We start from the raw sequence: 56494 nt of genomic DNA, 5'->3' as shown, positions 1-56494 counted from the left end.
TCCGCGTGCGCATGGAGACCTGGCAGAAGTGGGCGCCGTACCTGTTCGCCGTCACCCTGATCCTGCTGCTGATGGTGCTCATTCCCGGCGTGGGCAAGGGCGTCAACGGCGCCAAGCGCTGGCTCTCGCTGAAGATCATCAACCTGCAGCCGTCCGAACTGATGAAGCTCTTCATCGTGCTCTACGCCGCCGACTACACGGTGCGCAAGCAGGCGGTGATGCACAAGCTGGTCAAGGGATTCTTCCCGATGGCGGCCGCCGTCGGCCTGGTCGGCCTGCTGCTGCTGCTGGAGCCCGACCTGGGCGCCTTCGGCGTGATCGTCTGCATCGCCATGGGCATCCTGTTCCTGGGCGGCATCAACGGGGTCTGGTTCGGCGGCATCGGCGCGACCCTGGTAGGCGTGTTCTCGCTGGTCATCGTGACCTCGCCGTGGCGGCGCGAGCGGATCTTCGCCTATCTGAATCCTTGGGAAGAAGACAACGCGCTGGGCAAGGCCTACCAGCTGTCGCATTCGCTGATTGCCTTCGGCCGTGGCGAACTGTTCGGCGTGGGCCTGGGCAGCAGCGTGGAAAAATTGCATTACCTGCCGGAGGCGCATACCGACTTCCTGCTGGCCGTCATCGGCGAGGAACTCGGTTTCGCCGGTGTGCTGGTGGTGGTGCTGCTGTTCTACTGGCTGGTCAAGCATGCCTTCGAGATCGGCCGCCAGGCCATCGCGCTGGACCTGACCTTTGCCGGGCTGGTGGCCAAGGGCATCGGTATCTGGCTGGGCGTGCAGGCCTTCATCAACATGGGCGTGAACCTGGGCCTGTTGCCGACCAAGGGCCTGACGCTGCCGCTGATGAGCTATGGCGGATCGGGCGTGCTGTTGAACTGCATTGGCCTGGCCATCCTGTTGCGCATCGATTATGAAAACCGGGTGCTCATGCGCGGAGGCCGTCTATGAGTGCGCCCCGCAAGCTGCTGATCATGGCGGCCGGTACCGGTGGTCATATCTTCCCGGGCCTGGCCATTGCCGACACCATGCGCGCGCGCGGCTGGCAGGTGAGCTGGCTGGGTACCTCGCACGGCATGGAGCGTGACCTGGTGCCGCGCCATGGCGTGGAGATGGACAGCATCGTCTTCGCCGGCCTGCGCGGCAAGGGCCTGATGCATACGGTCAAGGGCGTGTGGCGGCTGGCGGCAAGTTTCTTGCATTGCCATGCCATCCTCGGCCGCCGCCGCCCCGATGTGGTGCTGGGCATGGGCGGTTACGTCACCGTGCCGGGCGGCATGATGGCGCGCCTGCGCGGCAAGCCGCTGGTGCTGGTCAATGCGGATGCGGCGCTGTTGTTGTCGAACAAGACGCTCACGCCCCTGGCCACCCGCGTGCTGTTTGGCTTCCCGGCCGATTTCGGCCGTGCCGCCGGCAAGGCCGAGGTCACCGGCAATCCGGTGCGCAAGGAAATCATCGCGCTGCCGCAGCCGGCCCAGCGTTACGCCGGCCGCAGCGGTCCGCTGAAGATCCTGGTGGTAGGTGGCAGCCTGGGCGCCAAGGTCTTGAATGACAACGTGCCGGCTGCGCTGGCGAAGCTGCCCGTTGCGTTGCGCCCGCAGGTGACGCACCAGTCGGGCAAGCAGCACATCGCCGCCTTGCGTGCAGCCTACGAGGCCGCAGGCGTGCAGGCCGAGGTGGTCGATTTCATCGATGACATGCCGCGCCGCTATGCCGAGGCGGACCTGGTGATCTGCCGCGCGGGCGCCATCACGGTGTCCGAGCTGACGGCCGCCGGCGTGGCGAGCGTGCTGGTGCCGCTGGCGGTATCGACCACCTCGCACCAGATCGACAACGCCAGATGGATGGCACGGAACAAGGCGGCGATTCACCTGCCGCAACGCGAACTGACGCCGGAACACCTGGCCGGTTTGCTGCAGAAACTGGACCGCGCTGCATGCCATGCCATGGCGCAGGCGGCGTACGAACAAGGCCGGCGCGATGCCAACGAGGCAATCGCGCGCGTGCTGGAAGGACTGGTAACACCATGAAGCATCGCGTCAAGAATATTCACTTCGTCGGCATCGGCGGCGCCGGGATGAGCGGCATCGCCGAGGTGCTGCTCAACCTCGGCTATGGCGTCTCGGGTTCCGACCTCGGCAGCAACGCCGCCACCCAGCGCCTGGCACAGCTGGGCGCCTGCATCCGCTATGGCCATGCGGCCGAGAACATCGAAGGCGCCGACGCCATCGTCACCTCCACCGCCGTCAAGGGCGACAATCCGGAAGTGCTGGCCGCGCGCAAGAAGCACATCCCCATCGTGCCGCGTGCGGTGATGCTGGGCGAACTGATGCGCCTGAAGAAGGGCATTGCCATTGCCGGCACCCACGGCAAGACCACCACCACCAGCCTGGTGGCGAGCGTGCTGGCGCAAGGCGGGCTGGATCCGACCTTCGTCATCGGTGGCCGCCTCACCAGCGCGGGCGCCAATGCCAAGCTGGGTACCGGTGAATTCATCGTGGCCGAGGCCGATGAATCGGACGCGTCCTTCCTCAACCTGACCCCCGTGATCGAAGTCATCACCAACATCGATGCCGATCACATGGAAACCTACAACCATGACTTCGCGCGCCTGAAGCAGGCCTTCGTCGAGTTCACCCAGCGCCTGCCATTCTATGGCGTGGCCGTGCTCTGCCTGGATGACCCGCACGTGCGCGAGATCATGCCCATGGTCTCCAAGCCCATCCTCACCTATGGCTTCCATGAAGATGCCGACGTGCGCGCCATCGAGGCCCGCGCCGTGGATGGCAAGATGGAATTCACCGTGATCCAGGACGGCTACGCCCCCATGCAGGTGAGCCTGAACCAGCCCGGCATGCACAACGTGCAGAATGCCTGCGCGGCCATTGCCATTGCGCGCGAGCTGGACGTGGACGATGCCGCCACCCAGAAGGCGCTGACCGAATTCAACGGCGTGGGCCGCCGCTTCACCCGCTACGGCGAGGTGCCGATCACCGACGCCCAGGGCAATCCCGCTGGCCACTTCACGCTGGTGGACGATTACGGCCATCACCCGGTCGAGACCGCTGCCACCATCGCCGCCGCCCGTGGCGCCTATCCGGGCCGCCGCCTGGTGCTGGCCTTCCAGCCGCACCGCTATACCCGTACGCGCGATCTGTTCGAGGATTTCGTCAAGGTGCTGTCGTCTCCTGACGTGCTGGTGCTGGGCGAAGTGTATTCCGCCGGTGAAGCCCCCATCGTGGCCGCCGATGGCCGTTCGCTGGCACATGCGCTGCGTGCGGCCGGCAAGGTGGAGCCGGTCTTCGTGGACGATATCGGTGAGATGCCCGAGACCATCCGCAACGTCGTGCGCGACGGTGATGTGGTCATGACCATGGGCGCGGGATCGATTTCCGCCGTGCCGGGCCGCCTGGTGGCGCAAGCCGGTGGCAAGAACGAACAGGGGGCCGCATGATCAGCCAGGAACAGATCAAGGGCTTCGGCCGCGTCGGCGTGCTCTTCGGTGGCCGCTCCGCCGAGCGCGAAGTGTCGTTGATGTCGGGCAGCGGCGTCCTGCAGGCGCTGCGCAGCAAGGGCGTGGATGCGCATCCCTTCGACCCGGCCGAGCGCAGCTTGGGTGAATTGCAGGCCGAGAAGTTCGATCGCGTCTTCATCGCCCTGCATGGACGCTATGGCGAGGACGGCACGCTGCAGGGCGCGCTGGAACAGATGGGCTTGCCCTATACCGGCCCTGGCGTGATGGCCTCCAGCATCGCCATGGACAAGATCATGACCAAGCGCATCTGGCTCTCGCACGGCCTGACCACGCCGCGCTTCCTGAGCCTGGATACCAAGACCGCTACCCGCGAACAATTGCGCGTGGTGCCCGATGAGCTGGGCCTGCCGCTGATGCTGAAGGCGCCGCATGAAGGCTCGACCATCGGCATTGCCAAGGTCAACGGCTATTCCGACATGCAGGTGAGCTTCGAGATGTGCGCCCGCTATGACAGCGTGGTGCTGGCCGAGGAATTCATCCGTGGCCGTGAACTGACGGTGCCGGTGCTGGGGCGGGGACGCGATGCGCGGGCCTTGCCGATCATCGAGATCTGCGCGCCGGGCGGCAATTACGACTACCAGAACAAGTATTTCACCGACGACACGAAATATTACTGCCCGGCCCCGCTGGATGAGGAACTGACGCGCCATATCCAGGATCTGGCGGTACGGGCTTTCAATGCGCTGGGTTGCCGTGGCTGGAGCCGCGTGGACTTCATGCTGCGCGAGGTGGATGGAAAGGCTGAGCCTTACCTGATCGAAATCAACACCTCGCCCGGCATGACCGGCCACTCGCTGGTGCCGATGGCGGCCAAGGCGCTGGGCATGAGCTATGAAGACCTGTGCTGCGAGATTTTGGCGATGGCCGCGCTGGACATGAGGCCATCCAAGGATTGGACGCCGCAGGCGGACCAGCCGTGATGGTCCGGGTTTAAGGAAGAACGCGTCGATGTGGCAGGACGTCAAGATGCTCAACGCCATCAGCAGTGCGCTTTTTGCGCTGGTGCTGCTGGCCCTGGTGGCATCGGGTTTGTGGTGGGTGGCGCAGCGGCCGATGTTTACGCTGCACACGATACGCATCGAATCAGCCAGCGACATGCCGCTGGAGAAGGTCAATGCGTTGACGGTGCGGGCCACTGCGGTGCCGCGCATCCATGGCAATTTCTTCACGGCCGACCTGACGGCGGTACGTGCGGCCTTCGAAGCCGTGCCCTGGGTGCGCAAGGCCATGGTGCGGCGTGAATGGCCGGACCGGCTGGTGGTGAAGATCGAGGAACACAAGGCCCTGGGTACCTGGGGCGAAGATGGCAAGCTGCTCTCGCAGAAGGGTGACGTGTTCACCGCCAACCTGGCCGAGGCCGAGGATGACGGTGATCTGCTGGAGTTCGATGGCCCGCCCGGCAGCGAGAAAGAGGTCGTGACCCGGCTGGCGCAGTTCCGCCAGTGGTTTGCGCCCATCAAGCTGGAGCCGGAGTCGGTGGTGCTGTCCAACCGCTATGCCTGGACCGTGCGGCTGGACAATGGCATGACGGTCGAGCTGGGCCGTGAGCAGGGCGATGCGATTTTGAAGGAACGTGTAGCGCGGCTGGTGGCGGTGTATCCGCAACTGCTGGAACGATTGCAAGGAAAGATAGAAAGCGTCGACTTGCGCTATCCCAACGGGATGGCCTTGAAGGCGGATGGCCTGGTGCTGGCGGCAATGAACGGGAAAAAGAAATAAGCGGAACGCTATGACAAAAGACGCAAAAAATCTGATCGTCGGTCTGGACATCGGCACCTCGAAAGTGGTGGCGGTGGTGGCCGAGGTGCTGCCCGACGGCCGCCATGAAGTGATCGGGCTGGGGCAGTCCGAGTCCAAGGGGCTCAAGAAAGGCGTGGTGGTCAACATCGAGGCCACCGTCGAGTCGATCCAGCGCGCGCTGGAAGAAGCCGAGCTGATGGCGGACTGCAAGATCCGCAATGTCTACACGGGCATTGCCGGTAGCCACATCCGCAGTTTCAATTCCAGCGGCATGGTCGCCATCAAGGACAAGGAAGTGACCGCCGCCGACGTCTCGCGCGTGATCGAGACCGCCAAGGCGGTCAACATCCCGACCGACCAGCAGTTGCTGCACACGGTCCCGCAGGAATTCATCGTCGACAACCAGGAAGACGTGCGCGAGCCCATCGGCATGAGCGGCATCCGCCTGGAAGTGAAGGTGCACATCGTCACCGGTGCGGTCTCTGCGGTGCAGAACATCGTCAAGTGCGTGCGCCGCTGCGGCCTGGAAGTATCGGACCTGATCCTGCAGCCGATGGCTTCGGCCGATTCGGTGCTGACCACGGACGAGCGCGAGCTGGGTGTGGTGCTGGTCGACATTGGCGGCGGCACCACGGATGTTGCGGTCTTCACCGAAGGCGCGATCCGCCATACCGCCGTGATTCCGATTGCGGGTGACCAGATCACCAACGACATCGCCATGGCCTTGCGCACGCCGACGCTGGAAGCTGAAGAGATCAAGCTGCGCTATGGCGTGGCCAAGCAGATCCTGGCCGATCCGACCGAGACGCTGGAAGTGCCCGGCCTGGGTGACCGCAATCCGCGCACGCTGTCGCGCCAGGCGCTGGCCGCGGTGATTGAGCCGCGCGTGGAAGAGCTGTTCGCGCTGGTGCACCAGGTGGTGCGCGAGTCGGGCTATGAAGAGGTGCTGTCCTCGGGCATCGTCCTGACAGGTGGTTCGGCCATGATGCCGGGCATGACCGAACTGGCCGAAGACATCTTCCTGAAGCCGGCGCGCCTGGGTACGCCCGAGTACAGCGGCCAGCTGGCCGACGTGGTGCGCAGCCCGCGCTACTCGACCGTGCTGGGTCTGTTGCAGGAAGCCAAGAAGCAATACCTGCGCGGCTACATCGTGACGCGCCAGGAAGGCTCGGTGAAGGCGGTCTGGCAGCGCATGAAGGAGTGGTTCCTCGGCAATTTCTGAATACCTGCCGGCGGCCGTCAATGGCGGGCGCTGGACAATGCATCAGGATGTAAAAGCATTCGGAGTTTCTGGCGGTTCGGTTGTACGGTTCTGGCAGTAAAAAATGATGAGAAGGGCAGCAAATTTGGCGCTGGCTTTTCTTAGAATAGCGGTATCAAGGCATCAGTCGCATCTTTGGCATCATCGGTATCAGCATCAAAAGAAACATCGGGAATTGAGCGTATAGACAGCAGTGATCAGTTGCTAGTCGTCACACCGCGTGATGCCTATCAACTGCCAGCTGCAGGACACATATATTTTAAGGAGTCATCATGGAAATCGATATGGTCGACAATGCGACGCTGGGTACGATCATCAAGGTCGTGGGCGTTGGCGGTGCTGGCGGCAACGCTGTGCAGCACATGATTAACAAGGGTGTGTCCGGCGTCGAATTCATCGCCGCCAACACGGATGCCCAGGCACTGAAGCAGTCCAAGGCGCACAACGTCATCCAGATCGGTGACACCGGTCTGGGTGCCGGCATGCAGCCTGAAGTCGGCCGCCGTCTGGCCGAGGAAACCCGTGCCCGCATCGAAGACTCCCTGCGCGGCGCGCACATGGTCTTCATCGCGGCCGGCATGGGCGGCGGTACCGGCACCGGTGCTGCTCCGGTGGTGGCACAGGTGGCCAAGTCACTGGGTGCGCTGACCGTGGCGGTGGTCTCCAAGCCGTTCTCCTACGAAGGCCAGAAGTGCATGGACATCGCCGACGCCGGTCTGGAAGAGCTGTCCCAGCACGTCGATTCGCTGATCATCATCCTCAACGAAAAGCTGGAAGAGATCTACGAAGACGACAGCATGATCGAATGGCTGTCGCATGCCGATGACGTGCTGAACAATGCCGTCGCCGGTATCGCCGAGATCATCAATGTGCCGGGTCACATCAACGTCGACTTCAACGACGTCAAGACCATCATGGGCGAGCAGGGCAAGGCCATGATGGGTACCGCCACCGCCGCCGGCGTGGACCGCGCCCGTGTGGCCGCCGAGCAGGCCGTGGCCTCGCCGCTGCTGGACGGCATCGACCTGTCCGGCGCGCGCGGCGTACTGGTCAACGTCACTGCCAGCCGCAGCCTGAAGGGTAAGGAAATCAAGGAAGTCATGGCCACCGTGCGCGCCTTTGCCGCACCGGACGCCTCGATCGCCCAGGGCATCGCCTACGATGACAGCATGGGTGACGAGATCCGCGTGACCGTCGTGGCCACCGGCCTGGGCCGTGCACGCAAGGCCGTGCAGCTGGTGCAGACCCCGGTCATGCGCACCGGTACCCACAACGAGCCGATGATGGCCGTCGGTGGCGCCATGCCGCAAGGCACTGCGCAACCGGCCGGTGCGGCGTTCGGTGGCCTGAAGGCGCCGGCCGTGTGGCGCCGCGAGTCGGCTTCGGACACCGTGCGCGCGCTGGAAAAGAACGGCATGGAAACCTACGACATTCCGGCCTTCCTGCGCAAGCAGGCGGACTGATCGTCCTCTGCCATGGCTGGCCGGCCGCTTCACAGCAGGCCGGCCGGTTCCAAGGCATACTAACGCCGCGCCTGGTGCGCGGCGTTTTTTTGCGCAGCGCACCGGCAGCTCATCTGCCCGATCGATTCATCGGCGCAGATTATCTGTTCTACCCCATTTGACTCATACAACCAGACGAGGAAACACCATGACCATCAAGATCGGCGACCGCCTGCCCGAAGGCACCCTGACCGAATTCATCGAGACCGAAACCGAGGGCTGCAGCCTGGGCCCCAATGCCTTCAAGGTGTCGGATCTGGTCAAGGGCAAGAAGATCGCGCTGTTCGCACTGCCCGGCGCCTTCACTCCGACCTGTTCGGCCAAGCACGTGCCGGGCTACATCGCCCTGGCCGACCAGTTCAAGGCCAAGGGTGTGGATGAGATCTGGTGCCTGTCGGTCAACGACGCCTTCGTCATGGGCGCCTGGGGCCGCGACCAGAAGGCCACCGGCATCGTGCGCATGTTCGGTGACGGCAGCGCCACCTTCACCAAGGCCGTGGGCATGGAATTCGACCTGACCGAACGCAACATGGGCGTGCGCTCGCAGCGTTACTCCATGCTGGTCGAAGATGGCGTGGTCAAGCAACTGAACCTGGAAGCCCCGGGCAAGTTCGAAGTCTCCAACGCCGAGACCCTGCTGGCGCAACTGGGCTGATGTGCTGCTGATGGCCCGGTCACCTGGCCATGAAGAGAACGGCATGCTGCGGCATGCCGTTTTTTCTTGCGGAAACCTTTTAGCCGTTTTCAGGCTGGCTGACGTGATCCTGACGGCACTTTGCAGATGGGAACGATTTGCAACAAAGCCGCGCCAGCCGGGGCGGGGCCGGGGCATCTTGGCTATAATGGCCGGATGTTGAAACAGCGCACAATCAAGAATCTGGTCAAGACCACAGGGGTCGGCCTGCACTCCGGCACCAAGGTCGAGCTGACCCTGCGTCCGTCCGCACCCGATACGGGCATCCTGTTTCGCCGCGTGGATCTCGATCCCGTGGTCGAACTGCCGATGATCGCCACCGGCGTGGGCGATACCCGCATGGCCTCGACCCTGACCAAGGATGGTGCCAAGGTCTCCACCGTCGAGCACCTGCTGTCGGCCTGCGCCGGCCTGGGCATCGACAATCTGGTCATCGACCTGACCGCCGAAGAAATCCCCATCATGGACGGCTCGGCTTCGTCCTTCGTCTTCCTGCTGCAGCAGGCCGGCCTGCAGGAGCAGAACGCGCCGAAGAAATTCATCCGCGTCAAGAAGCCGGTGGAAGTGCGCGAAGGCACGGGCGACAAGGAAAAATGGGCGCGCCTGGAACCGTATGACGGCTTCCGCCTGAAGTTCTTCATCGAATTCAACCACCCGGCCGTGGACGGCACCGGGCAAGTGGCCGAGGTCGATTTCGGCATCGACTCCTACGTCAAGGAAATCGCCCGCGCACGCACCTTCGGCTTCATGCAGGATGTGGAAACCCTGCGCGGCATGGGCCTGGCCCGTGGTGGTTCCTTCGAGAACGCCATCGTCATGGATGAATACCGCATCCTCAATGCCGACGGCCTGCGCTATGACAACGAGTTCGTGCGCCACAAGATCCTCGACGCCATCGGCGACCTCTACATCATCGGCCATCCGCTCTTGGCCAGCTACGACGCCCACAAGTCCGGCCATGGTCTCAACAACCTGCTGCTGCGTGAATTGCTGTCGCGGCCGGATGCCTACGAAATCGTCAGCTTCGACCAGCTCGAACAGGCACCGCAGACCTACGTGATGCAAGCCCAGCAGGAGTGGGCCCTGAACTGACCCGATGCGCCGTGCAGCGGGTTGGAGGGGTTGCGCGGCGAGATGTCAGGTTTGGTCATTTTTCGATATTTCGCCGGTATCGCATCGTCTTCTGCTTCTAATTGCCTGTCAAGCGACCAGGTAAAAGAACCCGTCGCAACTTCTCTGTAAGGTCTCCCGCACATCATTTTTTTCGGGAGACCCTCATGCCACTGAGTCGACGCGACTTTCTCAAGACCTCAGCCGCCACCAGCATCGCCGCCGCCGGACTGACCCTGTTCGGCACCCATGAAGTGTTCGGCAAGGACACCACCCTCATTCCCAGTGCCTGTCATTGGGGACCGTTCAAGGCAGTCGTGAAGAAAGGCGTACTGGTCGGCATCCAGCCGCTGCCTGAGCTTGACGCCACACCAACCACCATGCTGACCAGGGGTGTGCTGAGCCGGGTCTACAGCAAGACCCGGGTGGCCGCGCCGATGGTGCGCAAATCGTGGCTGGCCCGGCGCGGTGCCGATACCGCTACGCGCCACCTGCGCGGCCACGAGCCCTTCGTTCAGGTGAGCTGGGAGGAAGCGCTGGCCCTGGTGGCCGAGGCCATTCTCAGCACCGCCGAGCAGCATGGCAACCAGGCGCTGTTCAGTTCTTCCTACGGCGGCTGGTCGCACGCCGGACTGATGCGCCCGCAGGTACTGCAGGGGCGGCTGTTCGGGCTGATCGGCGGCCACTCCACGACGACCGGCGATTATTCCGGCGGCGCCTCGCAGATCAGCCTGCCCTACGTCATCGGCGACATGGAAGTCTATTCGCCGCAAACCTCCTGGGAAGTCTTGGCCGAACATACCGACATCATGGTCTGGGTCGGGGCCGACCCGATCAAGAACAATCGCATCGAATACACGGTGGCCGATCACCAGATGACGGAAAACTGGAAGAAGATCCGTGCGCGCGGCGTGAAATTCATTTCCATCAATCCCCAGTACACCGCCACCGACGAGATGCTGCAGGCCGAGTGGATCAAGATCGTCCCCAATACCGATACCGCGCTGTTCCTGGCCATGGCCTTCCACGTCCTGAGTACCGGCCGGCACGACCAGGCCTATCTGGCGAAGTACACGGTCGGCTTCGAGCGGTTTCGCGATTACCTGCTGGGGCGGGATGCCGACGGCTCTCCCGCCAAGACACCGGAGTGGGCGGCCGCCATCACGGGCATACCGGCCGCGCAGATCAGGATGCTGGCCGAGCTGTTTTCCGGTCCGCAACGGGTGCAGTTCGCCGGGGCCTGGTCGCTGCAGCGTGCGCATCATGGCGAGATGACGCACTGGGCCATCATCAACTTCGCCGCCATGGTCGGCAAGATCGGCAAGCCCGGCCAGGGGGTGGGATTCAGTTGGCACTACGGTGGCGGTGGCATGCCGCAGTCCAATGCCATCATGCCGGTCGGGCTCTCGCAGGGACGCAATCCCGTGACCACGCGCTGCCCCGCTTCGCGCATCAGCGAGATGCTGCTCAATCCGGGCGGCAAGTACACCCGCGATGGTGCCACCCACAGCTATCCCGATGTCAGGCTGATCTACAACGCCGGCAACAATTTCCTCTCGCACCAGCAGAACACCAATGAACTGATCCGCGCCCTGAACCAGCAGGTGCCGACCATCATCTGCCAGGATCCCTGGTGGTGCGCCTCGGCGCGCTTTGCCGACATCGTGCTGCCGGCCACCTCCGAGCTGGAACGCGACGACATCAGCAGCGGCGGCACCTACAGCAACGACAAGATCTATGCGATGCGACAGGTGATCCAACCCTATGGGCAGAGCCTGGATGACATGGAGATCTTCCGCCGCCTGGCCGAGCTGATGGGCGTGGGCTACCAGTTCACCGAGGGCAAGAGCGTCATGCAGATCCTGAAGGACTCCTTCGAGGCGGCGCAGCCCACGCTGTCCTTCCAGCGTTTCTGGCGCGAGGGTGTGGCCAGGCTGCCGGTGCCGCAGGAGATGCGGAGTTGGGTGCGCCATGGAGATTTCTATCTGGACCCGGACAAGCATCCGCTGCATACCCGCTCCGGGAAGATCGAACTGTATTGCGCCCAGATCGACAGTTTCAAGCTGCCCGACTGTCCACCGATGCCCAAGTATCTGGAGCCCGCCGAGTTCCTGGGCAATGCCCGGCCGGGCCAGGTCCATGTGGTGAGCCCGCATCCCTGGAACCGTGTGCATTCGCAGATGGCCCAGGCCGACGTGCGCTTTGAGCAGAACGTGCAGGGGCGGCAGCATGTGCTGATCAATCCGCAGGATGCGGCTGCACTGGATATCCGGGATGGCGATCTGGTCGAGTTGAGCAATGCGCGTGGCACCCTCATCGCCGGGGCCGCCATCACCGGGCGCATCATGCAGGGCGTGGTCAGTCTGGAAGAGGGCAACTGGATCCAGCTGGATTCACGCGGGCGCTGCAACAGCGGTTCCATCAACATGATCACCAGCAGCATCGCCGCCAGCGGGTTGAGCCAGGCGACCAGCGCCAACACCTGCCTGGCCACGCTGCGCCGCTGCGACGACGCCGAATCCCCCAACCGCGCCTATGAGCCGCCGGCCATCGAACGCACCGGCAAGCTCGGCATCGATGTGGCGGCGCTGAGGCTGGCCGAGCGGGCGGCCGCGATCAAGGGCGATGCGATCACCCATTTTTCAGCCGGCGAGAAGCTCTTCTATGAACGCTGCACGCTCTGCCATGTCCCGCGCGAGCCCGGCGACTATACCCAGAAGCAGTGGCTCGGCATTACCGAGAGCATGTTCCCGCGCGCCGGGCTGGACGAGGGGCAGAAGAAGTCGGTCCTGGAATTCCTGCTCAAGCATGCCCGGGATGCCGCGCCGATGTAAGCCCTGAGGACGCAGGCCGTGCAGCGGTGCCGGCAGACCATGCCGGCACCGCTCGTCCGTTAAAGATGTAAATGATTTGCAGGTACGGGCAGCCTGCCGCCCGGATCACTTCAAGAAAATGGCGTATCTTCCTGGCCCTGTTTTGTCCCTGTGCGCGCCTGGCGGCGCCGTATCATGGCATCGATGGCTTCCTTCAGGCCCTGGCTGCGCGGGTCGCGCGCCAGCGTACTGCTGAGTTCGGCGAAGGAAGAGAGGGCGTTGTCGGTCAGTTCGAGCACGCGTTTTGGCGGCGGCGGGGGGGCCGTCCGGCCAACTTGCACTTTGATTCGGATTGAATTAACCTGCCATCCGTCCTTCAGCAGGCGGTCCTGCAGCCTTGGGGTTTGCTGCTTCAACCGTGCCGCCAATGCTGCATTGGGCGCGCTCATGACCAGCACGCCAGCTTCAAACTGCAAGATCTGACACGCGGCAAACATCGCCGGCAAGCTCGCGGCGACCGACTGCTGCAGCGTGCCCATGCGAGCCAGGGCGGGCAGGAGCGCCGCCATCGTCGAATTCGACCGCAAGAAATCCGCGGCTCCCTTCGTGCTCTTCGCCATGCGTTGAGCGCTCGTGGGAGCAGGCCGATAAGGGGTGAACGTAGATGGGTACTTCATCTTTAAACCTTATCACATCCGGTGTCTGACCGGCCGGAGACCAAGGAGCAAAGATGCAAATTATCCTGCTGCACCCCCGTTTCACCAAAGCCCGTTCCGTCACGCTGGGCACCAAGCATATCCTGCTGTTGCTGTTAGTGCTGCTGACCATGGTGGCCGGCTCCTCCATGGGAATCACCTATTTCCTGCTCAACCGCGCGGGCGACCCCGATGCTTCGCCGATGCTGCACAAGCTGGCGGTCTCGATGAGCCAGGAAGAAGACGGCCGCAACGAGAAATTCCTCAAGGAAAACCTGGCCATGATGGCCGTCAAGGTCGGCGAGATGCAGGCCCAGATGATGCGCCTGGATGCGCTGGGCGAGCGGGTGCAGGGCCTGGCCGGCATCCGCCCCGAGGAATTCAACTTCAAGGAACTGCCCGGCCGTGGCGGCGCTGAAGTCTCCAGCATCGCCGGTCCCGGCCGCGACGTCGGCATGGACGAGCTGCGCCGCATGCTCGACAACCTGGCCGTGGACGCCGGTCACCGCACCGACTACCTCAACGCCGTCGAATCCACCCTGATGAGCGACAAGATCAAGTCGCGCCTCTTGCCCACCAATCAACCGGTCAACGTGGCCTACAACTCGTCGAGCTTCGGCTGGCGGCTCGACCCCTTCACCGGCCACAATGCCTTCCATGAAGGCCTGGACTTCCCGGCACCCGTGGGCACCCGCATCGTCGCCGCCGCAGCCGGCGTAGTGATTGCCTCCGAATATCATTACCAGTTTGGCAACATGCTGGAAATCGACCACGGCAACAACATCATCACCCGTTATGCCCATGCCTCGCGGCTGTACGTGAAGGTGGGCGATATCGTCAAGCGCGGCCAGCACGTGGCCGATGTCGGTTCGACCGGGCGCTCGACCGGGGCGCACCTGCATTTCGAGGTGCGTATCCGTGGCATTGCCCAGGATCCGCGCAAGTTCCTGGCGCTGGGCGCCTCCGGCGGTAATCAGCCCAAGCAGTTGCCGGTCTTCGTGGCAGGTCACTAGGGGCTGTTCACATTCAATCGCACTCGCAGATTGAGAATGTGAATAGGCCCTAAGCACCGTCGGGCGGGCGTTTCCGGCTTGCCAGGCGGTCTGAAGGCCGCATTCCTGGCGAATTGTTGCATATCAGATAAGCCCCGCCTGACGATTTCTGCCAAATTCCGGCTTCCCATTGAAACCTTGCAAACACGCCCGATCTAAAGCGAACGCGGTGTGAGGCCTCCCGTCAAGCCAATGCAGGGGGCCTGCGTGCTAAAATCCATGGTTCATTTTCGGGCGTGGCCGGCTGGAACCCGGCGGCCGGGAGCCCAACGTCACTCTGCCGGATCGTTCATCGGCGCTTTTATAGAATCCAAGCATGTCATTCCTGACCAAGATTTTCGGCAGCCGTAACCAGCGACTGCTCAAACAATATCAAAAAATCGTCCGCCAGATTAATGCGCTGGAGCCCTCGGTCGAGAAGCTGACCGACGCCGAACTGCAAGCCAAGACGCCCGAATTCAAGCAACGCATCGCCGGCGGCGAGACGCTCGACGCGATCCTGCCGGAAGCCTTCGCGGTCTGCCGTGAAGCTTCCCGTCGCGTGCTCAAGATGCGCCACTTCGACGTGCAGCTGATCGGCGGCATGGCCCTGCACTTCGGCAAGATCGCCGAAATGCGCACCGGCGAAGGCAAGACCCTGATGGCGACCCTGCCGGCCTACCTCAATGCCCTGGCCGGCAAGGGCGTGCATGTGGTCACCGTCAACGACTACCTGGCCCAGCGCGACGCCGAAGACATGGGCCGCCTCTACAGCTGGCTGGGCCTGACCACGGGCGTGAACCTGTCGCAGATGGAACACGACGTCAAGCAGGAAGCCTACGCCGCCGACATCACCTACGGTACCAACAACGAATTCGGTTTCGACTACCTGCGCGACAACATGGTCTTCGACGCCGATGACCGCGTGCAGCGCGCCCTGAACTTCGCCATCGTCGACGAAGTGGACTCCATCCTGATCGACGAAGCGCGTACCCCGCTGATCATCTCCGGCCAGGCCGAGAACCACACCGAGCTGTATCACAAGATCAACGCCGTGCCGCCGCTCCTGACCCTGCAGATCGGCGAGGAAACCCCGGACGGCAAGGGCAAGATCGAAGTCCCCGGCGACTACACCAAGGACGAGAAGAGCCACCAGGTGCTGCTGACCGAAGCCGGTCACGACAAGGCCGAGCATATCCTGACCCAGATGGGCCTGCTGCCCGAAGGCGCTTCGCTCTACGACGCCGCCAACATCACCCTGATCCACCACCTGTATGCCGCCTTGCGCGCGCATACGCTGTATCACCGCGACCAGCATTACGTGGTGCAGAACGGCGAAGTGGTGATCGTCGACGAATTCACCGGCCGCCTGATGACCGGCCGCCGCTGGTCCGATGGCCTGCACCAGGCCGTCGAAGCCAAGGAAGGCGTGAAGATCCAGAACGAGAACCAGACCCTGGCCTCGATCACCTTCCAGAACTACTTCCGCATGTATGCCAAGCTGTCCGGCATGACCGGTACGGCCGATACCGAAGCTTACGAATTCCAGGAAATCTATCACCTGGAAACCGTGGTGATTCCGCCCAACCGTCCCAATGCCCGCAAGGACCGCCAGGATCAGGTCTACAAGACCGCGCAAGAGAAGTACATAGCCATGGTCAAGGACATCCAGGACTGCTACGAGCGCGGCCAGCCCGTGCTGGTGGGCACCACCTCGATTGAAAACTCGGAACTGCTCTCGGGCATCCTGACCAAGGCCAAGCTGCCGCACAACGTCCTGAACGCCAAGCAGCACGCGCGTGAAGCGGAGATCGTGGCGCAGGCCGGCCGTCCCAAGATGATCACCATCGCCACCAACATGGCTGGCCGTGGTACCGACATCGTGCTGGGCGGCAACGTGGGCAAGCAGATCCAGCTGATCGAAGCCGACGAGTCCCTGTCGGACGCCGACAAGGCCGCCAAGTCCCAGCAGCTGCGTGATGAATGGCAGTCCTTGCACGACCACGTGGTCAATGCCGGCGGCCTGCACATCATCGGTACCGAGCGTCACGAATCCCGCCGCGTGGACAACCAGCTGCGTGGCCGTTCCGGCCGCCAGGGCGATCCGGGTTCCTCGCGCTTCTACCTGTCGCTGGACGACGCGCTGCTGCGCATCTTCGCCGGCGACCGCGTGCGCGCCATCATGGACCGCCTCAAAATGCCCGAAGGCGAACCCATCGAAGCCGGTATCGTGACCCGCTCCATCGAATCGGCCCAGCGCAAGGTGGAAGCCCGCAACTTCGACATCCGCAAGCAATTGCTGGAATACGATGACGTCGCCAACGACCAGCGCAAGGTCATCTACCAGCAGCGCAACGAGCTGCTGGAGTCGGCCGAGATGGCCGAGATGATCGCGTCCCTGCGCGAAGGTGTCTTCACCGACCTGTTCCGCGAATACGTGCCGGCCGAGTCGATGGAAGAGCAGTGGGACATCCCCGGCCTGCAAGCCGTGCTCAAGAACGAATGGCAGCTGGACGTCGATCTGGAAGCGATCCTCAAGGCCGAACCCGACCTGGCCGACGACGACCTGCTGGAACGCCTGCTCGCCGCCGCCAAGGAGGCCTACGAATCCAAGGTGGCCGTGGTCGGCGTGGACGCCTTCGCCGGCTTCGAGCGCAGCGTCATGCTGCAGAGCATCGACAACCACTGGCGCGAGCACCTGGCCGCACTGGATCACCTGCGCCAGGGCATCCACCTGCGCGGCTATGCGCAGAAGAACCCCAAGCAGGAATACAAGCGCGAAGCGTTTGAGCTGTTCGCCCAGATGCTGGACCTGATCAAGAACGAAGTGATCAAGGTGGTCATGACGGTGCGCATCCAGAGCCGCGAAGAAATCGAAGCGGCCGAGGAAAGCATGTCCGGTGGCTCGCCCATCAACGTCAACTACCAGCACGCCGACTTCGACCCCGAAGCCGCACCGGAAGAACTGCTGGCACCGACCGTCCAGGCCGGTGCAGAAGACGACGGTTCGGAATACCCCAAGGTCGGCCGCAACGATCCCTGCCCCTGCGGCAGCGGCAAGAAGTACAAGCAGTGCCACGGCAAGCTGGCTTGAGCCTGAACTGAGCTGACCGGGCCCGGTTCAGCCGCTTTTTGGCCAAATGTGAAGAGGCTGTCCAATCGCAAGGTTGGACAGCCTTTTTTACATCTGCCAGGTGAAGGGTTCTGCAAAATTTTGGCCGGCTGCCCTTATCATGGCTGCTCCGTTAGTCATCGCCTGCCGCCCAGGAGAACAAGAACATGCCCTTCGCCAAGCTGGTCCGCGCCTTGCCGCGTGCTTTTCTGCGGTTTTCTCTCTCTTCCCGCCTGAGCTGTACAGCCGCTGCCGTGCTGCTGGCCGGCTGCGCCTCTTCGCCGCTGCCGCAATGGCGCGACAGCGGTCCCGGTTATGCGCCGGTCACGCCCTCCATTCCGGTGACCGACACCGGCGTGCCGGCCGTGGCCATCAGCACCGCCCCGCCCACGCGTGCGGCGCTGGTGGAGGCGGCCAAGGCCGAGTGGGATTTCTTCGGCAACCAGCAGATCGACATGCGCCACGAGCCCTTCAGCGCCCCGCGCCTGGGCTTGCTGGAAGATGAAGGCGAGGCCGTGCAGCGGGTGGCCGAATACTGGCATGCGGTGGGCAAGAACCTGACCGGCGCTGACTGCCAGCAAGCCTGGTCGGCCGCCTTCATTTCCTGGCTGATGGTCAGTACCAACGTGCCGCCCCAGGATTTTGCCCCCGACGAAACCCACTTCAATTACCTGAGCTTCCTCAAGGAGCGCCAGTCGCGGCCCTCGCCGCGCTTCCTGCTGCGTCCGGCCGAGAGCGAGCCGATTGCCCCCGGTGACCTGATCTGCGCGCCGCGCGGCAACAACAACATCACCTCCATCGACGAGATCCGCCCCGGCTTGGCCGGCCATTGCGACATCGTGGTGGAGGTGCATGCCGATGATGGCTGGGCGGGGGTGATCGGCGGCAATGTCTTCAATTCGGTCTCCGAATCGCTGATCCCCGTGGATGCCCAGGGTGTCGCCCAGCCCATTGCGGCGCGCCCGTGGCTGGTGGTGGTCAAGAACCTGCTGCCCTGATGCGGAGATCGCCATGCTGATCCTGGGCAAGCTGCTGCTGGGGCCGCTGTTGCTGGCGCAGGCCAGGCGCTTGCGCAAGACCGCGCTGCGCCTGCCGGAGGCTGCCGGGCCGCGCAGCGGTGTGGAGTTTCCTGCGCTGCGCCCCGAGCTGGTGGCCGAACCGCTGCGCCTGCTGGTGGTGGGCGATTCCTCGGCCGCCGGTGTGGGGGTGGACCATCAGGAGCAAGCCCTGGCCCAGCCGCTGGCGCGCCATCTGGCGCTGCGCGCCGACCGTCCGGTGGCCTGGCAGCTGGTGGCAAAAAGCGGCGTCAATTCGCTGGAAGCACTGGACCTGCTGGCACGCAATGAGATCGGCCCGGCCGCCGTGCTGGTGGTGGCGCTGGGGGTGAACGACGTCACCTCGCAGATGCCGCCCAAGCGCTATGTGGCCAATCTGCGCCTGCTGTGCGAGCGCCTGATGGCGCAGGCCGGCGTGGAGCACATCGTCTTTTCGGGCTTGCCGCCCATGCATCTGCTGCCGGTGGCGCCGCAGCCGCTGCGCTGGTACCTGGGCCGTTACGCGCGCAAGCTGGACCGGGCGCTGCGCGACTGGATCGGCGCCGACGCCGCGCTGCGCTATTGCTCGCTGCAATGGGCGCTGCCGCATGAGATGGCCATCGACCGCTTCCACCCTGGCCATGGCCAGTATGCCGAATGGGCCAGGATGAGCGCCGAGATCATCGAAAGCGAGTTCCTGCGTCATCAGCCGGTGACGGAAAGTGTTTAAAATACGCGTTCCGATTTTTACGCTGAAAGCTCGCCATGGCCGTCAATTCCCCGATTCCCGTTCCTTCTGACCTGAAAGCCGTCGCCGGCATCGAACTCGGCCATGCCGAAGCGGGCGTGCGCAAGGCCAATCGCAAGGACGTGCTGGTCATGAAGCTGGCCGAGACGGCCACCGTGGCGGGCGTGTTCACCAAGAACCGTTTCTGTGCCGCACCGGTACAGATCTGCCAGGCCAACCTGGCCCAGCTGAGCGCCGGCAAGCCCATCCGCGCGCTGGTCATCAACACCGGCAACGCCAATGCCGGCACCGGTGAAGAAGGCCTGCAGCGCGCCAGGTCGGTCTGCGCCGCGCTGGCCGAGCAGATGGGCGTGGAGCCGCAGCAGATCCTGCCGTTCTCGACCGGCGTGATCCTGGAGCCGCTGCCGGCCGAGCGCATCATCGCCGGCCTGCCGCAAGCCATCGCCAACCTCAAGGCCGACAACTGGTTCAACGCGGCCGAGTCCATCATGACCACCGACACCCAGCCCAAGGCGGCTTCGCGTACCCTCACCATCGGTGGCAAGCAAGTGGTGATGACCGGCATCAGCAAGGGCGCCGGCATGATCAAGCCCAACATGGCCACCATGCTGGGCTTCCTGGCCTTCGACGCCAAGCTGCCGCAGGCGCTCTTGAACCAGCTGGTCAAGGATGCCGCCGATCACTCCTTCAACTGCATCACCATCGATGGCGATACCTCGACCAACGATTCCTTCATCCTGATGGCCACCGGTGCCGGCGAGCTGGAAATCACCAGCGCCGACAGCGAGGAATACAAGCAGCTGGCCGCTGCCGTCACCGACCTGTCGCAGAACCTGGCGCACCAGATCGTGCGCGATGGCGAAGGCGCGACCAAGTTCATCGAAGTGGCCGTGGAAGACGGCAAGAGCCTCGAGGAATGCCGCCAGATCGCCTATTCCATCGGCCACTCGCCGCTGGTCAAGACCGCCTTCTTCGCTTCGGACCCGAACCTGGGCCGCATCCTGGCCGCCATCGGCTATGCCGGTATCGATGACCTGGATGTCTCCAAGATCAACCTGTGGCTGGACGATGCCTGGGTCGCCAAGGACGGCGGCCGCAATCCGGATTACCGCGAAGAAGATGGCCAGCGCGTCATGAAGAAGTCCGAAATCGTGGTGCGCGTGAAGCTGGCGCGCGGCACGGCCAAGGCCTCCATCTGGACTTGCGACCTGTCGCACGATTACGTGTCGATCAACGCCGACTACCGTTCCTGATCGCCTGCTCATGACCCAGTTAGACCAATTCCTGCAGCGTGCCGAAGCCTTGCTGGCACGCGTCGAAGCCATCCTGCCCCAGGCCGCCGTGCGTGAACCGGACTGGAATGCCGCCGTCGCTTTCCGCTGGCGCGGTGCCACCGCGCAGCGCGCGGGCTACCTGCAGGCGGTGGGCCACATCTCGCAGATCGCCTTGTCGGACCTGCACAATATCGGTCCGCAAAAGGAACAGATCGACCAGAACACCCGCCAGTTCGTCGCCGGCCGTCCGGCCAACAACGTGCTCCTGACCGGCGCGCGTGGTACCGGCAAGTCCTCGCTCATCAAGGCTTGCCTGAACCAATACGCCGACCAGGGCCTGCGCCTGATCGAGGTGGACAAGGATGACCTGCACGACCTGCAGGACATCGTGGAGCTGGTGGCCTCGCGTCCGGAGCGCTTCATCGTCTTCTGCGATGACTTGTCCTTCGAAGAAGGCGAGGGCGGCTACAAGGCCCTGAAGGTGGCGCTGGACGGCAGCATCGCCGCGCAATCGGACAACGTGCTGATCTACGCCACCTCCAACCGCCGCCACCTGATGCCGGAGCGCCTCTCCGACAACAGCACCTACACCCATACCGAGGATGGCGACCTGCATCCCGGCGAGACGGTGGAAGAAAAGATTTCGCTCTCCGAGCGTTTCGGCCTGTGGGTGACTTTCTATCCGTTCAAGCAGGATGATTTCCTGGACATCGTGGCCCACTGGCTGCGCCACTTCGGCTGCAATGACGCCCAGATCGCCGAAGCGCGCGCCGATGCGCTGCGCTGGGCGCTGCAGCGCAGTTCGCGCTCGGGTCGCGTGGCCTGGCAGTTTGCGCGCGATTATGCGGGCAAGGCGCAGGCTTGATGAGCGCTGCTTCTGAATCCGTCGCCAAGCCTGTCGATGTCGCGGTAGGCATCCTGATGCAGCCCAATGGCGACGTGCTGCTGGGCCAGCGTCCGGAAGGCAAGCCCTATGCGGGCTATTGGGAATTCCCCGGCGGCAAGGTGGAGCCGGGCGAAAGCATCTTCGCCGCCTTGCAGCGCGAGTTCCAGGAAGAACTGGGGATCGAGGTGCTGGACGGCGAGCCCTGGTGCGGCGTCGAGCATGTCTATCCGCATGCCCATGTGCGCCTGCATTTCTACATCAGCCGCCAGTGGCGCGGCGAACCGCAGAGCCTGGAAGGCCAGGCCTTTGCCTGGCAGGGCAGCGTGGGGCTGCAACCCTTGCTGCCGGCCACCATTCCGCTGATCCAATGGCTGGATCAGCTCAGGTACGGCGACCAAGGCTGAAAATAGGCTGGTTTGAGGCGATATGAAGGAAAAAGCCCGTGATCACTGCACGGGCTTGTCACCTTCGTCTTCCAGGGGCAGGTTCACTGCGGGGATGGTGTACTTTTCTTCCGCCCAGGCACCCAGGTCGATCTGCTTGCAGCGTTCGGAACAGAAGGGGCGGTACTTGTTCTTCTCGCTCCATTCCACCTTGGTGCCGCAGGTCGGACAGTCTACGATCGTTGCCATACGTTTTACTTCACTTCATTCAATTCAGATTACAGGTCAAAAGCCGCACAGCGCCAGTTCGAAGGGCACTTCGCCCTCGAAGGAGCGCGGCTTCTCGTCGCCATCCTGCTGGGTGAAACGCACCCACAGCATGTACTTGTTGGCCGAAATCTCGGGGATGGCACCCAGCTCGATGTCGAGCGACAAGCGCAGCATCTGGTAGACCTTGCCTTGCAGCATCTGTTGGTAACTGCCGCCTTCTGCGTTGATCTTTACTGCATGTCCCGATTCCCGCAGCAGGCGCATGACGATGGAGATGGCATCGAACAGCGGGATCAGGGGGGCGAACCAGTTGGAGATGTCCTGGAAACGGCGTTCGAAGGGATGCTGTTGCCAGGCGTAATAGGCCGGCAGGTCGAATTCGCAGGCGCCGCCCGGGATGATGGTGCGTCCGCGGATGCTCATCAGCCATTCATTGTCGCGGATGTTCTGCCCGGTCTTGCCCTGGGCGGCCGAGAGGGCGCTGCTGGCCTGGTCGACTTCGGCCAGGATGGCGTTGAGCATCTCGGGCTCGACATTGGGATTGGACTGGTAGGCCAGCAGGATCTGCTTCTGCCGTTCCAGCTCTTGCAGCAGGTCGGACTTGAGGTCGGCGCGTCCGGCGACCTCCAGCATTTCGAAAATGGTGGCAAGGGCGATGTGATGCTGATGCGGGCTTTCCTGGTGCAGGAAGAAGACGAACTTCTCGTAGAGGTCTTCCAGTCGCAACAGCGTGCGAATACGCTCATTGAAAGGGTATTCGTAGACGATCAAAGCATGATCCCTTTATTGGTTGAACCGGACTTGTTAGGCCGCTGACAGGCCGCGTGGGTGCAATAACCTCGTCAACATGTGCAATGTCTGTGATTCTGACCCATGCAGAAGAAAATTACAAATGCAGACGGCATCAAATGAAGATGCTGTACCGCGTCGTATTTGCCGGCTTGCCTGAGCGTACTGCCGCGTTGGCAGGAACTGCACTGAAGGGCTCATGCCCCCTTGGCGAGCTGCAGGTAACGCGCATGCAGCTCGCGTACCTGCGCTGGCAGATCGGTGTTGCTGCCGCCGTTGTCGATGACGTCTTGAGCCACCGCCAGCCGCGCCTGGCGGCTGGCCTGGGCGGCCATGATGGCTTCGACCTCTTCCCGTTGCAGGCCGTTGCGCTGCATGACGCGGGCGATCTGCACCTCTTCCGGACAGTCCACCACCAGGATGCGGCTGGCGCGTCCCACCCAGGTGCCGGACTCCACCAGCAGCGGCACCACGAAGATGATGTAGGGACCGGTAGCGGCTTGGGCCTCGCGCAGGGTTTCGCTGCGGATCAGCGGATGCAGGATGGCTTCCAGCGCATGGCGCGCGGTGGGGTTGCCGAAGACGTGCTGGCGCATGTGAGTGCGGTCCATGGCGCCGCGTGCATCGATGAAGGCGTCGCCGAAATGATCGCGGATGGGCGCGATGGCCAGTCCCTCCGGTGCGGTCAGGGCATGGGCGATGGCGTCGGTATCGACCAGCGAGGCGCCCAGTTCGCCGAACAGGTTGGCCACCGTGGTCTTGCCACTGCCGATGCCGCCTGTCAGGCCGATGGTGAAGCGTTCAGTCAGAGAAGTCATGAGTCAGAAATCGTAAAGAAGCCGCGTGAGCCAGTGATGGCCCATCAGCAAAGTCAGCATGCCGGCCACCGCCAGGCACGGCCCAAAAGGAATCGCCTGGCCACGCTGGTGGCGCCCCAGGCCCATCAGGGCTACCCCCAGCACGGCGCCCAGGGCCGAGGCCAGCAACAGCACCAGCGGCAAGGCTTGCCAGCCCAGCCAGGCACCCAGCGCGGCCATCAGCTTGAAGTCGCCATAGCCGAGTCCCTCCTTGCCGGTGGTCAGCTTGAAGATCCAGAAGACCAGCCACAGCGCACCATACCCGGCCATTGCGCCCAATACCGCATCCTGCAGCGGCACCCCGCCCTGCGCGAGATTGACCAGCAGGCCCAGCCACAGCAATGGCAGGGTGAGGTCGTCGGGTAACAGCATGGTTTCGGCATCGATGACGGCCAGCGCGATCAGGAAGGCGGCGCAACTCATCAGTGCCAGACCGTGTACGCCCAGCCCGAAGCGCCAGCCCAGCAGCGCAAAGAGCAGCGCCGTCAGCAGCTCCACCAGCGGATAGCGCGCACTGATGCTGCCCTGGCAGAAGCCGCAGCGCCCGCGCAGCAGCAGCCAGCTCAGCATCGGCACCTTGTGGTGCAGGGCCAATGGCCGGGCGCAATGCGGGCAGGCCGAGGCCGGCAGCCAGAGGTTGTAGCGCTCACTGTGCGGCAAGGCTTCGCCGCGTTCCTGGGCGACGAAGTTGGCGGTCTCGCGCAGCATCATCAGCGGCAGGCGGTGGATCACCACGTTCAGGAAGCTTCCCACCAGCAGGCCCAGCAGTGCAGCCACACCGGCAAGGGCCGGGTCGCCGGGGAGGGCCAGGGCATCCAGGAAGGGCATCGTCGCGTCGTTCAGGTTTGTGTTGGTCATCAAGCGGAGCAGGGAAGGGAAGCCTGCCGGCTCACACCACCGCACCCATGCGGAACACCGGCAGGTACATGGCCACCACCAGGCCGCCGATCACCACGCCGAGCACCGCCATGATAACGGGTTCCATCAGGCTGGTGAGGGCGGTGACGGCTTCATCGACCTCGCGCTCGTTGAGCTCGGCGATCCGGGCCAGCATGGCGTCGAGGGCGCCGGCCTCTTCACCCACGGCCGTCATCTGTACCGCCAGATCGGGGAAGACGCCCGTAGCCTGCATGGCCGCATGCAGCGAGGCACCGTTGCGCACGGCGTCGCGCACCGCCAGCGACGCCTCGGCATAGACCACGTTGCCGGCGGCTCCGGCCACCGTTTCCAGCGCTTCCACCAGGGCGATGCCAGCGCCAAAGAGGGTGCCGAAGGTGCGGCTCCAGCGCGCCAGCGCCGCCTGCCGCAGCAGCCGGCCAAAGATCGGCAGCGATAGGCAGAGGCGCTGCGCCGCCAGCCGTAGCGCGGGATAACGCCGCCATGCCAGCGTCGCCATGACGCCCGCGATCAGCGAGCCCAGCAGCAACAGGGGGCCATGGCGGCCCAGCAGATGCGCCATGCCCATCACGATGCGCGTCGGCAAGGGCAGTTCGGCGCCGAACTGCTGGAACATCTGCTCGAAAGCCGGTACCACCCACAGCATGATGACCACCGTCACCACGACCGCCACCAGCACCACGGCGCAGGGATAGGCCAGCGCCGCGCGCACCTTGCCCCGCAAGGCCAGCGACTTCTCGCGATAGAGGGCGATACGCTCCAGCATGCTGTCGAGCATGCCGGCTTCCTCGGCGGCGCGCACCAGGTTGCAGAAGAGCGCATCGAACTGCCGTGGATGGCGCGCCAGGGCCGCATGCAGGCTGTCACCGCGTGCCACGGCTTGCCGCACGTCGGCCAGCAGCGCGGCCAGCGCGGTCTTGGCCGCGCCCCGGATGGCGATGTCCAGCGACTGCAGCAGCGGCAGCCCGGCTTGCAGCATGGTGGCGAGCTGGCGTGTGAAGAGGGCGATCTGCTTGGCGCTGATGCGTGCGCGCATGACCGGCGTGGTGCTGCTGTTGTGCGTGCTGTCGACCGAGCGCGGGCCGTCATCGCGCCGCAGCCGCGCCACGCGCAGGCCCTGCTGGCGCAACCGGGCGCGTGCCTGGGCTTCATCAGCGGCGTTCAGGACGCCGCGCTGCGGGCGGCCGTGGCGGTCCAGTCCCTCCCAGCGGAAGGGGAGGCCGGAAGGGAGGCGCTCAGGTGCAGGCAAGGATCTCTCCCACGCTGGTTTCGCCGCGCAAGACCTTCAGCAGTCCCGCACGGCGCAAGTCGATGATGCCTTCAGCCTGCGCCTGCCTGCCCAGTTCCAGCATGCCGGCCTGGGCCAGGATGAGCGATTGCATGGCCGCGCTGACCGGCATGACCTGGTAGATCCCGGTGCGTCCGCGAAAGCCGGTCTGGTTGCAGGCCGGGCAGCCGTGCGGCACGAAGGTGGCCGGCGTGCCACCGGCCGCACGGCGGCAGTGGCACAGCCTGCGCACCAGCCGTTGGGCCACGATCAGGCTGACCGAGGCGGCGATGTTGTAGGCCGGCACGCCCATGTTGAGCAGCCGCGTGAGGGTGGCCGGAGCGTCGTTGGTGTGCAGGGTCGAGAGCACCAGATGCCCGGTCTGCGACGCCTTGACGGCGATGTCGGCGGTTTCCAGGTCGCGGATCTCGCCTACCATCAGCACGTCCGGGTCCTGGCGCAGGAAGGCGCGCAGCGCCAGGGCGAAGTCCAGTCCGGCGCGTTCGTTGATGCTGACCTGGTTGATGCCGGGCAGGTTGATCTCCACCGGATCCTCGGCGGTGGCGATGTTCACGCCCGGCTGGTTCAGGCGCTGCAGGCAGGCATACAGCGAGACGGTCTTGCCCGAGCCGGTCGGCCCGGTCATCAGCACCAGGCCATGCGGCTTGCTGATGGCCTGCAGCAGTGCTTCCTGCTGGGCCGGCTCATAGCCCAGCTCGGCAATCGACAAGGTGGCCTGGGTGGTATCGAGGATGCGCAGCACGATCTTTTCGCCGAACTGCGTGGGCAGCGTCGAGACGCGGAAGTCCACCGTGCGTGCGCCCAGCGCCAGGCGCATCTTGCCATCCTGGGGCAGGCGCTTTTCGGCAATGTCCAGCCGCGCCAGGATTTTCAGGCGGGTGGCCAGCTTGTCGCGCAGGCTCAGCGGCGGCTGCGCCAGTTCGTGCAACACGCCATCGACACGCAGGCGCACGCGGAAGAGGTGTTCAAAGGGTTCGAAGTGCAGGTCGGAGGCGCCCATGCCGACCGCATCGGCCAATAGCTTGTGCAGCAGGCGTACCACCGGAACATCGTCTTCGGCCACGGCCGTGTCGGGAGCTTGCATGGGAGACCTCTCGCGCAGGGGCGCCGCCACGGGGCAACGCGCAGGGAGGGCAAGTCTCCCACGCGCTGCGGCCGGCCGGAAAGCGGGCCAGCGGTTTGCGTGGGACAAAATCGGAGGAGTTCGATGCGCTGCCGAGGCAGGCGGGGCGCCCTCAGTCCTGCGCGTTCACCTTGGACGGCAAGGCAATGAGCTTGACCATGCGGATGGCCTGGTTCTGCACCTGCACGATCTCGATCACACAGCCATCGATCTTGACGGCCACGCTGGCTTCGGGAATGTCCTGCAGGGTTTCCAGCAGCAGCCCGTTGATGGTCTTGGGGCCATCCAGCGGCAGCTTCAGGCCCAGGCGCTTGTTGATGTCGCGCAGGGTGGTGCTGCCTTCGAGCAGGCAGCTGCCGTCCTTGTCCCAGCTGAAGCCTTCACCGGAGGAGCCGGGCGAGGAGGTGGTGAATTCGCCGATCATCTCTTCGATGATGTCTTCCAGTGTCACCAGCCCCTGCACCTCGCCGTATTCATCGACCACGATGCCCAGGCGTTCATGGTTTTCCTGGAAGTATTGCAGCTGGGTGAAGACATCGGTTTCCACCGGCACGTAATAGGGCGCCGAGAGCAGCGCGCGCAGGTCGTCGTGGGTGATCTCGTCTTCCTGGCGGAACAGTGCCACCGTCTTGCGCACGTGCAGGATGCCGACGATGTGATTGATCTCGCCCTCGAATACCGGCAGCTTGTTGTGATAGCAGGTCGCCAGCTGGTGCAGGATCTCGTCCACCGGGGCGGCCAGGTTCAGGGCCTCGACCTGCGGGCGCGGGGTCATGACGTCTTCCACCGAAATCTTTTCCAGATCGAACAGGTTCAGCAGGATGCTCTTGTGCTTCTGCGGAATGAAGCTGCCCCCTTCGAGCACGATGGAACGCAGCTCTTCGGGCGAAATGCGTTGCTCGGCCGCACGCGAGCCGGTCTTGACGTGCAACACCTTCAGGATGGCCGAGACGAACAGGTTGACGAACCACACCAGCGGCTTGGCCACCCGCATGAGCGGCTTGAGAATGAAGCTGGTGAACAGCGCAATGCGCTCGGGATGGGTGGCACCGATGACCTTGGGCACGATCTCGGCAAAGACGATCAGCAGTGCCGCCACGAAGGCGGTAGCGGCCGTGATGACGCGTTGGTGGTTGCCGAAGGCGGCGATGGCCAGGGCGGTCACCAGCGCCGTGGCCAGCGCATTGATGACGGTATTGGCGATGAGGATCAGCGAGAGCAGCCGTTCAGTGCGGTCCAGCAGCCACAGGATGGTGACGGCGGCACGGTTGCCCTGTTTGGCCAGGTGCCGCAGGCGATGGCGGTTGGCGGCCATCAGCGCCGTCTCGGTCATGGAAAAGAAGGCCGAGAGCAGGATCAGGATCAGGAGTGCAAGAGCTTGCACCCATATGGGTACGGTATCCAAACGTTGCCGTCAGTTGATTGCCCTCACGCACGGGAGGGAGTCGGCGGGCCTGCCTGCTTGTCGTCATGACAGCAAGGCAGGGCGGCCAGCGAGCGCCAAAGTCTAGACGATGGGGGCGTATCCCGCAAGCCGGTGCCGCGTTGGCGCCAGACTTGCCCTTCAGTAACCCCGTACACGGTTGTACAAATGCGGCGGCGGCAACCCGCCCAGCACGGCTGCAATTGCCACGGCCGCCTGCCGTGCACGCTCGCGGCGCGAGGGCGTGGCCGCAGCGTGGGGCGTGACCAGCACGCGCGGATGGCGCCAGACGGCAGCGTCGGCGGGCAAGGGTTCTTCGTCGAACACGTCCAGCACGGCAGCGGACAACTGCCCGCTGTCGAGCGCGGCCAGCAGGTCGGGCAGGCACACGTGGCTGCCGCGCCCGACATTGATGACCGCCGCGCCGCGTGGCAACTGGCGCATCAGTTCGGCGTCGATGAGGTGGCGGGTATCGGTGGTCTCGGGCAGCAGGCAGATGAGGATGTCGGTGCGGGCCAGGAACCCAGGTAGTGCCCCGGCGCCGGCAAAGCAGGCCAGGCCCGTTTCGCTGCGCGGCGAACGCGCCCAGCCGGCCGTCTCGAAACCGACCGCTGCGTGCATGCGTGCAGCCGACAATCCCAGTGCGCCCAGGCCGAGCACGCCCACCCGGGTTTCGCGGGCGGTGCGCGGCGTGGCGAATTCGTGCCATTGCGCGCGGGCTTGCTGGGCGATGATGCGCGGCATGTCCTTCAACAGCATCAGGCTGCTCATGAGCGTGAATTCAGCCATGCGCTGCTGGGTCTCGGGCGTGACCATGCGCACGATGGGCAGGTCCGGCAGATGCGGATCGGCCAGGATGTGATCAACCCCGGCGGCGGCGCTGATGATGGCCTTCAGATGCGGAAACTGCGCCAGCCGGCCCGGTTCGGGCTGCCATACCAGCACGAAATGTACGCGCGCAGGATCGACCTCGGGATCATCCCAGGCGCGCACTTCCAGTCCCAGCCCGGGCGCGAACTCATGGAAGCTGGCGCGCCATTCGGGCAGGGCGGCAGCGCCGCCCGACTTGACCAGCAAGACCGGCGCTGCAGCAGAAGCGGAGGAAGTCATGGATGCGGCTCTCCAGAATTGGCCGGGTGCATGGGCCGGCGCAAGGCCGGGTCGAAGGGATTGATCCGGCGCGACAGGGCAGCGGCTTCCCGCTGCAGCATCTGTACCACGGTCGGCAGCCGTTCCTCGGTCAGGCGCGAAGTCAGCGTGCCCACGCTCAAGGCGCCGACGATGCCGCCAGCGGCATCGAACAGCGGCACGCCCAGGCCCGCCATGCCATCGAGCAAACCGGCCTGTCGTGCCGCGTAGCCGATCTCGCGCACGCGCTCGATTTCGGTGCGCAGGTATACCTCGTCATAGACACCGAACTCGCGCAGGCGCGGCACGTTGTAGCGGATCACTTCCTCGCGTTCTTCTTCCGGCAGGAAGGCGAGGATGGCCAGTGCTCCCTGTCCCACGCCCAGCGCCACGCGCCCGCCGATGTCGCCGGTGAAGGCGCGGATCGGGAAAGGGCCGTCCACGCGATCCACGCACACCGCATCGAAGCGCGAGCGCAGCAGCAGGAACACGGTATCGCCCAGGCTGCCGCACAGTCGCAGCAATGCCGGACGGCACAGGCTGCGCACGTCCGAGGCATTGCCGGCGCGGGCGGCCAGGGCGAACAGGTCCATGCCCAGGCGGTAGAGCTTGCTGCGTTCGTCCTGTTCCACCACGCCTTCACCGGCCAGCGATTGCAGCAGCCGGTGCGTGGTGCCCTGGGTCAGGCCGATGGCCTTGGCCACTTGCGTCACGCGCATGCCTTGCGCTGGTGCATCGGCCAGGGCGCGCAACACCGCAAAGGTGCGCTGGATGCCGTTGACCGGAAGGGAGGCGGGGGCGCTGGCGGCCGGGGCCTCGTCGTTGTGCTCGCTCATGAGGGGGCTTTGTCTGCTGGGTGGAATCGGCGGAGGTTCGCTTGCCGATGCATTTCATTGAATGGAATATTTATCAGAAATTTCCTGACTGTCGAAATACGATAGCAGAATTGGCACCGAAATTGCATCAATAACGAAACAGGAGACGCGCCTCTCACATCGCTCAGCGATGGAGCGGCGTACTTGAAAGTATGCATCGGAGCGCCTGCCGGCCGACAAGCCCGTCAGCCGCGCAGCGTCCGAGCCTTGCGACAGGGAGCTTGCAATGTCATTTCTCACGCTGACCAATGTCAGTAAGTTCTATGGCGATACCCAGGCGGTATCGGGGTTCAACCTCACGGTGGAAAAGGGCGAGTTCATCTCCCTGCTCGGGCCCTCGGGCTGCGGCAAGACCACCACCCTGCAGATGATCGCGGGCTTCGAAGCCGTCAGCGGCGGCCGCATCGAACTCGACGGGCGCGACATCACCCACGCCAAGCCCAATACGCGCGGCCTGGGCATCGTGTTCCAGACCTATGCGCTGTTCCCGCACATGACGGTGGAGCAGAACGTGGCCTTCGGCCTGGAGATGCGCAAGTGCAACGCCAGTGAAAAGCGCGACCGCGTGGCGCAGGCACTGGCCCTGGTGCATCTGGAAAAACATGGCGCCCGCTATCCGCGCGAACTCTCCGGCGGCCAGCGCCAGCGCGTGGCCCTGGCGCGTGCGCTGGTGATCGCGCCGCCCGTGCTGCTGCTGGACGAGCCGCTGTCCAATCTCGATGCCAAGCTGCGCGAGGAAATGCAATTCGAACTGCGTGACATCCAGCGCAAGGTCGGTACCACCACCATCATGGTCACGCACGACCAGAGCGAAGCCATGTCCATCAGCGACCGTGTGGTGGTGATGGAAGCCGGCCACATCACCCAGGTCGGCCGTCCCCTGAACGTGTATGAACATCCGGCCAACCGTTTCATTTCCACCTTCGTGGGCAAGGCCAACCTGCTCGAAGGCCAGGTGCTCGGCGCGGCCGGCGAGCGCGCCGACATCGCCGTGGGCGGCATGATGCTGTCGCTGGAAAGTGCTGACAGTGGCCTGCGCACCGGTGGCCGCGTGGTGCTCGGCCTGCGTCCCGAAAAGATCCGCTGCACCGCGCCCGGCCAGGGCCGCTGCAATGGCCAGGTGGTGCGCCGCTTCTTCCTCGGCAGCCAATGGATGTACGAACTCGAGACGCCCCTGGGCCTGCTCTCGGTACTGTCGGCCAACGATGGTGCCGAGGCGCTGGAACAGGGTGCTGCCGTCGGCCTGGCATGGAGCGACTACAGCCTGCGCCTGGTGTCCACCGCGCGCAGCGATGAAGGGGTGGCGGCATGAGCGCGGCCGGCACGACTTCCGTGGCACCGCCCGTGGTGAGTGCCGCCGAGAGCGGCAAGGCCCCCGGCCAGCGCAGCCTGCCCTGGCTGATGTCGGCCCCGGCCATCCTGCTGTGCACGGTGATGCTGCTGGTGCCGCTGGTGCTGACCTTCGTGCTGTCCTTCAATGCCTATGACGCCGAGACCGGTCCCAAGGCCGGTACCTTCACGCTGGAGCATTACGCGGCCGTGCTGACCGATCCGTATTACTACGGCATCTTCTGGCGCACGCTGTGGATCTCGGGCCTGGTCACGCTGATCTGCATCGTGGTGGGTGCGCCCGAAGCCTACATTCTCAACCGCATGCGCAAGCCCTGGCGTTCCATCATGCTGCTGGTGGTGCTGGCCCCGCTGATGATCTCGGTGGTGGTGCGCGCCTTCGGCTGGAGCATGCTGCTGGGGCCCGAAGGACTCATCAACGGCACGCTGGTGGCGCTGGGCTTTGCCAGGGTCAAGCTGCTCTACACCGAAACGGCCATTGTCATTGCGCTGGTGCATGTGATGCTGCCCTTCATGGTGATCCCGGTGTGGACTTCGCTGCAGAAGCTCGACGGTGGCGTGGCCAATGCTGCGCTTTCGCTGGGGGCCACGCCTGCCACCGTGCTGCGCCGTATCGTGCTGCCGCAGATCATGCCCGGCATCTTATCGGGCAGCCTGATCGTCTTTGGTCTCTCGGCCAGTTCCTTTGCCATTCCGGGCCTCCTGGGCGGACGGCGCCTGAAGATGATGGCCACCATCATCTATGACGAATACCTGCACGAACTGAACTGGCCGCTGGGCGCTGCCATCGCGCTGCTGCTGCTGGTGGCCAACCTGGTCATCATGCTGGGCTGGAACCGCATGATCGAACGCCGCTACAAGAAAGCGCTGGGCTGAACCATGAACAAGAACGGACCGATTGCATTGCTCTTCAATGCGCTGGTGATCCTCTTCACGCTGGCACCGATCCTGGTGGTGTGCGTGATCGCCTTCACTCCCGAAAACACCCTGACCATGAACGGGCCGGAGTTCTCGCTGCGCTGGTTCAAGGCGGTGTTTGAATTCCCCGATTTCGTGACCTCCTTCTGGAACAGCCTCTGGCTGGCCCTGGCCGCCGCCACCATCTCCACCGCGCTGGCCATTCCGGCGGCCATGGCGCTGGTGCGCTATCCGCATCGCTGGTCCGGCGCCTTGCAGGGCCTGTTCCTGTCGCCGCTGATCATCCCGCACCTGGTGCTGGGCGTGGCGCTGCTGCAGCTGTTCTCGGTGGTGGGGGGCGCCGGCAGCTTCGGCTGGCTGGTGCTGGCGCACTCGCTGGTGGTCACGCCCTATACGATGCGCCTCATCATGGCCGCCCTGGTCGGCTTCGACCGCAGTGCCGAGCAGGCCGCGCTGTCGCTGGGCGCCTCGCGCTCGACGGTGTTCCTGCGCATCACGCTGCCGATGATCCTGCCGGGCATCACCGGTGGCTGGCTGCTGGCTTTCATCAACAGCTTCGATGAAGTCACCATGTCCATCTTCGTGACTTCGCCTTCCACGGTGACGCTGCCGGTGCGCATGTACATGTATGCCACCGAATCAATCGACCCGATGATGGCGGCCGTGTCGGCGCTGATGGTGGGCATCACGGCGGTGGCGATGATCATCCTGGACCGGGTCTATGGCCTGGACCGCGTGCTGGTGGGGCGTTCATGAGCCAGACCCCGATGTCCGCAAACGCACAGCTGGTGCGCCTGGCCGAACGCGACCGCGCCCCGGTCAGCTTCACCCTCGATGGCCGGCCGGCCACGGCGCTGGAAGGCGACACCGTGCTGACCGCCGTACTGACCAACGCCGGCAGCCTGCGCCGCAATGAATTCAGCGGCCAGCCGCGTGCCGGCTTCTGCATGATGGGCGCTTGCCAGGATTGCTGGATCGCCACCGATAGCGGCGAGCGCCTGCGTGCCTGTTCTACCTTCATCCGCGCCGGCATGCAATTGCGCAGCGGCGCGGGGGAGGCTGCATGACGCGTCCTGCTCCCGTCATCGTCGGTGCCGGCCCGGCCGGTGTGCGTGCGGCCCAGACGCTGCTGGCGCATGGCTTGCGTCCCTTCGTCATCGATGAGGCCGCGCAGGCCGGTGGCCAGATCTATCGCCAGCCGCCGCGCGGTTTCCTGCGCAGCCGCAAGACGCTCTATGGTTTCGAAGCCGGCCGCGCGCAATCGGTGCATGGTGCTTTCCATGCCCTGCGCCAGGCCATCGACTATCGGCCCAACACCCTGGTCTGGAATGCCCAGCCGGGTTTGCTCGACCTGATGGACGGCATGGCGCAATCGGCCTCCACGCTGGACTGGGACGACATCATCGTGGCCACCGGCGCGACCGACCGCGTGCTGCCCTTCGCCGGCTGGACCACGCCGGGCGTCTACACGCTGGGCGGATCGCAGGTGGCGCTCAAGTTCCAGGGCTGCGCCATCGGCCGCTCGGTGGTCTTGGCCGGCAATGGCCCGCTGCTCTATCTGGTGGCCTATCAATACGCCAAGGCCGGTGCACATGTGGCGGCGGTGCTCGACAGCAGCAGCCTGGCCGATCGCATCGCCGCGCTGCCAGCCATGCTGGGCCAGCCGGCCTTGCTGGCCAAGGGCATCTACTATCTCGCCTGGCTCAAGCTGCACGGCGTGCCAGTGCATACCCACGCCCAGGTGCTGCGGGTGGAAGGCGAAACTCGCGTGCAGGCCCTGGTCTGGCGCCGCGACAACCTGGCGAGCAAGGGTAGCAAGCCCGGCCCCGAGCGGCGCATTGAATGCGATGCGGTGGGCTTCGGGTATGCCTTGCGCTCGGAAACGCAACTGGCCGATCTGCTGGGCTGCCGCTTCCAGTTCGATGCCCTGCAGCGGGCACATCTGCCGGTGCGCGACCAGAGCACCCGCAGCAGCGTGCCGGGTGTCTATCTCGCTGGCGACGGCGCCGGCATCATGGGCGCAGATGCAGCTGAACTGGCCGGTGAGCGCGCCGCGCTGGCGCTGCTGCAGGATCGCGGCATCACCGTCGATGCTGCGCGCGTGGCGCAGATCGAAGCCGAACTGGCCCGCATCGGCGCTTTCCGCTTGGGGCTGGAGCGCGCGTTTCCTTTCCCCGAACGCTGGGCGGCCACGGCACCCGATGATCTGGTGGTGTGCCGTTGCGAGAATATCCGTGCCGGTGAGCTGCGCGCAGCCGTGCGCGAGCAGGGCGCCGCTGAAATGAACCGTCTCAAGGCACTCACGCGGGTGGGCATGGGCCGTTGCCAGGGCCGCATGTGCGGTGCGGCCGCTGCGGAAATCCTGGCCCATGCCGCTGGCCTGCCGGTGCAGGAAGTGGGGCGCTTGCGCGGCCAGGCGCCGATCAAGCCGATCCCGCTGGGCCTGCACATCCCGGCGCCTGCACCAGCCTCGGCTCGCGTGATCGCGCTGCATGCCCAGGAGGATGCATCATGAAAAGCCTCGCTACCGAAGTCCTCATCATCGGCGGCGGCATCGTCGGTGCGTCTGCTGCGCTGGTGCTGGCCAAGGCCGGGCGCCGCGTGACCGTGCTGGAACGCGACCTGTGCGGTGCGCGCTCCAGTGGCATCAACTATGGCGGCGTGCGCCGCCAGGGCCGGCCCGAGCTACAGCTACCGCTGTCGCAACGGGCGCACCAGATCTGGGGCCAGCTGCAGGAGCTGATCGGCACCACCGGTGAATACGAACGCAGCGGCCACTTCAAACTGGCCCGCAGTGAAGCCGACATGCAATCGCTGGTCGCTTATGCCGAACTGAGCCGTCCCTACGGCCTGGGCATCGAACTCATCAGCGGTGAACGCCTGCGCCAGCAGTGTCCCTGGCTGGGCGGCGCGGCAGTCGGTGGCTCCTTGTGTCCGGAAGATGGCCAGGCCAATCCGCGCCTGGTTTCGCCGGCTTTCGCCCGTGCTGCCGAAGCGGCTGGCGCGACCGTGATCGAGCGCTGCGAAGTGCTGCAGATCGGCCACGATGGCCGCGACTTCGTGGCCGAGGCGCGGCACGGGGACGACACCCTGCAGGTGCGCGCGGAGGTGCTCATCAATTGTGCGGGCGCCTGGGCCAATCGCGTGGCGCAAGCCTTTGGCGAAACCGTGCCCCTGACCAGCGGCCATCCCAGCATGGTGGTCACCGAACCGATTGCGCACTTCCTGCCCTGGAGCCTGGGCGTGGAAGGCGGTTCCATCTATTGCCGCCAGGTGGCGCGCGGCAATGTGGTGCTGGGCGGCGGACGCGGCTACGTGCTCGATGAGCAGCGCGCACGTGCTTCGCACGATTCCATCCTGGGCCTGTTGCCGCAGGCGGCGGCCTTGCTGCCGGCGCTGCGCCACGTGCACATCATCCGCACCTGGAGCGGAGTGGAAGGCTATCTGCCGGACCAGCATCCGGTGATCGGCCCCAGCACCACGCAACGGGGCTTGCTGCATGGCTTCGGTTTCTGCGGTGCCGGCTTCCAGATCGGCCCGGCCGCGGGGGAAGCACTGGCCGAGCTGGTGCTGCACGGGCGCAGCACGATTGCGCTGGATGCCTTCTCCATTGGCCGCTTCCTCCCGGCAGGCGCCGATGCTCCCGACCTGTTGTCCTCTCACCCTGAAAGGAAGATCTCATGACGTCGCTTTCCCGCACCGCTGCCCTTGGACTGTTGCTGGCCGCCGCCACGGCCGGTTTGCAGGTGCAGGCGCAGACCCGCACGCTGTATGTCGGCATGAACGGCGGCAGCATGGAGAAGACTTTTACGCAGTCGGTATTCGCTCCCTTCGAGCAGAAGTACAACGTCAAGATCGCCGTGGTGCCGGGCGGCTCGGCCGACATCCTGGCCAAGGCCCAGGCAGCCAGGGACAAGCCGCAGATGCACCTGATGTTCCTGGACGATGGTGTGATGTATCGGGCTGTTGGCATGGGCCTGTGCGAGAAGCAGAAGCCCAATCCCAACCTCGCCAACCTGCTGCCGGTGGCGCACATCAAGGATGACATGGCCACCGGCGTGACCATCAGCGTCACCGGCCTGGCCTACAACACCAAGGTCTACGCCGAGAAAGGATGGGCGCCGCCGACCTCCTGGCTGGACCTGGCCGACCCCAAGCTCAAGGGGCGCGTGGTGTTCCAGTCGCTGCCCTCGTCCACCTTCGGCCTGCACGCTTTCCTCGCCTTCAACCAGATCAAGGGCGGCACCGATGGCAACGTTGATCCCGCCTTCAAGGCCTGGCCCTCGACCATCGGCCCCAATGTGCTGGAGTACATCTCCAACTCCGCCAAGATTTCGGAGATGGCGCAGACCGGCGAGGCCGCGCTGTTCCCCTATACGCCCACGCTCTCCACGCTGCTCAAGAGCAAGGGCGTGCCGGTGGAATACGTGCAGCCCAAGGAAGGCGCCATCGTGCTGATGGTGGCGCAGTGCGTGATCGCCAACAACAGCGAACCGCAACTGGCGCAGGAGCTGGCGGCCTACCTGCTCTCGCCGCAGGCCCAGGCGCTGGCGCTGGAAAACGGCAACTACAACCCGACCAATACCAAGGTCCAGGTCAGTGGCGCGGCGGCGGCCGAGCAGGCGCGCATGAATGGCTTCGTCAAGGCGGCACGGGCGGTGGACTGGGATGAGATCAACAAGAACCGCGCGGTCTGGAATACACGCTGGAGCCGCACCATCGAGCGCTGAGGGAAGCTTGTTGCCTCGCCTGATGCGTAAAAAGCGTAAATGATTTAGCTGATTTGCAAGACCTCTGGTAGTTTTTGCGCCACCTTCCAGGTGGCGTTTTTTTTGGTCCCGGGATTGCGCCGCGCCCGCCGCAGATTGGCGGAAAGTGCATATTGCGCGTATAATGACGTGATCGCTCAAGAACAGAGCGGAAATCCTGATCCCCACGCGCCTTGTCGACCCTGCACCTTGCAATCCGCGTGATTCGCATCTTCATCCGCTTCCCCGAGTAAAGAACCTGCGCTGCCGGCTTCGCCGCCAGTGTGTTCGACCGTCCTCCGACCTTAACGCTCCCGGCCTCCACTTGGCGTGGCCAGTCGTCAAAGCCAGAGATTGCAAATCCCCGAGCCCTTCCTCTGTCGAGGTCGCGCGCTCACGCACAAGAAAGAGAAAATGGCAAAAGAAGAACTGATCGAAATGCAAGGACAAGTTTCCGAAGTCCTCCCCGACTCGCGCTTTCGCGTGGCGCTGGACAACGGCCATTCGCTGATCGCCTACACGGCCGGTCGCATGAAGAAGAATTTCATCAAGATCCTGGCGGGTGACAAGGTGACGCTGGAACTGTCGCCCTATGACCTGAACAAGGGCCGCATCATCTTCCGTCACCTGGAACAGCGCGGCCCCAGCGGTCCCCGTCCGGGCTTCCGCCGCCGCTGACATTGCGGGCCCCTCGGCCCGTCTGCCCGGGGCAAGAGCCTGGGCCCCATGATCGGTTTTGCGAAAGAAAAAGAATATGCAAGCTCCGGTCAGTCATCAGGAGTACTACAAGGGCTTCCACATTTCGCTGCGCTGTAGCGGCGCGCGCGATCTGTGGGAGGTCAGCGAGGTGCACATTGCCCACGGCAGCGGGCTGGTGCCTGCGCTGTTTCCACGCCGGCATCTGCCGGGCCGTTCCGCTAGCGCCGTATTGGCCGTTGAGCGTGGCATGGCCTGGGCCAGGGCGGTGATCGACAATCTTGATCCGGCGCTGGATGACGAGCGTTCGTTTTGAGCGCCAGCGGGCATTGAAATTTTTTCCTGGCTGATTTTAGAATAAGTCCCGGCAAGCGCCGCGCGCCTTGCCGGCGGTGCTCCCTTCCGCTTCTTCGGAACCCTTCCTCTTTTTCCAGCCGCCGCGCCTGCTGCCGCGCTTGCCTCGTCGTCCGTTTCGGGAGATCAGGCTCATGGAACTCATCGATACCATCACGGCCCAGATGTCGGCCACCCGCCTGCCGCTCTACGCGGTCAGCGCCACCGCCGCCCATGCGGCAGACAGTCCGCTCTATCTCTTCCTGCACTGGCATGGTTTCCAGCGGGCCACGCCGCTGCAGTTGCCGGGAATATCGATCCCAGCCAGGCCGGTGCTGAGTTCGCTACTCAAAGTAGAGGGGCCCTGGTACAGCGACCTGCTGCGCGATGAACTGGTACTGGAGCTGGCCTGGCGCCTCGGCGCCTGGGACGTCACGCGCATTCGCGCGCGCGGATGCAACGAAATCGGCGCACCGCAAAGGGAAGCCCTGCAATGCCGTCAGGCCTTCGGGGAAGGCGATGAAGATCATCCGGTCACGCTCGACGACGCACCGCAGGCCCGCCATGACGCCATGCAGCTGGCTTCCCGCCGGGGTTACTGGCGCTGGCTGTTTCATCCGGTCAAGGGCGGCCTGTGGTCGCAACTGGCGCAGGACGACGAGACGCTGGACAGCGATGGTGCACGCACCGGCCCCTGTCCGGTCGCACCGCTGCCGGCAGAAGAGCGTGGTCGCCAGACGGTCTATCGGATGGGGCGCATCACGCGCCTGATCTTGCCCCCACGACTGTAACATCTGGTTACAAATTGGCGTGCCCACCCCTCTTGATAAGGCGTGCGGCCAGACCTATTTCCTGCATCGCCGAATTTTCAAGGCCGGGATCCCGTGATCCCTGATTCTCTTTTCTTCACGTGACATTGACCATTCTGGAGATTGAACATGAAACTTCGTCCCCTTTATGACCGAGTGATCGTCAAGCGAATCGAACACCAGCGCCAGACCGCCTCGGGCATCGTCATCCCCGACAGCGCCACCGAGAAGCCCGAGCAGGGCGAGGTGCTGGCCGTGGGCAACGGCCGCGTACTGCCCGACGGCAGCCTGCGCGCGCTGCAGCTGAAGGTCGGCGACCTGGTGCTGTTTGGCAAATATGCCGGGCAGACCGTCAAGATCGATGACCAGGAGCTCCTGGTCCTGCGCGAGGAAGATATCTTCGGCGTCTTCGAACCTGCCGCCGGGCAGGACAAGAAGGCCGCCTGACGCGGCATTTTGCTGATCCTTACCATTCCCTAGTTCGTGGAGACCTAACATGAGTGCGAAACAAGTGAAGTTTCATGACACTGCCCGCGCCCGCATCGTCAAGGGCGTCAACGTACTGGCCGATGCCGTCAAGGTGACCCTCGGCCCCAAGGGCCGCAACGTGCTGCTGGACCGCAGCTTCGGCGCACCGGTGATCACCAAGGACGGTGTCTCGGTGGCCAAGGAAATTGAACTGAAGGACCGCCTGGAGAACATGGGTGCCCAGGTCGTCAAGCAGGTCGCCTCCAAGACGGCCGATGTGGCCGGCGACGGCACCACCACTGCCACCGTGCTGGCGCAGTCCATTGTGCAGGAAGGCATGAAGTACGTGGCCGCCGGCATGAATCCGATGGACCTCAAGCGCGGCATCGACAAGGCGGTGGCGGCGGCCATCGAGGAACTGCGCAAGATTTCCCGTCCCATCACCACCAACAAGGAAATCGCCCAGGTCGGCGCGATCTCGGCCAACTCTGACGAGGCCATCGGCAACATCATCGCCCAGGCCATGGACAAGGTTGGCAAGGAAGGTGTGATCACGGTCGAGGATGGCAAGTCGCTGGACAATGAGCTCGATGTGGTCGAGGGCATGCAGTTCGACCGTGGCTACCTGTCGCCCTACTTCATCAATGATCCGGACAAGCAGCTTTGCCAGCTCGATGACCCGCTGGTGCTGCTGTACGACAAGAAGATTTCCAGCATCCGCGAACTGCTGCCGGTACTGGAAATGACGGCCAAGGCTGGCAAGCCGTTGTTCATCGTGGCCGAGGATATCGATGGCGAAGCACTGGCGACCCTGGTGGTGAACTCGGTGCGCGGCGTGCTGAAGGTAGCGGCGGTGAAGGCGCCGGGCTTCGGCGATCGTCGCAAGGCCATGCTGGAAGACCTCGCCGTACTCACGGGCGGCACCGTCATCTCCGAGGAGACCGGCAAGAGCCTCGAGAAGACTGCGCTGGAAGACCTGGGTAGTGCCAAGCGCGTGGAGGTGCGCAAGGACAGCACCACCGTCATCGACGGCGCCGGTGCCCAGGACAAGATCGATGCCCGCGTCAAGGCGATCCAGGCCCAGATCGAGGAAGCCACCAGCGACTATGATCGCGAGAAGCTGCAGGAGCGCGTGGCCAAGCTGGCCGGCGGCGTGGCGGTCATCAAGATCGGTGCCGCGACCGAAGTGGAAATGAAGGAAAAGAAGGATAGGGTTGACGACGCCCTGCATGCCACCCGTGCAGCAGTGGAAGAAGGCATCGTGCCCGGTGGCGGTGTGGCCCTGCTGCGGGCCCGTACGGCCATCAGCAAGCTCGAAGGCGCCAATGCCGACCAGAACGCCGGGATCCAGATCGTGCTGCGGGCGCTGGAAGCACCGCTGCGCGTGATTGCTTCGAACGCCGGCGACGAACCTTCGGTGGTGGTGGCCAAGGTTTATTCCGGCAAGGGCAACTTCGGCTACAACGCCGCCAATGGCGAGTATGGCGACATGGTGGAACTGGGCGTGATCGATCCGACCAAGGTCACCCGCACCGCCTTGCAGAATGCCGCTTCGGTGGCGTCGCTGATCCTGACCACCGATGCCACCGTGGCGGAGGCACCCGCTGAAGAGAAGGAAGTGAAGAATCCGGCGGAGCTGGAGATGTAGGCTGGCTGGCGGGGCCGCTGCCTCGCCCGGTAGCTGAACGAAAAGGCGGAATTCGTGGGATCACACGGGTTCCGCTTTTATCTTGGCTGTGCAAAAGACGACATACAGCAGGCGGGGCAAATGAAAAAGCCCAGCATCGCTGCTGGGCTTTTTGTCCTTGATCTACAAGGTAATTCTGGTCGGGGTGAGAGGATTCGAACTCCCAGCCTAGCCCGTATATACCGGGGTTGCGGGCGATGTGCGAGAGAAAAAACGCCATCGAATTGACACAGCACGATTGTAGACGAAAGTTCACGCTAATGCGTGACTTCAACTATATATAATTGCTTACGGAAACTAGAGTCGCTGAACCTGGCATAAGGCGCATATTTCCAGAGCAACAAAACGCCAAGATATCTCGTGTGCGGGCGAGACTGCATCTTGAAACTTAAATTCAAACTCAGAGGACAATGAATGGCTGCTGCATTCCCAGAAGATTTAGCGGAGCTTGTGTTTATTCCGAACATGGATGAGAAGTTGACGCAGTTAGCGGCTCTCGCAGAGCCTGAGGATTGGAGCTATCGACAGAATCCGGGCAACCATGTGCATCCTGTTCTTTTTAACTATCTTCGCTACACCTACAAGCGGTTGGCTGAGGAGGACAAGATTGCTGTGGCAGACGACGGAAGATCTGTAGCATTGAACACTGGTTTAGTGACGCCAGGGCAAGAGCCAATTTTCCTTTGGTGTACACAAAACAGATTGCAAGGGCATGACGCTCCGTGGCATTTTGGTGACTGGAAGCGCAAAGGTGAATTCGAGTTAACGCGTTTTTCTGCTCTTCCTGAGATGGCTCACTATTTTGATGATCCTGCTACATTGGTGCTAGACGTGCGGAAGGAGCTACGGGCTAACGTGGAGCACATCATTGCAGATAATCTGGCTAGGTTTCCTGCACCATATAACTCAATGCAGCCTTATCAACTCCAAACGTTTTTAAAAGGGGCAATCGATAACGCGAAGGAACGAGTAAGGCGGAACTACAAAACTGCCGTTCCTCAATATTATCGAGGCAAAGTTCAAATTTTATTGCCGCTTTGCTTAACCCAACCGTCTGTTGCGGACCTTGCTTTAGTTATTGAAGATCACGGGGCGTTCTATCGGGCGTCGACATGCCTTACATTAGACATGGCGTATAACAATGCACGCCAGCTTGCAAGACCGGACCGAGATTGGCTACAACCGTAGTTTCTAATTTCAGCGCGGCATAAAAACAGATACAGGGGGAGTCAAGCGGAGTCGTCTTTTTTTGTGGCTAGACTCCATTTGCCTCTCCCAGTATCGTTAGGAAGAAGATAAAGTGACTTTTGTCGTTACCCGCGCAGAATAAAATTAAAATAATTCCTCCTTTTAGCTTCTAATCAATTCGCGTATACCTACGTAAATCAACTTTTCCTCAACCTTTTAGGTAACGTAGATGACCGTGAAATTAGACAGGAGTAGTGAAGTGTTACGTGGGCGTTTCGGTGCTTGGCTGAAGGCCAAGCGAGAGGAAGCCGGGCTGACCCAGTTAGACGTGGCAGTAGTGCTGGATTACGCCTACCCCGTGGCGGTCTCGCAGATAGAGCGGGGAACTACAGCGCTGCCCGCGCACGACCTTAAGCTTTGGGCCAAGGTCTTGCGGGTAAATCAAAAGGAGTTCGGGAAGAAGTTTGCCTATCACTGCCATCCCTTCCTGTATGAATGCTTGTGGGGCCTTGACGTGTTCGAGGCCGAGGAACTCCCCAGGAGCCAGAAGACCATCAGGTCCGCCCCAGGGCGTCGGAGCCCTCGCCGGAATCCCCGAGACTCCTGACGACCTCTCAGGCCGCCTCTAGCGTCCTGGCGATCCTGGCGACAGTGCTGCGGCTCACTTGATGAATGCGGCAAATGTCGTTCCAGCTATCCTTCCTCATCAGCGCCTTGCGGACATCCTCGTGCTTCTGGGTGTCCGCTCGCCGTCCCGCATACTTCTCCGGGCTTGCCTGCTTGGCCCGAGCTATTCCCTCTGCCGAACGACGGCGGCGATCCTCGTAGTCCTTCCGGGCCGTCACGGCCAGCAGATCAAACAACATCCGATTAATGACGTTCACGAACGGGCTGACGGCTTCATTGTTCTTCAGGGCCAGCCAGGACGTGGGGACATCCAGGGCGACCAAGCGAATCCCCCGGCTGTCGATGAGCGCCCGGAGGTTCAGCCAGTCCGCCTCATTGAGGCGGGTCAGGCGGTCCACTTGCTCCACCAGGAGCACGTCCCCCGGCTGGCAGGCGTCAATGGCCTTGAACAACTCAGGGCGCTTCAGCGATGCGCCAGATTCATTCTCGATGAACCGATGGGCGATGCGTTGCCCTGGCTCCCCATGCTCGCTGACGAACTTGGAGAGGGTGTCGGCCGCGCGGAGGGCGTCCTGTTCGGTGGTCGAAGCGCGGAGGTAGGCATAGATCAGCATGGCACCAGAAGTGTCGTTAGGGTAGTGTCATATTAAAGGTGTCGTATGGATGGTGTCAATATGCTCTGCCGGTGTCACTTGCAGTGGTGCGCTTGGGGGATACCCTGTTGATACCGGATAAGTTATGCTTTAACCAACCAAAATAAAAAGAGGTGCTATGGAACAGAAGTCCATTCGCGCGTATTTCCAATTTGGAACGACCACGCGGTATCTCCAGAATGTGCAGGAAGGGTACGACCTGAAAGGCAAAGGGGGAGTGATTGAGAATATTGAGTTCTTTTTTGCAACGCTTGATCGACTCAAGTTGCACGTGACCAAGAGAGCTGCAAAGGAGCTACGTGTTCTTCACGAGCATCTTTCCGTGCAAGAAAGTCCGAATATCTCGAAGGATGACTCGGATAAACTCAACAATATCATCACAGACTTGCGGCAGACTTTGCATGCCGAGATCGAAGGATTTGATGCATTCGTAGTGACCCCTAAGAGAATCGCGATTGAACACTTAATCGAGGATATATCAGGGCTGTTTGGAAAAGGTGTCTTCGCAAAACTCCCGCCATTGGCCGCCTACGACATTGCAGAGGCGGGAAAATGCGTAGCGTTCGAGCGTCCGACTGCCGCCGCTTTCCACATATTAAGGGCTACGGAAGATGTCCTGCGCTCCTTCTACGAAAAAGTCGTCAAACAAAAGCGCATTGCAAGCAGAATGTGGGGACCGATCGTTACGGATTTGCGCAAACGTACAGCCATGAAGAATGAGGTTGTACTACTTAATAACTTGGACAACATCCGGGGAAGCTTTCGAAACCCAACGCAACATCCGGAAAAAATCTATTCACTTGATGAAGTACAAGATCTAATTTTCCTCTGCGTTGATGTCATAAACCGGATGGCGGCTTTTTTGTGAGCGTGTCTGGTGCAACGCCAATTACTAGAAATAACCGCGCTACGATTGACATATGTTTCCGTCCGCAGACTCCACGCGGCACTTCTTCGACCAGTCGGACTCTTCCCGGACATCCGGGACGAAGCCAAGCGGCTGCGCATGACCGGCCTCCAGTTCACGCCAGCGGTCCACCAGCTTCGCGGTGAACTCCGGGGAAAGCTGGGCGACAATGACGTAGGAGTCGCGTTCACCGACGAGGTACTCGGTGCCTTTGTTCGTTACGTTTTGAATCTCCACGATTCGTGGAGATTCGATGACGCCTTGTCTCGCAATGCGGTCGATGACCCGCTTCACGAAGTCATGGCGCTTCTCGGTCATCGCCGCGAGTTCCTTGCTACCAATGGTCAATTCGGTATTCATTTGCTTATTCCTTGTCAGATAGGGGTTTGCTTCAGGCAGCTTCGGCGGCAGGGGCCGCCTCGTCAGCGTAGGTAAAGTCCTGGGGTTCACAGATCATGGGGGCCATGAAGGGGCGCTGGAGTTCGCACTGGCCTTCGAGGCTACTGGCGGCTGCGACCTGTGCCACAGGCTTGTGCCGCATCGGCCCTAGGCTGTCCGTCGTTGCAGGCGATCAGGACCTCATAAGCCTCCACCTTGGGGGCATCTTCTGTGACCTTGGCCTCCAGGGCGATGACCTTCTCGGAGTAGGACAGCAGCGCGGAGCGGAGGGCATGCGGATCGTCCAGGGAAAGCGGGGCGGGTTTCGCTGCCGCCGCCTTCGCCCGACGTTCGCACTCCAGGAAATACAGGCGAGCCTGCTTGCCCTGGTAGCTGCGTTCCACCATAGCGAGTTCCTTCGCCATGTCGAGGGACAGGTGGTACTCGATGGCTTGCTGGGCGCGGGCTTTTGCGCTCCCCGATTTTGGGGAGGTCAAAATCTCCTCCAGCGTGAAGTCCTGATCTAGCACGAAGCCGTACTTGACGATGCGATCCTTGATCCACGTCGAGAAGTCCTTGCCCACCTGCAGGAACGCATGCAGGTCGCGGGCATTCACGGTCTGGGCAACGTCGCCCTCGATATTCGTACTGCCAATAGGGAATAGTTCTTGCATGTCATCATCCGTACGTTGCATCAGTGAGAGAGACCTGGGCGTTGGAGCGAATCTCGCTCTCCACCTTGGGGGCGTCTTCGATGACCTTTGCCTCCAGAGCGATCACGCGGTCCGAATACGAAAGGAGCGCATGGCGTAGCTGGTGGGGATCGTCCAGGGACAGAGGACGCGGCTTGGCCGCCGCATCTAATTCCTGGCACCGGTCGATGATCTTGACCCGCATCTGTAGGTTGTAGCCGGACACGAGGATCATGGTTTCGCGGTAGGGGAGTAGGAACTCGGGTTGGGTCTTGTTCTGAGCGTTCTGGTAGGAGTGCTGAAATTTCAGCAGTCCTCCTTCTCCGTGCAACTCCGTCAGCATGGCGCGGGCATCAGCCAGAACGTTGCGGTGCTGCTTACCCGTCAACTCTGCGATCTCGCGGGTACTCATGGTTTGCTGCTTGTTACTCAATTGCATGTCATCATCCGTAGGTTGCGTCAGTCAGGTAGACCTGGGCGTTGGAGCGAATCTCGTTCTCGACCTTGTGGCGCGAGTTGCGCGTCGCACGGACGAAGAAACGGAAGCCCCGGTGTTTCGCGGGGGAGCCGCGATGCCAGGAGTGGACGTTGAACTCCGCGATTGCACCGGAGCGCACGGTGACCACTACTCGGTGGAGAAGTACGACGGCTTCGCCCGAGCGCCCAATTGAACCGTAGGGTTCTTGGCCGCTGCTTCCGCCGTCTTGTTCTCGTAGTAGGTTGCCCCCGCTGCCAAGGCTCCTTTAGCCAGGGAGGTCGCAAAGGTGGCCGTCGCATTGCTGGCCTGCACTCGGAGACCTGCCGCCGTATCTAGGCCGCGCTGGTGCAATGCCCCGATCTGCTGCTGTGCGCTGGAGTGCATATTGGCGTTGTTCACGTCGATACGGGACATATCGTCCGCTTCAGCACCCGTGATGTTGACCGCCATAGAGGCCAGAGACCCCCGGCCCTCTGCGGCGGCCACACGGGCCAGAGCGATCTGTCGGGCCGCTGCATTGGCGCGGTCGGTCCGCTGCTGGAAGGCTTGGGCGTCTGCCTCTCGGGATTGCTCCTGGGCGGCCCGGTAGCTCTCTGCGATATTGTGGTTCTCAGCCTCGGCCTGGGCCTCAATCGCTGCGTTTTGCCTGTTGTTTGCGACCACTGCTGTTACAGCGGTCATCATCATCATTGCTACTGGAATTGCTGCTGGGCCACACATGGGCGCATCCTAAAAAGTGAGGGTGGCCGCAGTCTGCGACATGGAAGCCGCACCACTTCAGCCACTTGAGGTGGAGATGGTTCTCTCGCCAGGGAGTGCAGACGAGGTAAGGGAAACGGAAGTGCGCCCGCCCGATTGCGCGGGGAGACTCCCGGAGGAATGCCGTGGGCTCTTTGTCCAGGTCAGGCGTACCCAGGAGCCAGATTGCGCCGTAGCCTTCAGGAAGCCCGTGCATCAGGGAGACGCCCCAGACGCCCGCTAGGCTGCCGTCGTCATTCAGGATCGCTTCGGCAATGACCGAGGTGTCCCATTGCTCCTGGAGGGTCTTGCGGTAGCTCTGTTCCGGGCGGATCAATTCGAGTTCCTGGCGGTCTTCCAGGCGCATGTAGTCGCCCAGGCGAGCAATGTGCTCCGGGGTAGCAGTGATTAGTTTCATGGGTTTGGGGAGGAGGAGGGAAGGGATTGCGCCAGGGCGGCGAATTGGTCGCGGATCATGGTCGGGAATTTGGAGGCCCAGCTTTCGTTCTTCATGGCAGGACCGCCACCTACGACGATATTGGTCCGTCTGAAGTCGCCGCCCCAGACCACTTGGGAGGCCCACTGGCGGTTTCCGGCCCCACCAACCAGCTTCGCTAGCTTGATGGTGCTCCGGGTCTCCCGGTGGACCGCTTGGACGATCAAGCCATCTCGCTGGTGTCGGCTGGCCCGGACATAGATGCCCCAGCAGTCAAGCAATTGGGCGACCTCTTCGTCTACCAGGACGTATTGAGTGCCACCAGCGGACACGGGGACGCCCTGGGCGCTCATTGGCTGGTCCTCCTGGCGGGAGCGGCAAGGTAGGGGCGTGACTGGTCAGCGGCTTTGGATAGCGTCATACAGGTCTCAGGACAGGGAAAGGAAAGGGGCGGGACGGCGACGGCCAATAGGGTCGTCTACCTTGTACGTGTTTTATCTGGGAAATATTCTGGGTGGTCTCTCCCGAGGTACGCCCACTTGGCGGCATCCTGGGAGAGACCTAAGTACCCATGCTTATCTCTGTTTGTTGTTACCGGGAGGTATCAATTCAGAGATAAGCCAGAACTAACCTGGGGAGTCATGAGGATCACTATGCTCATAGAGATCACATAGAGACGCTAAGAGATACTCATAGGCTCTCGGGTACTACCTTGTGTAACTTTATTCAAGGTAGCCCCCTCCCACCAGGATCACAGTGAGCGTATGAGTCATAGTGAGACTCTTATAGATACTAGGAGTAGCCTAGGGCGGTCTACCTTGTACTACTTTAATCCGTGCACCCCTCATCTCCCGAGATCACTATGCTCATAGAGATCACATAGAGACTCTTATAGATACTAAGAGTAGCTCACGGTCTTCTACCTTGTACGTATTTAATCCGTAGGAGGCGTCAGGCCGCGACCTCGGCGGCAATCTGGTCTCGCCAAGCGGCCCAGGCCATCGTCGGGTCGTCCGAGTCTCCAAGCGCCTCACGGATGGCCCGTTGCTCCACTAGGACGACTTCCGGCACCAGGGTGCTACCTTCCCCTTCAATCTCGAACAAATAGCCCTCGTGGACCGCTGCGTCCTCCAGGGCAATCACCGGGCAAGCGTAGCCCTTCGCCAGCAGTACGGCCCGTAGGCGGTCCTCCTGGCCCTCCAGGCCCATGACAGCAGCGAGGTCGCCCAGGTGGTGAAACTCGGTGCGCGACTCGTTAATGGCCCAGCGGACGTTCTCCAGGATGGCGCTGGCGGTGGCGACGTGGGCGGCGGATGGTGCTTGGGTTTGGGTCATGCTTCTCTCCGATAGTGGATTGGGTAGGAACAGCGAAGATCGCCCCTTCGGGCGGCTGCCGTGTCTTTTGCGCAACTCCAGCGGAATAAATTCAAAGGTCGTGCGAGGGCCGCCAGAGAGTCCCCAGGACGCGGCAAAAAGGCGTGGGGAGGCATGGGGGGAAATCCACTCGCGCGGCCACCGACCCATGCTCACGAATCTCTGGGCTATTTTTTAAGGCCGGATATGTCGGGGTAGCTCAGGCGGTCCAGGGCGTCCTTCATGGTCGCTAGGCTCGCTGCTGCCGTGTACGTCGTCCGCCCAGCCGACCCGGTGGCCGAGTGGCCGGTGATGGAGTCGGCGGTGGCCTCGCTCACATTGGCCTCGGACAGCTTGGTCCGAATCCAGTGACGGAACTTGTGCGCACCCTCCAGGCCCCCGGCTGGGAGGTGGAGATACTCCCGGAAGCGGCGGAACCAGCGGCCCATTACGTCGCCTGGGTTCGTTCCCTCGCGCCCGTGGAGGGAGGGGAAGGCCACCCCGTTCGGGGCGAGCGCAGCGAGCCACTGGGCAAACCAAGGGTCATCCAGGAGGTGCTGGGCAATCGGAATGATGCGCTCGGACGATGCGGTCTTCACCGTCCCGGCGTCCCCGGTGATACGGATGGTGCGGATGTTATTGCGTGTCTCGAAGTCCTGGGAGCGCAGTTGGGCAATCTCGCCAATACGCGCCCCGGTGTGCATCACCAGGAGCAATGCCGCGCGTGCGTCCTTGGGAGTCACCTCGCGCCAGATAGGGAAGGTCTCAAGGTCGTCGGTAAAGAGAGCGCTTGCAGTCATCGCTGCTAGTTGCTCGTCGGTCCAAGGCTCCCGCCGTTCTGCGTCCCTGCCAGCATCAATCTTGAGACATAGCGGGTTTCGGTCGAGCAGGTCATTACGGACTGCGACGTTAACCAGCGCGTTGATGTTGCCAGCGTAGTTCTTCGCCGTCTTGGAGCGGAAGCCTCGGGCTTCGGCATCCATCAGGAAGCGTTCGAATTGAGCGCCAGAAGCTTTGCTTAGACTTGCGAGAGCCTCCGAGCCGGTCGCTTCGATATAGCATTTGACGGCGCGACGCATGGCCTTTGCTACAGGCGGTTTGGCCGAGGTCTTTTCCTCCCACAAGGGGATGATATCGGTCAGGGTCTTCCCTGAAGCTGTAGGAGCTACCGTGATTGAGGCGCGAGGTAAGACAACAGTAGATGCAGCCGGTGCTTCGGAAACAAACCGTGGCTTTTCAGGAGTCTCGATTAGAGCGCCTTCGCTCCGTCTGACGAGACGCATCCAGCCATCTGCTAATGCACGCTGTACGCGCATGAGTGCTGCCCGTGTCGCAAGGGCTCTCCAATCAACCGAGAGTCCTAAAGCCGCAGCGACCTCCCTAGCAAACGCCTCCGCCTCCCAAGTAATCCCCAGGCTGGCGTCACTTAGCATTCTGTTTGCGGTCTCTTTAAGATAGTCCTGCCGGGCAATATGCGCCTCTGACAGCGTAACTTCTTCACCGTTGGTCTCCCCCAGGAAGCGGGCTAGTTCCGGCATCGCTGTACGTGCGATGTCATCGTCACGAAGAAGCGTGTAGAGCGCACCTGTTACAAGGTAATCGGCTAGTTGTTCGGAGATTGGGGAGCCGGGGGTTTGTTGTGCTGAACTCTTCGCCAGTCGGCGCTTAGCAAAATCGGATGCATGATCCGCCAGGATCACCAGCGCTCGCGCCCGAGCCACTTCCTTATCGGACGTGCCGAGGCTTTTCCTGTAGGCATCGACAGGAGGCTTACCGCTTTTATTGAGGGGGAATGTGTCGCGGAGATCTTTCGGGATACCGATGCGCAGCCAGTAAATGTTACTGCCGGGCCGGGTATAGACTCCATCAGGAAGGGCTGCCATATCTCGCTGTGATTTGGTATTAATTGACACAGCGTTTTGACTCAGTACCGCCCTAAAACAAACGCCAGCCCTGGAGTCCCAGGACTGGCGTGGTATATATCTGGTCGGGGTGAGAGGATTCGAACCTCCGGCCTCTACGTCCCGAACGTAGCGCTCTACCAGGCTAAGCTACACCCCGTCGAGTGAGATCTAAGTCAGTGATTTCGATCTACTGCGAAAGCCGATAATTCTAACAGGGATTTTTTGAATTGGCTATCAGGAAGTGAAATAATTGCGTCCGCCGCGCGTCGCGCAGCAATTTCTGCCTGTTCACGGGTATAGGCCAGGGCGCCGGAGTGGGTGATGGCCGACAGCACTTCGTCGAAATGCTGTTCATCGCCATTCTCGATGCAGGTGCGCACCAGTTCGCGCTGCTGCGGCGTGCCGTGCTGCATCAGCCAGATCAGCGGCAGCGTGGGCTTGCCTTCGCGCAGGTCGTCGCCGACGTTCTTGCCGATCTCGGCACTGTTGCCGGAATAATCCAGTACGTCGTCAATCAACTGGAAGGCAGTGCCGATGGAGCGGCCATATTCGCCCGCAGCTTCGATGCCGGCCTCGTCGGCCCCGGCGATCAGCGCGCCGATCTGGCTGGCGGCCTCGAACAGCTTGGCCGTCTTGGAGCGGATCACCTGCAGGTAGCCGGCTTCATCCACATCCGGATTGTGCATGTTGAGCAACTGCAACACCTCGCCCTCGGCGATGACGTTGGTGGCATCGGCCACGATTTCCATCACGCGGGCGTTGCCTACCGTCACCATCATCTGGAAGGCGCGCGAATACAGGAAGTCGCCCACCAGCACCGAGGCCGCATTGCCGAACATGGCATTGGCGGTCTGCTTGCCGCGGCGCAACGAGGATTCGTCGACCACATCGTCATGCAGCAGGGTGGCGGTATGAATGAATTCGATCACGGCCGCCAGTGAGTGATGATGCTCGCCCTTGTAGCCGAAGGCATTGGCGATGAGCACGACCAGCACCGGGCGCAGGCGCTTGCCGCCCGCGCTGATGATGTATTCGGCGACCTGATTGACCAGCGGCACCTCGGAGTACAGCTGCCGACGGATGACTGCGTTGACCGCCTCCATGTCGGCGACGATCGGATGCATGATGGTTTGTTGCGAAGCGGTTTGTACGGCGGCAGACAAGGCGGAACCTGTGGAAAATGGTTATTCCCCGGATTATACGATGACAAGGCATGCGCACGCCAAAGAGCCTTTGGGTGGCTTGTTCAGGTTTCTCGTTGTCGGAATGAAATGCGTTACCGGTTTTGAATTGTCAGTCAGGCAAGTCTGCAGGCATTGTCCGGCCGGAAACTGTGTTGTACAGAGGCCCGGCAAAGTGTCAAGCCTTTTGACCGTGCAGCTAAGTGCCTGTATAATTTGCGGTTTTCCTGTTTCGGCATGGCGTTTTCATGGTCGCGGCAGGGGAAAATCGTTCTTATTCATTCATTCGTGAGGTTTCACATGTACGCGGTCATAAAAACCGGCGGCAAACAATACAAAGTTGCTGCTGGCGAAAAACTCAAAGTAGAACAGATACCGGCTGACATTGGCTCCGAAATCACTTTGGATCAAGTGCTCGCAGTGGGCGCAGGCGAAACCGTGAAGTTCGGTGCGCCGCTGGTCGCAGGTGCTACGGTGCTGGCTACTGTGGTAGCGCAAGGTCGCCATGACAAGGTCCGCATCTTCAAGATGCGTCGTCGCAAGCACTACCAAAAGCGTCAAGGCCATCGTCAGAACTACACCGAACTGCAAATCGTCTCGATCAACGCCTAAGCGTTGACCCTAACGAACTGCTCATCCAAAGTCATCAAGGAGTTTTAAATGGCACACAAAAAAGGCGGCGGCACTACGCGCAACGGCCGTGACTCAGAATCGAAACGCCTGGGCGTCAAGGTTTATGGCGGCCAAGTGATCAACGCTGGCGGCATCATCGTCCGTCAACGCGGCACCCGCGTCCACGCTGGCGAAAACGTCGGCGTCGGCAAGGACCACACCCTGTTCGCCCTGAAGGACGGCAAGGTCAAGTTCGTTGTCAAGGGCCTGCAACAGCGTCAATACGCTACCGTCGTTACGGCGTAAGCGTTCCTGTCATCCGGGTTCGCCCGGAACCAGGCATAAAAAAGGCTCTGCCGGCTGGTGGAGCCTTTTTGATTTTTGAAGAGCCGTCAACAAAGCGCCGAGCCCCGGCTGCCATGGCAAGTGCAGGGGTGGTCCTGATCAGGATCCAGGATGCATCGACGTTTTGTTAGCGGCTCCCATGTCCCATGAGGCGTCCATATCATGAAATTCATCGACGAAGCACGTATTGAAGTCGTGGCGGGGGATGGCGGCAACGGCGTCGCCAGCTTCTGCCGCGAAAAATTCCGCCCCTTCGGCGGCCCCGACGGCGGTGACGGCGGCAAGGGCGGCACCATCTGGGCCGTGGCCGACCGCAACGTCAACACCCTGATCGACTATCGCTACGCCAAGCTGCACCGCGCCGGCCGCGGCGAGAACGGCCGTGGTTCGGATTGCTACGGCAAGGGCGCCGACGATGTTTACCTGCGCATGCCGGTGGGCACCCTGATCGTCGACATCAACACCGGCGAGCACATCGCCGACCTGACCTTCCACGGCCAGACCGTGATGCTGGCCAAGGGCGGCGAGGGCGGCTGGGGCAACATCCACTTCAAGACCTCGACCAACCGCGCCCCGCGTCAAAAGACCGAGGGCAAGGAAGGCGAGCGTCGCGAACTGCGCCTGGAACTGAAGGTGCTGGCCGACGTGGGCCTGTTGGGCATGCCCAATGCGGGCAAGTCGACCTTCATCACGGCCGTCTCCAACGCCCGTCCGAAGATTGCCGACTATCCCTTCACCACCCTTCATCCCAACCTGGGCGTGGTGCGCGTGAGCCACGAGAAGAGCTTCGTGATCGCCGACATTCCGGGCCTCATCGAAGGCGCGGCCGATGGCGCTGGCCTGGGCGTGCAGTTCCTGCGCCACCTGCAGCGTACCGGCCTGCTGCTGCACATCGTCGATCTGGCTCCCTTCAATGAGGAAGTCGATCCGGTCAAGGAAGCCAAGGCCATCGTGCAGGAGTTGAAGAAATACGACCAGTCCCTGTTCGACAAGCCGCGCTGGCTGGTCCTCAACAAGCTGGACGTGGTGCCCCGAAGCCGAGCGCGCCAAGCGCGTGAAGGATTTCGTCAAGCGCTTCGGCTGGAGGGGTCCGGTCTTCGAGATTTCGGCGCTGAACCGCGATGGCTGCGAAGAACTCATCAACGAGATCTACAAGTATCTGGAAACCAAGCGCGCCGAAGAGCATCGCGCCGAAGAAACGCAGATGACCGAGGAAGCCCGCGCCATTTCCAGCATCGATCCGGACGATCCGCGCTTCAAGGTCCTGGACTGATTCCTCCCTTGCGCAGCCCTTGATGGGGCTGCGCAAGGGGGCGGTTCGGGCTATCATCTCAGCCTGTCGGATTTCCCGACCGCCCCCAGAAGAATCAGAACCCGGAACACTATGCAATCGGTCATTCAACGCGCCAAGCGACTCATCATCAAGGTTGGCTCATCCCTGGTCACCAATGATGGCAAGGGACTGGACGCCAACGCCATCGCCCGCTGGGCCGAACAGATCGCGCAACTGCGCGCGCTGGGCAAGGAAGTGGTGCTGGTCAGCTCCGGCGCTGTCGCCGAAGGCATGCAGCGCCTGGGCTTCGAGAAGCGTCCCACCGGCATCCACCACCTGCAGGCCTGCGCCGCCGTGGGCCAGATGGGCCTGGCCCAGATCTACGAAACCAGTTTCCGCAAGCATGCGCTGCACACCGCCCAGGTGCTGCTGACCCACGCCGACCTGGCCGACCGCGAACGCTACCTCAATGCCCGCTCCACCCTGTTCGCCTTGCTGCAGCTGGGTGTGGTGCCGGTCATCAACGAGAACGACACGGTGGTCACCGATGAAATCAAGTTCGGTGACAACGACACCTTGGGCGCACTGGTCGCCAACCTGATCGAAGCCGAAGCGCTGATCATCCTGACCGACCAGCCGGGCCTGTTTACGGCCGATCCGCGCAAGGATCCGACGGCCACCCTGATTTCCGAAGCCCGTGCCGGTGATCCCGCGCTGGAGCTGATCGCAGGCGGCACCGGTACCGGCATCGGCCGCGGCGGCATGCTGACCAAGATCCTGGCCGCCAAGCGGGCCGCCACCTCCGGCGCGCATACGGTGATCGCCTGGGGCCGTGAAGAGCAGGTCTTGACGCGCCTGGCTGCCGGTGAAGCCATCGGTACCCAGCTCAACGCCGAGACCGCGCAACTGACCGCCCGCAAGCAATGGATGGCCGATCACCTCAAGACCGCCGGCCGCGTGGTGCTGGATGCCGGTGCAGTGCAAAAGCTGAGCCTGGAAGGCAAGTCGCTGCTGCCCATCGGTGTGGTGGAAGTCTCGGGCGAGTTCGGCCGGGGCGACGTCATCACCTGTGTGGATGAGAGTGGACGCGCCATCGCCCGCGGCATGAGCAACTACAACAGCTCGGATGCGCGCCGCATCATCCGCCATCCTTCTTCCGAAATCCAGGCCATCCTGGGCTTCGTCGAGGAACCGGAGCTGGTGCATCGGGATAACCTGGTGCTGCTGTGACGGTGACGGGTGAAAACTTGTAAATTTTTTAAATCATTTAAAAAATTTAAACGATATAAATGATTCATGAAAAAACGCGGCCTTGGCCGCGTTTTTTTTGGAGGGGCGGTCAACGCCGGTATCAGCGGCGCACCGGATCGATACGGGTCTGGCTCTTGAGACGACCGACGATGCTCTTGACGTTCTCATTGTCGGCAATCATCTTGCCTTCGCAGAAATAATCCTTGAACAGCGCGCCATCGATGCGGTTGATGCCGATATCGCGGATCGGTTGCCACTTGTCGCGGCGCGAACGCGACCAGGTGCCATCGGGATGGCCGAAGGCGTAGGTCTTCTTTTCCCAGGTTTCGCAGCGCATGCCTTCATACATCACGTTCACCGCGCCGCCCTGGGTCTTGGTCACGACGGTGTAGCGCACCACCTTGTCGGTGCCGATGGAAACCGAGTTCACATCGATGTACGCCTTCATGGTGGCCTGCGGGCTGAGGTAGAACTCGGCCAGGTTCTGTTCCTGGGGCGTGGGCGGGAGGTGTACGGCGATTTCCTGCCAGGGCTTTTGCTCGTCGTCGAAGTCTTCATCGAAGCTTTGCGCCAGCGTGCTGGCGCAAGCGGCCAGCAGCGAGCAGGCCAGTACGGCGCGGCGCAGGTTGCGCACCGTCAACAGGGAACGTGGGGTATCGGATTGCAGGAAAGAGGGCATGGAATTCACTTGGTTTCCGGCGTGCTCGCGCCGTTGCTGGGCTGGCCTTGCGGCGCCTGGCCCGGGTTCTTGAGGGGATGCGGGGCGCGCCCGGGCTGCTCGACGCGGCGCGCACCGTGGGCGGGACGGTGCAGGAAGCGCGACAACTCCTGCAGCGCCTGCTGGTAGACCTCGCGCTTGAATTCGATCACCACGTCCAGCGGCACCCAGTAGTCGTGCCAGCGCCAGGCATCGAATTCGGGATGCGAGGTGCCGCGCAGGTTGACGTCGCAATCGCGCCCGACCATGCGCAGCAGGAACCAGATCTGTTTCTGGCCGCGGTAATG

At 62.8% G+C, this 56494-nt stretch carries 57 protein-coding genes, 1 tRNA gene and 1 pseudogene (2 of these 59 only partly in view); 36 read left to right on the top strand and 23 right to left on the bottom strand.

The window, feature by feature from the left end; translation table 11 throughout:
• The 10 genes from ftsW to ACVC5H_RS24030 form a co-directional block, all read left to right on the top strand.
• Positions 1-947, top strand: the 3' portion of a protein-coding gene (ftsW, locus tag ACVC5H_RS24075) for a putative lipid II flippase FtsW (RefSeq protein WP_489620225.1). It extends 319 nt beyond the left edge of the window; the window shows 947 of its 1266 coding nt (coding positions 320-1266); the start codon falls outside the window, past its left edge; it ends in the stop codon at positions 945-947.
• On the top strand, positions 944-2026 hold the full coding sequence (murG, locus tag ACVC5H_RS24070; protein WP_489620224.1) for an undecaprenyldiphospho-muramoylpentapeptide beta-N-acetylglucosaminyltransferase: 1083 nt from the start codon (positions 944-946) through the stop codon (positions 2024-2026). Before ftsW ends, murG begins: the two co-directional genes overlap by 4 nt.
• Entirely contained in the window at positions 2023-3450 is a 1428-nt protein-coding gene (gene murC / locus ACVC5H_RS24065; RefSeq protein ID WP_489620223.1) for a UDP-N-acetylmuramate--L-alanine ligase, read from the top strand. Before murG ends, murC begins: the two co-directional genes overlap by 4 nt.
• Positions 3447-4451, top strand: coding sequence for a D-alanine--D-alanine ligase (locus ACVC5H_RS24060; protein ID WP_489620222.1), 1005 nt, complete (start codon positions 3447-3449; stop codon positions 4449-4451). Before murC ends, ACVC5H_RS24060 begins: the two co-directional genes overlap by 4 nt.
• A gap of 28 nt (positions 4452-4479) precedes the next feature.
• Positions 4480-5250 carry a cell division protein FtsQ/DivIB gene (locus tag ACVC5H_RS24055; protein WP_338717645.1) on the top strand — a complete coding sequence of 257 codons (771 nt, stop codon included), beginning with the start codon at positions 4480-4482 and terminating at the stop codon, positions 5248-5250.
• Between the two features lie 10 nt (positions 5251-5260).
• Positions 5261-6493, top strand: a complete 1233-nt coding sequence (ftsA, locus tag ACVC5H_RS24050) for a cell division protein FtsA (RefSeq protein WP_008334543.1) — start codon at positions 5261-5263, stop codon at positions 6491-6493.
• A 311-nt stretch (positions 6494-6804) separates the two neighbouring features.
• Positions 6805-7995, top strand: coding sequence for a cell division protein FtsZ (ftsZ, locus tag ACVC5H_RS24045; RefSeq protein ID WP_489620221.1), 1191 nt, complete (start codon positions 6805-6807; stop codon positions 7993-7995).
• A 187-nt stretch (positions 7996-8182) separates the two neighbouring features.
• Positions 8183-8689, top strand: a complete 507-nt coding sequence (locus ACVC5H_RS24040; protein ID WP_489620220.1) for a peroxiredoxin — start codon at positions 8183-8185, stop codon at positions 8687-8689.
• Between the two features lie 195 nt (positions 8690-8884).
• Positions 8885-9820 (top strand): UDP-3-O-acyl-N-acetylglucosamine deacetylase, encoded by a 936-nt coding sequence (gene lpxC / locus ACVC5H_RS24035; RefSeq protein ID WP_489620219.1) that lies wholly within the window; start codon positions 8885-8887, stop codon positions 9818-9820.
• A 185-nt stretch (positions 9821-10005) separates the two neighbouring features.
• A complete protein-coding gene (locus tag ACVC5H_RS24030) occupies positions 10006-12672 on the top strand; it encodes a molybdopterin-dependent oxidoreductase (protein ID WP_489620218.1) in 2667 nt (888 codons plus the stop codon).
• A 110-nt stretch (positions 12673-12782) separates the two neighbouring features.
• On the opposite strand, the gene ACVC5H_RS24025 is transcribed toward ACVC5H_RS24030, so the two are convergent.
• The gene (locus tag ACVC5H_RS24025; RefSeq protein WP_489620217.1) at positions 12783-13328 is read right to left on the bottom strand and encodes a DciA family protein; all 546 of its coding nucleotides are present in this window, start codon (positions 13326-13328) and stop codon (positions 12783-12785) included.
• Between the two features lie 53 nt (positions 13329-13381).
• Here ACVC5H_RS24025 and ACVC5H_RS24020 point away from each other — a divergent pair, with 53 nt between their 5' ends.
• From ACVC5H_RS24020 to mutT, 7 genes are all read left to right on the top strand, one after another.
• Positions 13382-14359, top strand: a complete 978-nt coding sequence (locus ACVC5H_RS24020; protein ID WP_489620216.1) for a M23 family metallopeptidase — start codon at positions 13382-13384, stop codon at positions 14357-14359.
• A 355-nt stretch (positions 14360-14714) separates the two neighbouring features.
• Positions 14715-17471, top strand: coding sequence for a preprotein translocase subunit SecA (secA, locus tag ACVC5H_RS24015; protein WP_489620215.1), 2757 nt, complete (start codon positions 14715-14717; stop codon positions 17469-17471).
• A 185-nt stretch (positions 17472-17656) separates the two neighbouring features.
• Positions 17657-18487, top strand: a complete 831-nt coding sequence (locus ACVC5H_RS24010) for a DUF2272 domain-containing protein (RefSeq protein WP_489620214.1) — start codon at positions 17657-17659, stop codon at positions 18485-18487.
• Between the two features lie 13 nt (positions 18488-18500).
• Positions 18501-19253 carry an SGNH/GDSL hydrolase family protein gene (locus ACVC5H_RS24005; RefSeq protein ID WP_489620213.1) on the top strand — a complete coding sequence of 251 codons (753 nt, stop codon included), beginning with the start codon at positions 18501-18503 and terminating at the stop codon, positions 19251-19253.
• A 35-nt stretch (positions 19254-19288) separates the two neighbouring features.
• Entirely contained in the window at positions 19289-20524 is a 1236-nt protein-coding gene (argJ, locus tag ACVC5H_RS24000) for a bifunctional glutamate N-acetyltransferase/amino-acid acetyltransferase ArgJ (RefSeq protein WP_489620212.1), read from the top strand.
• A 10-nt stretch (positions 20525-20534) separates the two neighbouring features.
• A complete protein-coding gene (locus tag ACVC5H_RS23995) occupies positions 20535-21410 on the top strand; it encodes an ATP-binding protein (protein WP_489620211.1) in 876 nt (291 codons plus the stop codon).
• Entirely contained in the window at positions 21410-21835 is a 426-nt protein-coding gene (gene mutT, locus ACVC5H_RS23990) for an 8-oxo-dGTP diphosphatase MutT (RefSeq protein ID WP_489620210.1), read from the top strand. Before ACVC5H_RS23995 ends, mutT begins: the two co-directional genes overlap by 1 nt.
• Before the next feature lie 42 nt (positions 21836-21877).
• On the opposite strand, the gene yacG is transcribed toward mutT, so the two are convergent.
• The 9 genes from yacG to ACVC5H_RS23945 form a co-directional block, all read right to left on the bottom strand.
• Positions 21878-22063, bottom strand: coding sequence for a DNA gyrase inhibitor YacG (gene yacG / locus ACVC5H_RS23985; protein ID WP_034336666.1), 186 nt, complete (start codon positions 22061-22063; stop codon positions 21878-21880).
• 36 nt (positions 22064-22099) lie between these two features.
• Positions 22100-22855 carry a cell division protein ZapD gene (gene zapD, locus ACVC5H_RS23980; RefSeq protein ID WP_489620209.1) on the bottom strand — a complete coding sequence of 252 codons (756 nt, stop codon included), beginning with the start codon at positions 22853-22855 and terminating at the stop codon, positions 22100-22102.
• Between the two features lie 215 nt (positions 22856-23070).
• Positions 23071-23691: a dephospho-CoA kinase gene (coaE, locus tag ACVC5H_RS23975; protein ID WP_489620208.1), complete on the bottom strand. Its 621-nt coding sequence runs from the start codon at positions 23689-23691 to the stop codon at positions 23071-23073.
• A 3-nt stretch (positions 23692-23694) separates the two neighbouring features.
• Positions 23695-24558 carry a prepilin peptidase gene (locus tag ACVC5H_RS23970; protein WP_489622750.1) on the bottom strand — a complete coding sequence of 288 codons (864 nt, stop codon included), beginning with the start codon at positions 24556-24558 and terminating at the stop codon, positions 23695-23697.
• A 61-nt stretch (positions 24559-24619) separates the two neighbouring features.
• Positions 24620-25876: a type II secretion system F family protein gene (locus ACVC5H_RS23965; RefSeq protein WP_489620207.1), complete on the bottom strand. Its 1257-nt coding sequence runs from the start codon at positions 25874-25876 to the stop codon at positions 24620-24622.
• Positions 25863-26999 (bottom strand): GspE/PulE family protein, encoded by a 1137-nt coding sequence (locus ACVC5H_RS23960; protein ID WP_489620206.1) that lies wholly within the window; start codon positions 26997-26999, stop codon positions 25863-25865. The genes ACVC5H_RS23965 and ACVC5H_RS23960 overlap by 14 nt, the downstream gene beginning before the upstream one ends.
• A gap of 151 nt (positions 27000-27150) precedes the next feature.
• Complete coding sequence (locus ACVC5H_RS23955; RefSeq protein WP_489620205.1) at positions 27151-28443, bottom strand: HlyC/CorC family transporter; 1293 nt, start codon at positions 28441-28443, stop codon at positions 27151-27153.
• Between the two features lie 159 nt (positions 28444-28602).
• Positions 28603-29571, bottom strand: a complete 969-nt coding sequence (locus ACVC5H_RS23950; protein WP_489620204.1) for a 2-hydroxyacid dehydrogenase — start codon at positions 29569-29571, stop codon at positions 28603-28605.
• Positions 29568-30425: an IclR family transcriptional regulator gene (locus ACVC5H_RS23945; RefSeq protein WP_489620203.1), complete on the bottom strand. Its 858-nt coding sequence runs from the start codon at positions 30423-30425 to the stop codon at positions 29568-29570. The genes ACVC5H_RS23950 and ACVC5H_RS23945 overlap by 4 nt, the downstream gene beginning before the upstream one ends.
• 265 nt (positions 30426-30690) lie before the next feature.
• On the opposite strand from ACVC5H_RS23945, the gene ACVC5H_RS23940 reads away from it, so the two are divergent.
• The 14 genes from ACVC5H_RS23940 (at position 30691) to ACVC5H_RS23875 (ending at position 43268) form a co-directional block, all read left to right on the top strand.
• Positions 30691-31776 carry an ABC transporter ATP-binding protein gene (locus ACVC5H_RS23940; protein WP_489620202.1) on the top strand — a complete coding sequence of 362 codons (1086 nt, stop codon included), beginning with the start codon at positions 30691-30693 and terminating at the stop codon, positions 31774-31776.
• Complete coding sequence (locus ACVC5H_RS23935) at positions 31773-32690, top strand: ABC transporter permease (RefSeq protein WP_489620201.1); 918 nt, start codon at positions 31773-31775, stop codon at positions 32688-32690. Before ACVC5H_RS23940 ends, ACVC5H_RS23935 begins: the two co-directional genes overlap by 4 nt.
• Before the next feature lie 3 nt (positions 32691-32693).
• Complete coding sequence (locus tag ACVC5H_RS23930; RefSeq protein ID WP_489620200.1) at positions 32694-33488, top strand: ABC transporter permease; 795 nt, start codon at positions 32694-32696, stop codon at positions 33486-33488.
• Positions 33489-33499: 11 nt separating this feature from the next.
• A complete protein-coding gene (locus ACVC5H_RS23925; RefSeq protein ID WP_489620199.1) occupies positions 33500-33799 on the top strand; it encodes a (2Fe-2S)-binding protein in 300 nt (99 codons plus the stop codon).
• The gene (locus ACVC5H_RS23920) at positions 33796-35247 is read left to right on the top strand and encodes an FAD/NAD(P)-dependent oxidoreductase (RefSeq protein ID WP_489620198.1); all 1452 of its coding nucleotides are present in this window, start codon (positions 33796-33798) and stop codon (positions 35245-35247) included. The genes ACVC5H_RS23925 and ACVC5H_RS23920 overlap by 4 nt, the downstream gene beginning before the upstream one ends.
• Complete coding sequence (locus ACVC5H_RS23915) at positions 35244-36416, top strand: NAD(P)/FAD-dependent oxidoreductase (RefSeq protein WP_489620197.1); 1173 nt, start codon at positions 35244-35246, stop codon at positions 36414-36416. The genes ACVC5H_RS23920 and ACVC5H_RS23915 overlap by 4 nt, the downstream gene beginning before the upstream one ends.
• Positions 36413-37462, top strand: a complete 1050-nt coding sequence (locus tag ACVC5H_RS23910) for an ABC transporter substrate-binding protein (RefSeq protein ID WP_489620196.1) — start codon at positions 36413-36415, stop codon at positions 37460-37462. Before ACVC5H_RS23915 ends, ACVC5H_RS23910 begins: the two co-directional genes overlap by 4 nt.
• 432 nt (positions 37463-37894) lie before the next feature.
• A complete protein-coding gene (infA, locus tag ACVC5H_RS23905; RefSeq protein ID WP_006713209.1) occupies positions 37895-38158 on the top strand; it encodes a translation initiation factor IF-1 in 264 nt (87 codons plus the stop codon).
• Between the two features lie 76 nt (positions 38159-38234).
• A complete protein-coding gene (locus tag ACVC5H_RS23900; RefSeq protein ID WP_489620195.1) occupies positions 38235-38492 on the top strand; it encodes a hypothetical protein in 258 nt (85 codons plus the stop codon).
• 172 nt (positions 38493-38664) lie between these two features.
• A complete protein-coding gene (locus ACVC5H_RS23895) occupies positions 38665-39300 on the top strand; it encodes a diguanylate cyclase (RefSeq protein ID WP_489620194.1) in 636 nt (211 codons plus the stop codon).
• A gap of 147 nt (positions 39301-39447) precedes the next feature.
• Positions 39448-39765, top strand: coding sequence for a co-chaperone GroES (locus ACVC5H_RS23890; RefSeq protein ID WP_489620193.1), 318 nt, complete (start codon positions 39448-39450; stop codon positions 39763-39765).
• Between the two features lie 49 nt (positions 39766-39814).
• Positions 39815-41434: a chaperonin GroEL gene (gene groL / locus ACVC5H_RS23885; RefSeq protein WP_489620192.1), complete on the top strand. Its 1620-nt coding sequence runs from the start codon at positions 39815-39817 to the stop codon at positions 41432-41434.
• Between the two features lie 453 nt (positions 41435-41887).
• The gene (locus ACVC5H_RS23880) at positions 41888-42661 is read left to right on the top strand and encodes a DUF3825 domain-containing protein (RefSeq protein WP_489620191.1); all 774 of its coding nucleotides are present in this window, start codon (positions 41888-41890) and stop codon (positions 42659-42661) included.
• 229 nt (positions 42662-42890) lie between these two features.
• A complete protein-coding gene (locus ACVC5H_RS23875; RefSeq protein WP_489620190.1) occupies positions 42891-43268 on the top strand; it encodes a helix-turn-helix domain-containing protein in 378 nt (125 codons plus the stop codon).
• 7 nt (positions 43269-43275) lie between these two features.
• On the opposite strand, the gene ACVC5H_RS23870 is transcribed toward ACVC5H_RS23875, so the two are convergent.
• Positions 43276-43902 (bottom strand): recombinase family protein, encoded by a 627-nt coding sequence (locus tag ACVC5H_RS23870; protein ID WP_489620189.1) that lies wholly within the window; start codon positions 43900-43902, stop codon positions 43276-43278.
• A 157-nt stretch (positions 43903-44059) separates the two neighbouring features.
• Between ACVC5H_RS23870 and ACVC5H_RS23865 the strand changes: the two genes are divergently transcribed.
• Entirely contained in the window at positions 44060-44809 is a 750-nt protein-coding gene (locus tag ACVC5H_RS23865; protein WP_489620188.1) for a hypothetical protein, read from the top strand.
• Between the two features lie 39 nt (positions 44810-44848).
• Here the strand turns inward: ACVC5H_RS23865 and ACVC5H_RS23860 are convergent, their stop codons facing one another.
• From ACVC5H_RS23860 to ispB, 10 genes are all read right to left on the bottom strand, one after another.
• Complete coding sequence (locus ACVC5H_RS23860; RefSeq protein ID WP_489620187.1) at positions 44849-45208, bottom strand: Rha family transcriptional regulator; 360 nt, start codon at positions 45206-45208, stop codon at positions 44849-44851.
• A 140-nt stretch (positions 45209-45348) separates the two neighbouring features.
• Positions 45349-45900, bottom strand: a complete 552-nt coding sequence (locus tag ACVC5H_RS23855; RefSeq protein ID WP_489620186.1) for an antA/AntB antirepressor family protein — start codon at positions 45898-45900, stop codon at positions 45349-45351.
• 4 nt (positions 45901-45904) lie between these two features.
• Positions 45905-46330, bottom strand: a complete 426-nt coding sequence (locus ACVC5H_RS23850; RefSeq protein ID WP_489620185.1) for a Rha family transcriptional regulator — start codon at positions 46328-46330, stop codon at positions 45905-45907.
• 213 nt (positions 46331-46543) lie between these two features.
• Positions 46544-47086, bottom strand: coding sequence for a hypothetical protein (locus ACVC5H_RS23845; protein WP_489620184.1), 543 nt, complete (start codon positions 47084-47086; stop codon positions 46544-46546).
• Positions 47025-47552: a hypothetical protein gene (locus ACVC5H_RS23840; RefSeq protein ID WP_489620183.1), complete on the bottom strand. Its 528-nt coding sequence runs from the start codon at positions 47550-47552 to the stop codon at positions 47025-47027. The genes ACVC5H_RS23845 and ACVC5H_RS23840 overlap by 62 nt, the downstream gene beginning before the upstream one ends.
• On the bottom strand, positions 47549-47923 hold the full coding sequence (locus ACVC5H_RS23835) for a hypothetical protein (RefSeq protein WP_489620182.1): 375 nt from the start codon (positions 47921-47923) through the stop codon (positions 47549-47551). The genes ACVC5H_RS23840 and ACVC5H_RS23835 overlap by 4 nt, the downstream gene beginning before the upstream one ends.
• Before the next feature lie 598 nt (positions 47924-48521).
• Positions 48522-48905 (bottom strand): hypothetical protein, encoded by a 384-nt coding sequence (locus ACVC5H_RS23830; RefSeq protein ID WP_489620181.1) that lies wholly within the window; start codon positions 48903-48905, stop codon positions 48522-48524.
• A gap of 206 nt (positions 48906-49111) precedes the next feature.
• The gene (locus ACVC5H_RS23825) at positions 49112-50806 is read right to left on the bottom strand and encodes a tyrosine-type recombinase/integrase (RefSeq protein WP_489620180.1); all 1695 of its coding nucleotides are present in this window, start codon (positions 50804-50806) and stop codon (positions 49112-49114) included.
• A 101-nt stretch (positions 50807-50907) separates the two neighbouring features.
• Positions 50908-50984, bottom strand: a tRNA-Pro gene (locus ACVC5H_RS23820).
• 16 nt (positions 50985-51000) lie between these two features.
• Positions 51001-51951, bottom strand: a complete 951-nt coding sequence (gene ispB, locus ACVC5H_RS23815) for an octaprenyl diphosphate synthase (RefSeq protein WP_489620179.1) — start codon at positions 51949-51951, stop codon at positions 51001-51003.
• Between the two features lie 357 nt (positions 51952-52308).
• On the opposite strand from ispB, the gene rplU reads away from it, so the two are divergent.
• From rplU to proB, 4 genes and pseudogenes are all read left to right on the top strand, one after another.
• On the top strand, positions 52309-52620 hold the full coding sequence (rplU, locus tag ACVC5H_RS23810; protein ID WP_006713215.1) for a 50S ribosomal protein L21: 312 nt from the start codon (positions 52309-52311) through the stop codon (positions 52618-52620).
• Between the two features lie 48 nt (positions 52621-52668).
• Entirely contained in the window at positions 52669-52926 is a 258-nt protein-coding gene (gene rpmA / locus ACVC5H_RS23805; protein WP_006713216.1) for a 50S ribosomal protein L27, read from the top strand.
• Positions 52927-53127: 201 nt separating this feature from the next.
• A pseudogene (cgtA, locus tag ACVC5H_RS23800) lies at positions 53128-54238 on the top strand (Obg family GTPase CgtA).
• Positions 54239-54349: 111 nt separating this feature from the next.
• Positions 54350-55468, top strand: coding sequence for a glutamate 5-kinase (gene proB, locus ACVC5H_RS23795; RefSeq protein ID WP_489620178.1), 1119 nt, complete (start codon positions 54350-54352; stop codon positions 55466-55468).
• A gap of 121 nt (positions 55469-55589) precedes the next feature.
• On the opposite strand, the gene ACVC5H_RS23790 is transcribed toward proB, so the two are convergent.
• Both ACVC5H_RS23790 and ACVC5H_RS23785 read right to left on the bottom strand, forming a co-directional pair.
• Positions 55590-56168 (bottom strand): CNP1-like family protein, encoded by a 579-nt coding sequence (locus tag ACVC5H_RS23790; RefSeq protein WP_489622749.1) that lies wholly within the window; start codon positions 56166-56168, stop codon positions 55590-55592.
• Positions 56169-56173: 5 nt separating this feature from the next.
• A protein-coding gene (locus tag ACVC5H_RS23785) for an RNA pyrophosphohydrolase (protein ID WP_489620177.1) crosses the window boundary here: on the bottom strand, positions 56174-56494 show its 3' portion. 270 nt of this gene lie beyond the right edge of the window; 321 of the gene's 591 nt are visible here — the last part of the coding sequence; its start codon lies beyond the right edge, outside the window; the stop codon is at positions 56174-56176.

The sequence above is a fragment of the Herbaspirillum sp. Her3 genome (assembly GCF_057961275.1).
Note: the sequence above shows the minus strand (reverse complement) of the source record. Positions and strands in the feature narration are given on the sequence as shown.

Coding starts and splice junctions, on each gene's coding strand:
- ACVC5H_RS23995 (WP_489620211.1), top strand. CDS start 20,535: ATGACCCAGTTAGACCAATTCCTGCAGCGTGCCGAAGCCTTGCTGGCA.
- ACVC5H_RS23850 (WP_489620185.1), bottom strand. CDS start 46,330: ATGAGTACCCGCGAGATCGCAGAGTTGACGGGTAAGCAGCACCGCAAC.
- ACVC5H_RS23825 (WP_489620180.1), bottom strand. CDS start 50,806: ATGGCAGCCCTTCCTGATGGAGTCTATACCCGGCCCGGCAGTAACATT.
- proB (WP_489620178.1), top strand. CDS start 54,350: ATGCAATCGGTCATTCAACGCGCCAAGCGACTCATCATCAAGGTTGGC.
- ACVC5H_RS24010 (WP_489620214.1), top strand. CDS start 17,657: ATGCCCTTCGCCAAGCTGGTCCGCGCCTTGCCGCGTGCTTTTCTGCGG.
- ACVC5H_RS24030 (WP_489620218.1), top strand. CDS start 10,006: ATGCCACTGAGTCGACGCGACTTTCTCAAGACCTCAGCCGCCACCAGC.
- rplU (WP_006713215.1), top strand. CDS start 52,309: ATGTACGCGGTCATAAAAACCGGCGGCAAACAATACAAAGTTGCTGCT.
- ispB (WP_489620179.1), bottom strand. CDS start 51,951: ATGCATCCGATCGTCGCCGACATGGAGGCGGTCAACGCAGTCATCCGT.
- ACVC5H_RS23915 (WP_489620197.1), top strand. CDS start 35,244: ATGAAAAGCCTCGCTACCGAAGTCCTCATCATCGGCGGCGGCATCGTC.
- ACVC5H_RS23960 (WP_489620206.1), bottom strand. CDS start 26,999: ATGCAAGCTCCCGACACGGCCGTGGCCGAAGACGATGTTCCGGTGGTA.
- ACVC5H_RS23895 (WP_489620194.1), top strand. CDS start 38,665: ATGGAACTCATCGATACCATCACGGCCCAGATGTCGGCCACCCGCCTG.
- groL (WP_489620192.1), top strand. CDS start 39,815: ATGAGTGCGAAACAAGTGAAGTTTCATGACACTGCCCGCGCCCGCATC.
- ACVC5H_RS24060 (WP_489620222.1), top strand. CDS start 3,447: ATGATCAGCCAGGAACAGATCAAGGGCTTCGGCCGCGTCGGCGTGCTC.
- ACVC5H_RS23945 (WP_489620203.1), bottom strand. CDS start 30,425: ATGAGCGAGCACAACGACGAGGCCCCGGCCGCCAGCGCCCCCGCCTCC.
- yacG (WP_034336666.1), bottom strand. CDS start 22,063: ATGGCAACGATCGTAGACTGTCCGACCTGCGGCACCAAGGTGGAATGG.
- murG (WP_489620224.1), top strand. CDS start 944: ATGAGTGCGCCCCGCAAGCTGCTGATCATGGCGGCCGGTACCGGTGGT.
- ACVC5H_RS24005 (WP_489620213.1), top strand. CDS start 18,501: ATGCTGATCCTGGGCAAGCTGCTGCTGGGGCCGCTGTTGCTGGCGCAG.
- ftsZ (WP_489620221.1), top strand. CDS start 6,805: ATGGAAATCGATATGGTCGACAATGCGACGCTGGGTACGATCATCAAG.
- argJ (WP_489620212.1), top strand. CDS start 19,289: ATGGCCGTCAATTCCCCGATTCCCGTTCCTTCTGACCTGAAAGCCGTC.
- ACVC5H_RS23925 (WP_489620199.1), top strand. CDS start 33,500: ATGTCCGCAAACGCACAGCTGGTGCGCCTGGCCGAACGCGACCGCGCC.
- ACVC5H_RS23790 (WP_489622749.1), bottom strand. CDS start 56,168: ATGCCCTCTTTCCTGCAATCCGATACCCCACGTTCCCTGTTGACGGTG.
- ACVC5H_RS23840 (WP_489620183.1), bottom strand. CDS start 47,552: ATGAAACTAATCACTGCTACCCCGGAGCACATTGCTCGCCTGGGCGAC.
- ACVC5H_RS23970 (WP_489622750.1), bottom strand. CDS start 24,558: ATGCCCTTCCTGGATGCCCTGGCCCTCCCCGGCGACCCGGCCCTTGCC.
- ACVC5H_RS23900 (WP_489620195.1), top strand. CDS start 38,235: ATGCAAGCTCCGGTCAGTCATCAGGAGTACTACAAGGGCTTCCACATT.
- ACVC5H_RS24020 (WP_489620216.1), top strand. CDS start 13,382: ATGCAAATTATCCTGCTGCACCCCCGTTTCACCAAAGCCCGTTCCGTC.
- ACVC5H_RS23855 (WP_489620186.1), bottom strand. CDS start 45,900: ATGCAAGAACTATTCCCTATTGGCAGTACGAATATCGAGGGCGACGTT.
- ACVC5H_RS23940 (WP_489620202.1), top strand. CDS start 30,691: ATGTCATTTCTCACGCTGACCAATGTCAGTAAGTTCTATGGCGATACC.
- ACVC5H_RS23950 (WP_489620204.1), bottom strand. CDS start 29,571: ATGACTTCCTCCGCTTCTGCTGCAGCGCCGGTCTTGCTGGTCAAGTCG.
- infA (WP_006713209.1), top strand. CDS start 37,895: ATGGCAAAAGAAGAACTGATCGAAATGCAAGGACAAGTTTCCGAAGTC.
- secA (WP_489620215.1), top strand. CDS start 14,715: ATGTCATTCCTGACCAAGATTTTCGGCAGCCGTAACCAGCGACTGCTC.
- ftsA (WP_008334543.1), top strand. CDS start 5,261: ATGACAAAAGACGCAAAAAATCTGATCGTCGGTCTGGACATCGGCACC.
- mutT (WP_489620210.1), top strand. CDS start 21,410: ATGAGCGCTGCTTCTGAATCCGTCGCCAAGCCTGTCGATGTCGCGGTA.
- ACVC5H_RS23870 (WP_489620189.1), bottom strand. CDS start 43,902: ATGCTGATCTATGCCTACCTCCGCGCTTCGACCACCGAACAGGACGCC.
- ACVC5H_RS23890 (WP_489620193.1), top strand. CDS start 39,448: ATGAAACTTCGTCCCCTTTATGACCGAGTGATCGTCAAGCGAATCGAA.
- ACVC5H_RS24025 (WP_489620217.1), bottom strand. CDS start 13,328: ATGAAGTACCCATCTACGTTCACCCCTTATCGGCCTGCTCCCACGAGC.
- ACVC5H_RS23920 (WP_489620198.1), top strand. CDS start 33,796: ATGACGCGTCCTGCTCCCGTCATCGTCGGTGCCGGCCCGGCCGGTGTG.
- ACVC5H_RS23875 (WP_489620190.1), top strand. CDS start 42,891: ATGACCGTGAAATTAGACAGGAGTAGTGAAGTGTTACGTGGGCGTTTC.
- coaE (WP_489620208.1), bottom strand. CDS start 23,691: ATGACTTCTCTGACTGAACGCTTCACCATCGGCCTGACAGGCGGCATC.
- ACVC5H_RS23860 (WP_489620187.1), bottom strand. CDS start 45,208: ATGAATACCGAATTGACCATTGGTAGCAAGGAACTCGCGGCGATGACC.
- ACVC5H_RS23910 (WP_489620196.1), top strand. CDS start 36,413: ATGACGTCGCTTTCCCGCACCGCTGCCCTTGGACTGTTGCTGGCCGCC.
- ACVC5H_RS23865 (WP_489620188.1), top strand. CDS start 44,060: ATGGAACAGAAGTCCATTCGCGCGTATTTCCAATTTGGAACGACCACG.
- ACVC5H_RS23845 (WP_489620184.1), bottom strand. CDS start 47,086: ATGATGATGATGACCGCTGTAACAGCAGTGGTCGCAAACAACAGGCAA.
- murC (WP_489620223.1), top strand. CDS start 2,023: ATGAAGCATCGCGTCAAGAATATTCACTTCGTCGGCATCGGCGGCGCC.
- rpmA (WP_006713216.1), top strand. CDS start 52,669: ATGGCACACAAAAAAGGCGGCGGCACTACGCGCAACGGCCGTGACTCA.
- ACVC5H_RS23935 (WP_489620201.1), top strand. CDS start 31,773: ATGAGCGCGGCCGGCACGACTTCCGTGGCACCGCCCGTGGTGAGTGCC.
- ACVC5H_RS23930 (WP_489620200.1), top strand. CDS start 32,694: ATGAACAAGAACGGACCGATTGCATTGCTCTTCAATGCGCTGGTGATC.
- ACVC5H_RS23830 (WP_489620181.1), bottom strand. CDS start 48,905: ATGACCCAAACCCAAGCACCATCCGCCGCCCACGTCGCCACCGCCAGC.
- lpxC (WP_489620219.1), top strand. CDS start 8,885: ATGTTGAAACAGCGCACAATCAAGAATCTGGTCAAGACCACAGGGGTC.
- ACVC5H_RS24055 (WP_338717645.1), top strand. CDS start 4,480: ATGTGGCAGGACGTCAAGATGCTCAACGCCATCAGCAGTGCGCTTTTT.
- ACVC5H_RS24040 (WP_489620220.1), top strand. CDS start 8,183: ATGACCATCAAGATCGGCGACCGCCTGCCCGAAGGCACCCTGACCGAA.
- ACVC5H_RS23880 (WP_489620191.1), top strand. CDS start 41,888: ATGGCTGCTGCATTCCCAGAAGATTTAGCGGAGCTTGTGTTTATTCCG.
- ACVC5H_RS23835 (WP_489620182.1), bottom strand. CDS start 47,923: ATGAGCGCCCAGGGCGTCCCCGTGTCCGCTGGTGGCACTCAATACGTC.